At 68.4% G+C, this 57,671-nt stretch carries 45 protein-coding genes and 9 pseudogenes (2 of these 54 cut by a window edge); 31 read left to right on the forward strand and 23 right to left on the reverse strand.

The genetic code is table 11. The features are described 5' to 3' along the window. From ACSHXN_RS02815 to ACSHXN_RS02825, 3 genes are all read left to right on the forward strand, one after another. Positions 1-730, forward strand: the 3' portion of a protein-coding gene (locus tag ACSHXN_RS02815; protein ID WP_438302568.1) for an ABC transporter permease. Its footprint begins 308 nt before the window's first position; 730 of the gene's 1,038 nt are visible here — the last part of the coding sequence; the start codon falls outside the window, past its left edge; it ends in the stop codon at positions 728-730. Between the two features lie 201 nt (positions 731-931). Beyond that, complete coding sequence (locus ACSHXN_RS02820) at positions 932-2,332, forward strand: carboxypeptidase regulatory-like domain-containing protein (RefSeq protein WP_355140206.1); 1,401 nt, start codon at positions 932-934, stop codon at positions 2,330-2,332. Between the two features lie 205 nt (positions 2,333-2,537). Continuing rightward, positions 2,538-2,909: a hypothetical protein gene (locus ACSHXN_RS02825; protein ID WP_356293953.1), complete on the forward strand. Its 372-nt coding sequence runs from the start codon at positions 2,538-2,540 to the stop codon at positions 2,907-2,909. Between the two features lie 128 nt (positions 2,910-3,037). Here the strand turns inward: ACSHXN_RS02825 and ACSHXN_RS02830 are convergent, their stop codons facing one another. Next, positions 3,038-3,490: a DUF6884 domain-containing protein gene (locus ACSHXN_RS02830; protein ID WP_355140208.1), complete on the reverse strand. Its 453-nt coding sequence runs from the start codon at positions 3,488-3,490 to the stop codon at positions 3,038-3,040. A 568-nt stretch (positions 3,491-4,058) separates the two neighbouring features. Here ACSHXN_RS02830 and ACSHXN_RS02835 point away from each other — a divergent pair. From ACSHXN_RS02835 to ACSHXN_RS02850, 4 genes and pseudogenes are all read left to right on the forward strand, one after another. Continuing rightward, positions 4,059-4,187, forward strand: a pseudogene (locus ACSHXN_RS02835) (hypothetical protein); the annotation flags it as partial. A gap of 9 nt (positions 4,188-4,196) precedes the next feature. Beyond that, positions 4,197-6,818, forward strand: a pseudogene (locus tag ACSHXN_RS02840) (multifunctional oxoglutarate decarboxylase/oxoglutarate dehydrogenase thiamine pyrophosphate-binding subunit/dihydrolipoyllysine-residue succinyltransferase subunit); the annotation flags it as partial. 185 nt (positions 6,819-7,003) lie between these two features. Beyond that, positions 7,004-7,141: pseudogene (locus ACSHXN_RS02845) on the forward strand (IS630 family transposase); the annotation flags it as partial. Between the two features lie 107 nt (positions 7,142-7,248). Beyond that, positions 7,249-8,019 carry an aminoglycoside adenylyltransferase domain-containing protein gene (locus tag ACSHXN_RS02850; protein WP_438302569.1) on the forward strand — a complete coding sequence of 257 codons (771 nt, stop codon included), beginning with the start codon at positions 7,249-7,251 and terminating at the stop codon, positions 8,017-8,019. A gap of 298 nt (positions 8,020-8,317) precedes the next feature. Here the strand turns inward: ACSHXN_RS02850 and ACSHXN_RS02855 are convergent, their stop codons facing one another. Next, complete coding sequence (locus tag ACSHXN_RS02855) at positions 8,318-9,748, reverse strand: MFS transporter (RefSeq protein ID WP_438302570.1); 1,431 nt, start codon at positions 9,746-9,748, stop codon at positions 8,318-8,320. Positions 9,749-10,125: 377 nt separating this feature from the next. Continuing rightward, positions 10,126-11,145, reverse strand: a complete 1,020-nt coding sequence (locus tag ACSHXN_RS02860; protein ID WP_438302571.1) for a GlxA family transcriptional regulator — start codon at positions 11,143-11,145, stop codon at positions 10,126-10,128. A gap of 543 nt (positions 11,146-11,688) precedes the next feature. On the opposite strand from ACSHXN_RS02860, the gene ACSHXN_RS02865 reads away from it, so the two are divergent. Further along, a complete protein-coding gene (locus ACSHXN_RS02865) occupies positions 11,689-13,059 on the forward strand; it encodes a hypothetical protein (protein WP_438306417.1) in 1,371 nt (456 codons plus the stop codon). 245 nt (positions 13,060-13,304) lie between these two features. Here the strand turns inward: ACSHXN_RS02865 and ACSHXN_RS02870 are convergent, their stop codons facing one another. Continuing rightward, positions 13,305-13,931 (reverse strand): class I SAM-dependent methyltransferase, encoded by a 627-nt coding sequence (locus ACSHXN_RS02870; protein WP_438302572.1) that lies wholly within the window; start codon positions 13,929-13,931, stop codon positions 13,305-13,307. Between the two features lie 301 nt (positions 13,932-14,232). Between ACSHXN_RS02870 and ACSHXN_RS02875 the strand changes: the two genes are divergently transcribed. Further along, positions 14,233-14,397, forward strand: a complete 165-nt coding sequence (locus ACSHXN_RS02875; protein WP_438302573.1) for a hypothetical protein — start codon at positions 14,233-14,235, stop codon at positions 14,395-14,397. Positions 14,398-14,848: 451 nt separating this feature from the next. Here the strand turns inward: ACSHXN_RS02875 and ACSHXN_RS02880 are convergent, their stop codons facing one another. The 3 genes from ACSHXN_RS02880 to ACSHXN_RS02890 form a co-directional block, all read right to left on the reverse strand. After that, a complete protein-coding gene (locus ACSHXN_RS02880) occupies positions 14,849-15,439 on the reverse strand; it encodes a malonic semialdehyde reductase (RefSeq protein WP_355140214.1) in 591 nt (196 codons plus the stop codon). 119 nt (positions 15,440-15,558) lie between these two features. Further along, positions 15,559-15,756, reverse strand: a complete 198-nt coding sequence (locus ACSHXN_RS02885) for a hypothetical protein (RefSeq protein WP_355140215.1) — start codon at positions 15,754-15,756, stop codon at positions 15,559-15,561. A 715-nt stretch (positions 15,757-16,471) separates the two neighbouring features. After that, the gene (locus tag ACSHXN_RS02890) at positions 16,472-19,303 is read right to left on the reverse strand and encodes a helix-turn-helix transcriptional regulator (RefSeq protein WP_383357655.1); all 2,832 of its coding nucleotides are present in this window, start codon (positions 19,301-19,303) and stop codon (positions 16,472-16,474) included. 159 nt (positions 19,304-19,462) lie between these two features. Between ACSHXN_RS02890 and ACSHXN_RS02895 the strand changes: the two genes are divergently transcribed. Next, the gene (locus tag ACSHXN_RS02895) at positions 19,463-20,989 is read left to right on the forward strand and encodes a 4-hydroxyphenylacetate 3-hydroxylase family protein (protein WP_355140217.1); all 1,527 of its coding nucleotides are present in this window, start codon (positions 19,463-19,465) and stop codon (positions 20,987-20,989) included. 554 nt (positions 20,990-21,543) lie between these two features. Here the strand turns inward: ACSHXN_RS02895 and ACSHXN_RS02900 are convergent. From ACSHXN_RS02900 to ACSHXN_RS02915, 4 genes are all read right to left on the reverse strand, one after another. Then, on the reverse strand, positions 21,544-23,763 hold the full coding sequence (locus ACSHXN_RS02900; protein ID WP_383357657.1) for a LuxR C-terminal-related transcriptional regulator: 2,220 nt from the start codon (positions 23,761-23,763) through the stop codon (positions 21,544-21,546). 137 nt (positions 23,764-23,900) lie between these two features. Continuing rightward, positions 23,901-24,389, reverse strand: a complete 489-nt coding sequence (locus ACSHXN_RS02905; RefSeq protein ID WP_356293965.1) for a flavin reductase family protein — start codon at positions 24,387-24,389, stop codon at positions 23,901-23,903. A gap of 439 nt (positions 24,390-24,828) precedes the next feature. Next, positions 24,829-25,698 carry a dioxygenase gene (locus ACSHXN_RS02910; protein ID WP_355140220.1) on the reverse strand — a complete coding sequence of 290 codons (870 nt, stop codon included), beginning with the start codon at positions 25,696-25,698 and terminating at the stop codon, positions 24,829-24,831. Further along, positions 25,691-26,944, reverse strand: a complete 1,254-nt coding sequence (locus ACSHXN_RS02915) for a maleylacetate reductase (RefSeq protein WP_356293967.1) — start codon at positions 26,942-26,944, stop codon at positions 25,691-25,693. Before ACSHXN_RS02915 ends, ACSHXN_RS02910 begins: the two co-directional genes overlap by 8 nt. Positions 26,945-27,206: 262 nt before the next feature. On the opposite strand from ACSHXN_RS02915, the gene ACSHXN_RS02920 reads away from it, so the two are divergent. From ACSHXN_RS02920 to ACSHXN_RS02945, 6 genes and pseudogenes are all read left to right on the forward strand, one after another. Next, positions 27,207-27,989 carry a CoA transferase subunit A gene (locus tag ACSHXN_RS02920; RefSeq protein WP_438302574.1) on the forward strand — a complete coding sequence of 261 codons (783 nt, stop codon included), beginning with the start codon at positions 27,207-27,209 and terminating at the stop codon, positions 27,987-27,989. Then, positions 27,989-28,633 carry a CoA transferase subunit B gene (locus ACSHXN_RS02925; protein WP_438302575.1) on the forward strand — a complete coding sequence of 215 codons (645 nt, stop codon included), beginning with the start codon at positions 27,989-27,991 and terminating at the stop codon, positions 28,631-28,633. Before ACSHXN_RS02920 ends, ACSHXN_RS02925 begins: the two co-directional genes overlap by 1 nt. Continuing rightward, positions 28,630-29,831, forward strand: a pseudogene (locus ACSHXN_RS02930) (thiolase family protein). The gene ACSHXN_RS02925 and the pseudogene ACSHXN_RS02930 overlap by 4 nt, the downstream one beginning before the upstream one ends. Before the next feature lie 284 nt (positions 29,832-30,115). After that, positions 30,116-30,796, forward strand: a complete 681-nt coding sequence (locus tag ACSHXN_RS02935) for a TetR/AcrR family transcriptional regulator (RefSeq protein ID WP_355140699.1) — start codon at positions 30,116-30,118, stop codon at positions 30,794-30,796. Next, the gene (locus tag ACSHXN_RS02940; RefSeq protein WP_355140700.1) at positions 30,793-31,548 is read left to right on the forward strand and encodes an SDR family NAD(P)-dependent oxidoreductase; all 756 of its coding nucleotides are present in this window, start codon (positions 30,793-30,795) and stop codon (positions 31,546-31,548) included. Before ACSHXN_RS02935 ends, ACSHXN_RS02940 begins: the two co-directional genes overlap by 4 nt. A gap of 138 nt (positions 31,549-31,686) precedes the next feature. Further along, positions 31,687-32,565, forward strand: a complete 879-nt coding sequence (locus ACSHXN_RS02945; protein ID WP_355140701.1) for an ABC transporter substrate-binding protein — start codon at positions 31,687-31,689, stop codon at positions 32,563-32,565. Between the two features lie 163 nt (positions 32,566-32,728). On the opposite strand, the pseudogene ACSHXN_RS02950 reads toward ACSHXN_RS02945, so the two are convergent. The 5 genes and pseudogenes from ACSHXN_RS02950 to ACSHXN_RS02970 all read right to left on the reverse strand — a co-directional run. After that, positions 32,729-32,935: pseudogene (locus tag ACSHXN_RS02950) on the reverse strand (IS701 family transposase); the annotation flags it as partial. A gap of 81 nt (positions 32,936-33,016) precedes the next feature. Then, complete coding sequence (locus ACSHXN_RS02955) at positions 33,017-34,279, reverse strand: MFS transporter (protein ID WP_438302576.1); 1,263 nt, start codon at positions 34,277-34,279, stop codon at positions 33,017-33,019. Between the two features lie 228 nt (positions 34,280-34,507). Beyond that, positions 34,508-34,890, reverse strand: a pseudogene (locus ACSHXN_RS02960) (transposase); the annotation flags it as partial. Positions 34,891-34,914: 24 nt separating this feature from the next. Further along, positions 34,915-35,334: pseudogene (locus ACSHXN_RS02965) on the reverse strand (transposase); the annotation flags it as partial. A gap of 669 nt (positions 35,335-36,003) precedes the next feature. Beyond that, entirely contained in the window at positions 36,004-36,270 is a 267-nt protein-coding gene (locus ACSHXN_RS02970; RefSeq protein ID WP_438302577.1) for a hypothetical protein, read from the reverse strand. A gap of 535 nt (positions 36,271-36,805) precedes the next feature. Here ACSHXN_RS02970 and ACSHXN_RS02975 point away from each other — a divergent pair. The 4 genes from ACSHXN_RS02975 to ACSHXN_RS02990 all read left to right on the forward strand — a co-directional run bounded on the left by ACSHXN_RS02975 (position 36,806) and on the right by ACSHXN_RS02990 (position 39,954). Continuing rightward, positions 36,806-37,297: a DinB family protein gene (locus ACSHXN_RS02975; protein ID WP_355140705.1), complete on the forward strand. Its 492-nt coding sequence runs from the start codon at positions 36,806-36,808 to the stop codon at positions 37,295-37,297. 100 nt (positions 37,298-37,397) lie between these two features. Beyond that, complete coding sequence (locus ACSHXN_RS02980) at positions 37,398-37,745, forward strand: YciI family protein (protein WP_355140706.1); 348 nt, start codon at positions 37,398-37,400, stop codon at positions 37,743-37,745. After that, positions 37,742-38,983 carry an RNA polymerase sigma factor gene (locus ACSHXN_RS02985; protein WP_438302578.1) on the forward strand — a complete coding sequence of 414 codons (1,242 nt, stop codon included), beginning with the start codon at positions 37,742-37,744 and terminating at the stop codon, positions 38,981-38,983. The genes ACSHXN_RS02980 and ACSHXN_RS02985 overlap by 4 nt, the downstream gene beginning before the upstream one ends. Before the next feature lie 437 nt (positions 38,984-39,420). Next, positions 39,421-39,954: an NUDIX hydrolase gene (locus ACSHXN_RS02990; RefSeq protein WP_438302579.1), complete on the forward strand. Its 534-nt coding sequence runs from the start codon at positions 39,421-39,423 to the stop codon at positions 39,952-39,954. Between the two features lie 13 nt (positions 39,955-39,967). On the opposite strand, the gene ACSHXN_RS02995 is transcribed toward ACSHXN_RS02990, so the two are convergent. Continuing rightward, the gene (locus tag ACSHXN_RS02995) at positions 39,968-41,293 is read right to left on the reverse strand and encodes a helix-turn-helix domain-containing protein (RefSeq protein ID WP_438302580.1); all 1,326 of its coding nucleotides are present in this window, start codon (positions 41,291-41,293) and stop codon (positions 39,968-39,970) included. 123 nt (positions 41,294-41,416) lie between these two features. Here ACSHXN_RS02995 and ACSHXN_RS03000 point away from each other — a divergent pair, with 123 nt between their 5' ends. From ACSHXN_RS03000 to ACSHXN_RS03015, 4 genes are all read left to right on the forward strand, one after another. Beyond that, positions 41,417-42,154, forward strand: a complete 738-nt coding sequence (locus tag ACSHXN_RS03000) for a hypothetical protein (RefSeq protein WP_438302581.1) — start codon at positions 41,417-41,419, stop codon at positions 42,152-42,154. Positions 42,155-42,253: 99 nt separating this feature from the next. Further along, entirely contained in the window at positions 42,254-42,436 is a 183-nt protein-coding gene (locus ACSHXN_RS03005) for a hypothetical protein (RefSeq protein ID WP_438302582.1), read from the forward strand. 224 nt (positions 42,437-42,660) lie between these two features. Beyond that, entirely contained in the window at positions 42,661-43,371 is a 711-nt protein-coding gene (locus ACSHXN_RS03010) for a hypothetical protein (RefSeq protein ID WP_438302583.1), read from the forward strand. After that, complete coding sequence (locus ACSHXN_RS03015) at positions 43,368-44,318, forward strand: hypothetical protein (RefSeq protein ID WP_356296243.1); 951 nt, start codon at positions 43,368-43,370, stop codon at positions 44,316-44,318. The genes ACSHXN_RS03010 and ACSHXN_RS03015 overlap by 4 nt, the downstream gene beginning before the upstream one ends. A 365-nt stretch (positions 44,319-44,683) precedes the next feature. Here the strand turns inward: ACSHXN_RS03015 and ACSHXN_RS03020 are convergent. The 5 genes and pseudogenes from ACSHXN_RS03020 to ACSHXN_RS03040 all read right to left on the reverse strand — a co-directional run. Further along, positions 44,684-45,134 (reverse strand): annotated as a pseudogene (locus tag ACSHXN_RS03020) (integrase); the annotation flags it as partial. Between the two features lie 78 nt (positions 45,135-45,212). Then, positions 45,213-46,226, reverse strand: coding sequence for an adenosine deaminase (gene add / locus ACSHXN_RS03025; protein ID WP_355140711.1), 1,014 nt, complete (start codon positions 46,224-46,226; stop codon positions 45,213-45,215). 137 nt (positions 46,227-46,363) lie between these two features. Continuing rightward, positions 46,364-47,137, reverse strand: coding sequence for an SDR family oxidoreductase (locus ACSHXN_RS03030; RefSeq protein ID WP_438302584.1), 774 nt, complete (start codon positions 47,135-47,137; stop codon positions 46,364-46,366). Further along, positions 47,137-48,039, reverse strand: coding sequence for a dihydrodipicolinate synthase family protein (locus ACSHXN_RS03035; protein ID WP_438302585.1), 903 nt, complete (start codon positions 48,037-48,039; stop codon positions 47,137-47,139). The genes ACSHXN_RS03030 and ACSHXN_RS03035 overlap by 1 nt, the downstream gene beginning before the upstream one ends. A gap of 219 nt (positions 48,040-48,258) precedes the next feature. Then, positions 48,259-49,692, reverse strand: a complete 1,434-nt coding sequence (locus tag ACSHXN_RS03040; RefSeq protein ID WP_355140714.1) for an aldehyde dehydrogenase family protein — start codon at positions 49,690-49,692, stop codon at positions 48,259-48,261. Positions 49,693-49,942: 250 nt separating this feature from the next. On the opposite strand from ACSHXN_RS03040, the gene ACSHXN_RS03045 reads away from it, so the two are divergent. The 6 genes from ACSHXN_RS03045 to ACSHXN_RS03070 all read left to right on the forward strand — a co-directional run bounded on the left by ACSHXN_RS03045 (position 49,943) and on the right by ACSHXN_RS03070 (position 56,809). After that, on the forward strand, positions 49,943-50,551 hold the full coding sequence (locus ACSHXN_RS03045) for a helix-turn-helix domain-containing protein (RefSeq protein WP_355140715.1): 609 nt from the start codon (positions 49,943-49,945) through the stop codon (positions 50,549-50,551). Between the two features lie 156 nt (positions 50,552-50,707). Next, on the forward strand, positions 50,708-51,952 hold the full coding sequence (locus ACSHXN_RS03050) for an MFS transporter (protein ID WP_355140716.1): 1,245 nt from the start codon (positions 50,708-50,710) through the stop codon (positions 51,950-51,952). Beyond that, the gene (locus ACSHXN_RS03055) at positions 51,945-53,309 is read left to right on the forward strand and encodes an FAD-dependent oxidoreductase (RefSeq protein ID WP_355140717.1); all 1,365 of its coding nucleotides are present in this window, start codon (positions 51,945-51,947) and stop codon (positions 53,307-53,309) included. The genes ACSHXN_RS03050 and ACSHXN_RS03055 overlap by 8 nt, the downstream gene beginning before the upstream one ends. Further along, positions 53,306-54,484 carry a CaiB/BaiF CoA transferase family protein gene (locus ACSHXN_RS03060; protein WP_355140718.1) on the forward strand — a complete coding sequence of 393 codons (1,179 nt, stop codon included), beginning with the start codon at positions 53,306-53,308 and terminating at the stop codon, positions 54,482-54,484. The genes ACSHXN_RS03055 and ACSHXN_RS03060 overlap by 4 nt, the downstream gene beginning before the upstream one ends. Then, a complete protein-coding gene (locus tag ACSHXN_RS03065; protein ID WP_355140719.1) occupies positions 54,481-55,266 on the forward strand; it encodes an enoyl-CoA hydratase-related protein in 786 nt (261 codons plus the stop codon). The genes ACSHXN_RS03060 and ACSHXN_RS03065 overlap by 4 nt, the downstream gene beginning before the upstream one ends. A gap of 901 nt (positions 55,267-56,167) precedes the next feature. Beyond that, complete coding sequence (locus ACSHXN_RS03070) at positions 56,168-56,809, forward strand: hypothetical protein (RefSeq protein WP_438302586.1); 642 nt, start codon at positions 56,168-56,170, stop codon at positions 56,807-56,809. Positions 56,810-56,828: 19 nt separating this feature from the next. Here ACSHXN_RS03070 and ACSHXN_RS03075 read toward each other — a convergent pair. Beyond that, positions 56,829-57,128: pseudogene (locus tag ACSHXN_RS03075) on the reverse strand (transposase); the annotation flags it as partial. A 420-nt stretch (positions 57,129-57,548) separates the two neighbouring features. Here ACSHXN_RS03075 and ACSHXN_RS03080 point away from each other — a divergent pair. Further along, positions 57,549-57,671, forward strand: partial view of an IS110 family transposase gene (locus tag ACSHXN_RS03080; protein WP_438302587.1) — the beginning only. Its footprint extends 1,140 nt past the window's final position; 123 of the gene's 1,263 nt are visible here — the first part of the coding sequence; the start codon lies at positions 57,549-57,551; its stop codon lies off the right edge, out of view.

Genomic DNA, 57,671 nt, shown 5'->3' on the forward strand with positions numbered 1-57,671 from the left:
CGGCGTCCTCGCCGCTTGGGGTTCGCAGTACGGGACCGCGGTCGCACTGCTGCTGCCGCTCGCCGTGTGCGGGCTCGTCGGACTGGTGAACGGACTGCTGATCGCGCGCTCCGGACTTGCCCCGTTCATCGTCACCCTCGCCGCCATGCTCGCGGCGCGCGGTGTCCTCCTCGCGCTCACCGACGAGGGGTCACGGACCTACCTCGTGGACAAGGGCTCGTTCTTCGTCGAACTCGGCCAGGGCTCGCTGCTCGGGATCGGGGTGCCGGTCTGGATCACCGTTGCACTGTTCGCGCTGGGTGCCCTTGTTCTCAGGCGGACCCGGTTCGGCCAGTACGTGTACGCGGTCGGCGGCAACGAGGACGCTGCCGCCTTGATGGGCGCGCCCGTGACCCGCACGAAAGTCGCGGTCTACACCGTGTCGGGGCTGTGTGCGGGCCTCGCCGGTTCCCTCAACGCCGCATGGCTCGCCTCCGGCGTGACGATCCTCGGGACGGGCATGGAACTCGAGGCGATCTCGGCCGTCGTCATCGGCGGCACCCTGCTCACCGGCGGCTTCGGCTTCATCAGCGGCTCACTGGTGGGGGTGGCCCTGCTGAAGGTGATCCAGAACGTCATCAACCAGATCGGATCCCTGGACTCCGCCTACCAACAGGTGGTCAGCGGCGCCTTCCTGGCGGTGGTGATCGTTGCCCAGACCTGGCTCGGGCGCCGACAGCGTGTGCTGTGAACCGGACGATCACCTCCAGGGCGCCGGGGCATGACTGCCGTGTACCCATGCCCGAACTCCCGCACCGAGCCGGCGATCCACAGCCAGGTCAGGGCTACTTCACGATTCCGCAGTGGCGCGGTCGCTCGATGTGTGCCATGCCGCGCTCACATCAAGACATGATCGACAGTAACGCCCCATCCCGAACATAGGGTTTGGGGAATGAATCGTTCCCCGAGTGCCCCTCCGCCGGCGCCTGCGACCAGCACGATCAGGCGTCCGCTTCTCGGCCCCAGTTGGTTCGCGGCCGTGATGGGCACGGGCATCGTCGCCGACGCGGCGGTCACCCTGCCGCGGAGTTTCCCCGGGCTGCACACTGCTGCGCTGGTGGTCTGGCTGGCAGCCGCACTCCTGCTGGCCCTGCTGGCTGTCGGCTACCTACGCCAGCGGGCGCTGCGCTTGCACGCCGGTGACCCGGTGATGGCCCAGTTCTTCGGCGCCCCTCCCATGGCACTGCTCACGGTGGGAGCCGGGACGCTGCTGCTCGGCCGCAGGCTGATGGGGCCTGAGGCCGCACTGGACGTGGACTGGGTGTTGTGGTCGCTCGGTACCGTGCTCGGCCTTGTCACGGCGTGCACGGTGCCCTATCTGATGGTCACCCGGCACCGCTTCGCGCCGGACGCGGCGTTCGGAGGCTGGCTGATGCCGGTGGTGCCGCCGATGGTGTCGGCCGCGACAGGCGCATTGCTCGTCCCTCATGCACCGGCAGGGCAGCTGCGGCTGGCGCTGCTGCTGGGGTGCTACGCCATGCTCGGACTCGGCCTTGTCGCGGCACTGCTGGTGCTGGCCATGATCTACGGCCGCCTGGTGCACCATGAAGCACCGACCGGGACGATCGTGCCCACGATATGGATCGGCGCGGGGGCGCTGGGCCAGTCGGTGACCGCGCTCGGCGCACTGGCCGCGGCGGCGCCGAGCGCGCTGCCCGCGCCCTACGCGCGGGGCACCGCGGTGTTCGCGCTGCTGGGCGGGATCGTCGTGTGGGGCTTCACCATGCTGTGGCTTGTGCTGGCCACGGGGCTGACCGTGCGCACGATCCGGGCGGGGTTGCCCTTCGCCCCCACATGGTGGTCGTTCATCTTCCCGGTCGGCGCCTGTGTGACGGCCACCGGCGCCCTGGCGGTGCGGACCGGTTCGGACGTGTTCGCATGGGTGGCCGTGGTCCTCTATGGAGCGCTCGTCATTGCCTGGGTGGTGGTGTCCGGGCAGTCCGTCCGGCACGCGCACAGGCACATGCGGCGTCGGCCCCTCGGCGGGCACGCGCGTCGACGGTCCGTCGAGCCGGAGGAGGCGGCCGGCGGGTCAACCGTGCTCACGGGAACCGTCCGTACCACCACCGGTGGTCGCCCTGTCTCCGATGCCCGTGTCACGCTCCTTGACCCGGCAGGCGATGTCGTCGCCATGACGCTGACCGGCGAGGACGGCTCCTACTCCTTCAGCGATCTCGAAAGCGACCGCTACACCGTCGTCACTGCCGGATACCCGGCGCAGGCCTCTCTCCTCATGCTCGACGGCAGCGGCCGGAACGCGTTCGATCCGACACTGACGCACGAGATGGACTGAGCAACCCTGATTCCTCGGGCGCGTTCAGTGCCCCACGCCCAGTCCGCGGTGATGCCGACGGCAACAACGTCCGAGCAGACGGCCGACGGTGAGCGAGCCGACCCGGTCGAGGGGGGGTCGGGAACTGGCGTCGTGACCGTATGGGTTCACCGCGCCGAGGTCGAACCGCGCCCCGCCGTATGCGGGCCGTGGCAGGATCTCCGGCATGTGGGAAAAGAAGCTCGACGCGCTGTCACAGATGATGGCCGAGCACATGGCCCGGCCGTTCCCACCGAGCTTCCGGGGCCTGGACATCGCGGACCAGGACATGGTGCTGCTCGACGCCGACTCCTACGGATACGCCTCCAGCGTCCTCCACGGCCCGCTCGATCGGCAGCGCCGCACAGGCTTGACGAGGCTCACGGCCGTATTCGAGAGGGTCCTCCCGGCGATCGAGGACGAGTACGCGGCGGAGTACTACGCGCACGTCCGCGACATGGCCGTCCTGGCCGCCGAGATCGAGACCTTGCGGGACGGGTCGACCTCTGACGAGGAGGGTTCGGCGGGACAGCGGTCGGGGCGGTTCGACGTGCGGTGACGTCCGTGTCGACGCACGCGACCCGACCGGACGGCGCCCCGATCGGGCTTGCGCCCCGCCCCATGGTGGCGAGGGTCTCGCGGCTGCCGAGTCACGAACGGGCTCCAGGCGCCCCGCATGGCGTCATGTCAGGTCCGCGTCCCGCGCCCCCGGCTCATCACCGCGAGCCGGGCCATCTGGTGTCCCATGCCCCCTGCTCCGGCCAACGGCGCACGGGCATGCGGCCAGATGGAGCGGACGAGGCCGACATGCCGTGCGCCGCCGAGGGCCACCACGGGGTCGAGGAACACGATGTCGCGTGCGGTGGCCTGCTCGAGAAGGGCGTGGCCCGTTATGGCGTCGGTCGTGCCATGGGGTGTGTCATAGGGCTCGATGACGTCGTCGAGGTCGAGCAGGCCGTAGCGTGCCGACAGAATCAGCAGCCGGTCAGGTCGCAGTGCGTCAGCCGCCTTGCGGCACGCCCGGTGGTAGGAGCCGATGTACATGTCCGCCGCCCGTGCAGCTTGGCTCAGTTTGCTGCTGCCGCACGGGATGACAACGAGTTCGGGTCGGAAGTGGTCGAGGTCGCCGTCCGCGGTCATTCCGGTTGTCCTGTCTGTCGGTGTCGCACGTGCGCTGCACCGGTGGTGTGTGCCAGGTGCGGTTCTGCTTGCCGGGTGACCGAGGCGAACCGCGACAGCGGATCGACGGCCCACCATCAGCCGCGGCTCACAGCCGCGCAGGAAGGACGCCACGGTTCGAATGAGGGCGCCTGTCACCGAACGTCGTAGATCGACCACGTTCAGCCACATTCGCCCCTTCAGTCGACGCCACGGCCCGAGGTCGTGGCCGATACCCGCAGCCGGCGTCCGATCGGCAATGCCCCTCGATGTCGGCGCCATGCCATCGGATCAGGCCATCCGGTGCCGTGCAGACAGACCTCAGCGCTACGGGTCGAAGCATTCCACCCACGACGCGCAGACTCGACGCCATGTCCTCATGTGCCGCCGTTATGGCACTTTCGCTCGGCCTGCTCACATCCCCCCTTGTCATAGCCTCGGTACTACGACGCGGTCCGAGAGGTTTGCTTCCCCCACCGCATGCGGGAAGCGGTGGCCCGGGGCAGGATGGAAACGATCAGCCGAACCGGCCGCGTCCGCCATTGGTCGTATGCAGCGAGGAAAGAAGGCGATCCACACCGTGGCGTCGCAACCCCGCGCCGGACAGCCGGTGCTCCATGGGCAGGATTTCGGCCTCAACGAGTGGCTCGTGGAAGAACAGTACGAGCGGTTCCTCCATGACCCGACCTCGGTCGACGAGGCGTGGAGAGCGTTCTTCAAGTCCCCATCAGTCATGACGCCGACGCGTCACGAGGCGAACACCGTGAGTGACCTTGCCGACGGCTCGGCGGTCAAGGCGGTCCGCGTCGCGGCACTCATCCACGGGTATCGCGTGCGAGGGCACCTGATGGCCGACACCGACCCGCTCACGACGGAGCAGCGGGACGCACACCCGGAGCTCGACATCACGGCGTTCGGACTGGGCGCCGAGGACCTTGACAGGACCTTCGTCGTCGACGACTTCGCCGGACAGGACGCCATGACGCTTAGCAACGTCCTTCACGTCCTGCGGGAGTCCTACTGCGGCTCCCTCGGCACCCAGTACATGCACATCCAGAGCTTCGAGGAACGCCACTGGGTCCAGCAGCGGCTCGAGACGCCTCACCCCCGGCCGGACCGCGCCGAACAGCTTCAGATCCTCTACCGGCTGGGCGCAGCCGAGGCGTTCGAGACGTTCCTGCACACCAAATACGTGGGCCAGAAGCGGTATTCACTCGAGGGCGGCGAGTCCGCGATCGTGCTGCTGGACGCCTTGCTGCGCCGCTCCATCAGGAACGGGGCCCGGGAGGCGGTCATCGGCATGGCGCACCGTGGCCGACTCAATGTCCTGGCCAATATCGTCGGCAAGTCCTACGCGGAGATCTTCCACGAGTTCGAGGACGAGGTGGACGTCAGATCGGTCCAGGGGTCCGGGGATGTGAAGTACCACCTCGGTGCCGACGGGACCTACCGTGCTCCGGACGGTGGCGCCATGGCCGTCTCCGTGGTGGCGAATCCCTCGCATCTGGAGATCGTGGGGCCGGTGGCGGAGGGTGTGGTCCGAGCGAAGCAGGAGGTGGCGGACGCCGGCGACATGTCGTCCGTCCTGCCCGTCCTGGTCCACGGGGATGCCGCCTTCGCGGGGCAGGGCGTGGTGGGTGAGACGCTGAACATGTCACAGCTGCCGGGCTACCGCACCGGCGGGACGGTTCACATCATCATCAACAACCAACTCGGCTTCACGACCTCACCCGCCCACGGCCGTTCGAGCACCTACGCCACCGATGCGGCGAAGACCGTCGAGGCCCCGATCTTCCATGTCAACGGAGACGACCCCGAGGCAGTCGTGCGCGTCGCACAGCTGGCCTTCGACTACCGTCAGGCCTTTCACAAGGACGTCGTCATCGACCTGATCTGCTACCGGCGTCACGGTCACAGCGAGGTCGATGATCCGTCCATCACACAGCCGGCGATGTACGACCGCATCGATGCCAGGCCCTCGGTGCGCAGGCTGTACGCCGAGGCACTGGTCCGTCGAGGGGACATCAGCGAGCAGCAGGTGGAAGGCGCCCTGCGGGACTACCGGGGGCGACTGGAACGGGCCTTCGTCGAAACCCAGGCGGCGTCGGCATCCGGCTCCCCCGAACTCCTCGCCGTCGTCGGCGACGGAGTGCCCCCCGCGGTGAGCACCGCGATCACGGAGGCGACCGCCCGGCACGTCATCGCGTCGCAATCCGATCTGCCGCCGGGTTTCACCGTGCACCCGCGTGTTCTGCCGCAGTTGCAGCGGCGCACCACGATGCTTGATGCGGGAACCGTCGACTGGGCCACCGCAGAAACCCTGGCCATCGGCTCGCTGCTCCTCGACGGGGTTCCCGTACGGCTGACAGGGCAGGATTCCCAGCGCGGCACGTTCGGGCAACGGCACGCCGTACTCACCGACCGCCGCACCGGCACCGAACACACACCGCTGAACTCCCTCGGCGCAGCGGTCGACTTCGCGCCCTGCAACTCGATGCTGTCCGAACTGGCGGCACTGGCCTTCGAATACGGCTACTCCCTGGCACGGCCCGAAGCTCTGGTGCTGTGGGAGGCCCAGTTCGGCGACTTCGCCAACGGCGCCCAGACCGTGGTCGACGAGTACATCGCCTCGTCCGAGCAGAAGTGGGGACAGCGCTCCGGGGTGACACTGCTGCTCCCGCACGGCTTGGAAGGACAGGGACCGGACCACTCCTCCGCGCGAGTCGAACGATTCCTGCAACTGTGCGCGCAGGAGAACATGACCGTCGCCATGCCGTCCCTGCCGGGCAACTACTTCCACCTGCTCAGACAGCACGCTCTCGGCAAGCACAGAAGGCCACTGGTCGTATTCACTCCGAAGTCGATGCTGCGGCTGAAGGCGGCCACCTCCGCACTGACGGAGTTCACCACGGGCGCCTTCCGTGCAGTCCTGCCGGATGAGACGGCGGACCCGGCCCGGATCGAACGCGTGCTGGTGTGCTCCGGCAAGGTCTTCTACGACCTGGACGCCCATCGGCGAAGCTCGAACCTGTCGGACGCCGCGATCGTGCGTGTGGAGCGACTGTATCCGTTCCCGGAACACGAACTCAGCACGGAACTCGGCCGCTATCCGGCAGACGCCGAGGTGCTGTGGGTGCAGGAAGAGCCCGAGAACCAGGGTGCCTGGCCCTTCCTGGGTCCACGCATGCAGCGACTGACGAAGCGTCCCATCGGATGCATCAGCCGAGCCCAGGCACCGGCCCCCGCCGTTGGTTCCGCCCGACGGCACGCCGGCGAGCAGAAGGAACTGGTCGCGGCCGCCTTCCGCTGACCACTCCACCCGTCGGCCACCGATCAGAAGGCGGGCGTGCACGCCACAGCGCGCACCTCGCCGCTACCGACCCCCCTCGAACACAGCCGAGGGGGGTCAGTTCGTTGGGCCCTGGGAACCAGCGGCGTACCACCACGGCGCGGACACGCGAGATACGGGAGTACCCGAAGCCGCGTGACTGCGGCGGGATCAGGTGGGGCCGGCGCGGGACCACTCCCACCGGGCGGGTCTCCGGCAGCCGTCGTGGCCGTCGGTCCGGGACCGGACCGCTGCGCTACCGGCCGGGTCTGCCGGCCCGCCTGCGCCACCGGCTGCGCCGGCACGGCCTCCTCGCCGGAACCGGCCTCACCTCGGCCGCCACGACCGACCCTCAAGCGCTGGAGTCACGTAATCCGGTGCCATCTGCTGGACAGCAGGAGACGCTGACGGGGTGAATCAGGTTCAGGAGATCGTGGAGCTGGTCGGCGGGGTGCCGGGCCGAGAGGTCATCGGCATGTACCTCCACGGCTCCTCCGTGCTCGGCGGCCTCAGGCCGGCCAGTGACGTGGATGTGCTGGTCGTCACCCGGCGGCGAATGAACGAGCGGGATCGACGGGCACTCCTCGGCGGACTGATCCGGATCTCCGGCTCCCCGGACAAGGACCGCTCGATTGAGGTCACCGTGGTCGTCCGATCCGAGGTCCGGCCGTGGCGGCATCCGCCGACCTGTGACTTCCTCTACCGCGAGTGGCTGCGCGCACAGTACGAAGCCGGGGAAGTCCCCCAGCCGGAGCCGATGCCCGATCTGGCCCTGATGATCAGTATGGCGCTGACCGGCGACCACCCTCTCGCCGGTCAGCGCCCGGCGCACGTCCTCGACCCGGTCCCGCAGACCGACCCGGCTCGGGCGAGCGTTGCGGGTGTCCCCAGCCTGCTCAACGACCTTGACAGCGACACCCGCAACGTCCTGCTCACCCTCGCCCGCATCTGGACCACGCTCGCCACCGGGCAGATCAAGTCGAAGGACGCTGCCGCCGAATGGGCCCTCGCCCAGCTCCCGTGTGAGCACCGAGCGGCCCTCGATCACGCCAGGCAGCTCTATCTCAACTGCACGTACAAGAACGAGACGTGGAGTGATGCCTTGTGTGCGCAGGTGCGTCCCCATGTCGACCGAGTGCTCGTTGAGATCGACCGGCTACGCGTCCGAACCCCCGGGGTGTGAGGGCCGCCGTCCGAAGCCCTGAGTTGCAACCGACACGGTGGTCCATCTACGCCCCACCGCGCCTCCAGCAGGGGAGCGAGCAGTTCGGTGACGGCGAGGTTTCGCACCGCACCTGCCCAGGCTCGTCCGGTACCGATCGCAAGGCACGACCGGGCGACGCCGAGGACCGAAGGCCACGCCAAGGGCGTGTCCCTCGGCCGACCATCGTCACCCTGAAGTGCCGGGCTCAGTACCGCTGAGGATCGCCGAGATCAGGTGCCGACAGACCCGTCACGCTCGAGGCCCGGATGGAGCCGTGTCATGGGGTCACCTCCTGTCGCGGCGACCGGATCCCGACGAATCCCAGCAGCGCGCCGAAGGCCGTCACGCCCGCGGCAATGCTGAAGCTGAAGGCGTATCCGTGCGTGGTGGCGGTCATCGGATCGGTGCCCAAGTGCCGTAGCGCGGCGGCGTGGCCGGCGCCCAGGGAGACCAGGGCTGCGAGACCGATCGCACTGCCGATCTGCATGGACGCATTGTTCATGCTGGTGGCGATGCCTGCGTCCTCACCCGTGGCGCCGTCCACTCCGGCGACGGTGGATCCCACCAGGACCAGGCCGCCTCCCAGCGGCACAAGGATCAGTCCCGGCAGCACATCGGCCGCATAGGTGCCGTGGGTGCTCAGCCCGGCAAGGAGAACGTAGCCGATCGTGCTGATCGCGAGGCCTCCTCCGTTCAGGGCCCGAAGCCCGAAGCGTGGAAGGAGCCTCGGCGCCAGCACGGTGGCGCTGAAGAGAATGACCAACCCGAACGGCACAAAGGAGAATCCGGTCGCCAGCGCGGAGAAATGCAGTATGTGCTGCACATACAGACTCAGTGAGAAGAAGAGTGCCGCGAAGCCGACGTAGTAGCAGATGCGCACGGCGTTGGCGATGCTCCGGTTCCGGGAGCGGAGGAAGGCAAGGGGGACCAGGGGCTGAGCCACTCGGGCTTCGACGAACACGAACGCGATCAGGCAGACGACACCGATCCCCACACAGCCCAGGACGAGGAACGAGAGCCAGGCATGGCTGTCCTTCTCCAGGAGGCCGAACACGACCAGGAGCAGCCCGAGGGTCACCAGGACGGCGCCGAGGACGTCAGGTCGGCCACGCTTGGTCGCCCTGCTTTCGGAGACAAGTCGGAGCGTGGCGAGGAACGCGAAGGCGGCGATGGGGAGGTTGATGAAGAAGATCCAGCGCCAGGAGGTGAGGGAGGTCAGAACCCCCGACAGCACGACGCCCAGTGCCACGCCGACTCCGGCCAGGCCGCTCCAGATGGCCATGGCCCGTGCCCTTTCCTGCCGCTGTGTGAACAGCAGCGTCACCAGGGCCAGGGCCGCCGGGCTCACGAGCGCCGCCCCTATGCCCTGTACGAAGCGACTGGCGACCAGCACACCGGCTTGCTGGGCCACCCCCGCGCTCGCCGACGACAGCGCGAAAATCACCAGACCGACGAGAAAAAGGCGTCTGCGGCCGAGCAGGTCACCCAGACGCCCGCCCAGCATCAGCAGGCCGCCGTAGGTGACGGTGTAGCCGTTGACGACCCACGCGAGGCCGGTGGTCGTCAAGCCGAGATCCCGCTGGATGGGGGGAAGGGCCACATTCACCACGGTCACATCAAGTAGCAGCATCACCTGCACCAGGCAGATGATCCCGAGCGCGCGCCATCTGCGCGGATCGCCTTCGGGCGTGGGACTGGTCGAAGTCATCGCTGATCGCCTTCTGTTCGGTCGGGCCGACGCCGTGCCCTTGGACATCGCCTGGAGGGCAGGGCACCGAATCGGCCTCGTCCACGGACATTTCCTGAGGCGTTCAACACGCGGGCGGCGCCTGTGCCTGGCCGCAGCAAAGGACAGCGATGGCTCAGATCCGGCCCCGTCTTGCGGGCTTGGCAAGGCGCTCGCCGGGGCGGCCGTACAACAGGGCGGTCTGTCTCCGAGGCGGCCGACAGCCGACGGCTGCCGAACGCGCCGACAACGCCGCCGTCCACCCTCGGCCCGAGCAGGATCGGCCTACCGGCGGCACCCGATCTCCGACCGTGATGGCAAGGGTGACCGCCGAGCAACCGTCTCCGGTCGCGACGCGACTACCGCGGGGCTCCTTGGGACTCCGACTCCCCCGCGCCCACGCCGGTCGTGCGGAAGCTGTTGCGGTACGCACCGGGCGTCACACCCAAGTGCCGCACAAAGGCTCTCCGCATCGACTCGGGCGAGCCGAACCCCGTGTGCCGTGCTACCACCGGCATGGCATCGTCTCCCGCTTCCAGCAGCACCCGAGCAGCCTCCAACCGGACCTGCTCCACGTACCGGGCCGGAGTGGTTCCCACCTCTTCGAAGAAGAGCCGGGTCACATGGCGGATGCTGACGCCGGCCCTCCGTGCCATGGCCGACAGGGTGTGGTTGGCCCCGGGGTTCGTGGCGACCTCGTCGAGCACCCGCCGGAGCATCTCGTGACGGGAGTGCGGCACCTGGGAGCGGACGCTGAACTGGGACTGGCCCCCCGGCCGTTGCATGAAGACCACCATGTCCTTGGCCACCGCTCGGGCGACCTCTGCGCCATAGTGCTCCTCGACCAGCGCCAACGACAGGTCGATGCCCGCACTGACGCCTGCGGAGGTCATCATCCTCCCGTCCCGTACGAAGATCGCGTCCTGTTCGACCAGCACGGACGGGAAACGCAGGGCCAGTTGCTCCGAGTGCCGCCAGTGCGTCGCGGCGCGACGCCGATCCAGCAGTCCGGCCGCCGCCAGGAGAAAGGCACCCGTGCACACCGATGCCGTACACCGGGCCTTCTCATGGAGTCTGCGGACGACATCCAGGAGCGCGTCGTCCTTGATCAGCGTCTCCCATGACGGACCGCCCGGGATCACCACAACGTCGGACGGCTCGCGTACATCATCGACGGCCAGGTCCGCGCTGATGCAGGTCCCGGCGGCCGTCGTCACTGCCGCCCCGTCCTCGGACGCGATCTGCACCCGATAGCGCCCACCGAACTCGTTCGCCGAAGAGAACACCTCGATGGGACCTGTCACATCGAGCAGCCGCACTCCGGGGAAGACGAACACCGTCACGGTGACCGCGTCCGTTCCGGAACGGTGCTGATTCATCGAATGCCTCCGAGCCATACGCGAGGGGGACACGGCAGGCATGACAGCGCTCCGCCGTTGATCGGGCTTCGCGACGCCCATCGTGCGCCCACTACCCGCGTCGACGCCACGACCGGCGGACTCCCTGCTGGGAGGCACAGCCTCCCAGCCCGCTCATCAGCCCGATGAACCCCATTCCGACCGCAGTGGCGGCGCGGCCCGGGCGCCGTCCGGTGTGCGTCGACCATCGCCCGCCTGTGGTGGCGGGCCGCTTCTCGAGGCCGTCCATGCGACGACCGAGCCCGCCCGGGACATCGCAGGGCGGGCCAGGTGCGCCCGTGGCGTGGTGACGCAGCGTCGTTGCGAACACTATGACCGCAACGATCACAGGCGTGGCTGCCCGCCCCCGCCCGCGCCTAGCATCCACCCCGCGGCGCAACGCTGCGCCCGGTGAGGACAAGGAGCCGCGCTTTGGCAAGCCTGAGAACGCTCGCACGTATTGTCCGTCGATCGCAGTCCGGCACACGACGGCGGGCGGGAGTCGCCGTCTGCCTCGCCGGGGCGGTGGCCTGCGCTCTCCCCGGTGCGCCGTCCGCTTTCGCCGACCCGGGTCGTCCCGCGTCCACCGACTGCCCGGCAAGCCTGGGGGGGACGGCCACGTGCTACACCGGCCAGGACGCCAACGGCGCGTACTACGCCATGGCCATCCCCAAGACGTGGAACGGCTCGCTCGTCGTGCACGCCCACGGCGGTCCCGACCTCGGCGACAGCTCGGACCCCGAACGAAGCGTCGGCGACCTGGACCGCTGGGCGGTGATGGTCAAGGAGGGCTATGCCTGGGCGGGTTCGTCGTACCGGCGCGGCGGCTACGGTACGCGGATGGCAGTCGAGGACACCGAGAGCGTACGGCGCCTGTTCGTAGGCGAGTTCGGAAGGCCCAAGCGCACTTACGTGCACGGCCAGTCCTGGGGTGGGGACGTCGCGGCCAAGGTGGTCGAGACATACGGCTCCAAGCACGGCACGTACGACGGTGCGCTGTTCACCAGCGGTGTGCTGGCGGGCGGTTCCCGCGGCTACGACTACCGCGTCGACCTCCGTGTGGTCTATCAGTACTACTGCCAGAACCATCCACGGCCCACCGAACCCCAGTACCCGCTGTGGAAGGGCCTGCGCGCCGACTCGACGATGACAACCACCGGACTGCGCGCCCGGCTTCAGGAATGCACAGGTTATGACTCGCCCCCGGCGGAGCGGACCGCGCTGCAGCAGCGCAATCTCGATGACATCCCGGCCGTGACCGGCATCCCCGAGCGCACTCTGGAGTCGCATCTGCGGTTCGCGACCTTCACGTTCCGCGACATCGTGACCAACCGTCTCGGCGGCCGCAATCCCTTCACTAACAAGGGCGTCCGGTACTCCGGGTCGCACGACGACAAGGCCCTCAACGCCGGCGTGGAACGGTTCACCGCCGATCCGAGCGCCGTACGGGACTTGTCCTACGACAGCGACCTCACCGGAAAGGTGTCGATCCCCATCCTGACGATGCACGCGATCGACGACCCGACGGCATTCGTGCAGCACGAGGCGGCCTACCGTGCCTCCCTCGACGGCGCACACCGGGGACGGTACCTCGTGCAGACGTTCACCAAGGAGAGCGAGCACAGCGAGCTGAGCAACTCCGAATACGCCAACTCGATCGCAGCGCTCGACACGTGGGTGCGTACGGGCAGGAAGCCCACCCCTCAGGCGATCGCGGCATCCTGCCCGGCATTCGATCGCACCTACGGCACCGGCTGCTTCTACGACGCGGGCTTCCGACCCGGCCCGTACGCTTCACGCGTCACCCCCCGGCCGGGCGGCCTGGACTGGCCCGCCATGACCGCCGCGCAGGAGAAGTCCTGGAGCCGGATCGACGGCGTCGGTATCGCTCCCTGACAACGGGCCCCACCGTCAGCGCACCCTCCGAGACGATTGGCCGACCGACCGTCAGCAAGCCCGGTAGGGGTTCAACGGACGGGCGTCGGGGGCCACTCATGGTCGTGGTGGTTGCTGTGCTCCGCCGTAGTACAGCAACCACCGCCCACCGGTGGCTGTCTCGCGCTTGCGAAGCCGTGCCGTCGTTGCGCCGGGAGCCGGCGACGCCGTCGAAGTGGCGTCGCGCGACGCAAGCGCGCTCACGTTCACGGCGCCGCACTTCCAGCGGCCCGGAACCCCTCACGCTTCGTGGCGACGCCGGTGATCAACGGCCAGACAATGGGGGGCATTCCGCGCCACGACGCCCCCGCCATCGATTCAAGCTCGAGCCCACACTCCCGGATCAGCTCGCCGGTGGCCCGATTGCAGTGGCAGCCTTCCGCGAACCGACGCCAGGGGCCGCTGAGGCGGTCTTGCCAAGCGGCAAAGCGCGGCGACCGGGAACGGACATGCTCAAGGAACAGCAGTCGGCCACCCGGCCGCAGTACGCGCCCGACCTCCCGCAAGGCCAGATCGGGTGCCTCGACGGTGCACAGCACGAGCGTCGAGACGACCGTGTCCACCGTGTCGTCCGCGAGCGGCAGGTGCTCCGCCGACGCGTCGAGCACTCGCGCCCGACGCCGGGTGCGGCGCAACCGCTGTCCCAACCGGGCGCGCATGGCGGCTCCGGGTTCAGTGAGAATCAGCTCGTCGAGATCGCCGGGGTAGTAGCGCAGATTCAGGCCGGTGCCGCTGCCGAGTTCCACCGTCCGCCCTTCCGCCCGGCCTACCAAGTCCTGCCGAAGGGCACCCAAGGTCACCTTCTCCCCGAGCCAGAGCAGCGGGTCGTACATGGCCGCGAACACCCGAGCCCATGCATCAGAGCCCTGCGCTGCCGCCCGCCCTACGGTGCCACTCTCCACAATCCCGACCGTACGCCGACGGGGTTGACGCTGCATGTCCAGACCGCCGAGTGGACGTGGACAGGTCGCTGTGACCGCTGCCGTGCAGCATGCACATCGCCATGTCCTGCTCCAAAGCCGATGGTGATCAAAGAGGTTCCGATGTGCTGCGATGCCGGCATCGGGGGAGGCTGATGTCATGAGCGAACCTCGCGTAATCGTTGACGCGCCCGCTGAAGGGGGAGGCCGGCGCGTGAGGGTCGACGACGAGGTCCTGGGTGTCGCGTACAGCCTCCGAGACCTGAGCGTCTTCCTGCCGCGTGCCGGCGCGGAATCTCTGGACGAGGTCGATGTGGCGGACTCGCCACTGATCGAGTGGTATGGAGGCGGCCCCGAAGTATGGCCACGGTTCGGTTGATGGGTCCTGGGTCCTCTCGGCCGTTCTCGGCGATGGGACGGCGTAGACGCCACCTCGTGGTGTCCAAGGTCAAGACATGTCGTCGAGGGCGACGCCGGCGGGGAACTCGCACTCCGTACCCACGGCGTCGCCCTCCGTCGGTACCCAGCCAGGACAGGCGGTGGTACTGGCGAGCCGGGCGGCCCCGCAATGCTTCACGGAGCTCCCTCTACTTCGTGTCGGCGTGGCTACAGGTCCAGCTGGTCCGCTCACGGTGACCCTGCAGCCGCTCACACCCTTGCTCCTCAGGTTCCGGTGCTGGGGAAGGGCCCCGGATCGCCTGCATGGGTCCTTCCCGCGCGAAGCGCGGACGCCTGACGAAATGCCCGATCGGTCCCTGCACCGCAGTCAGCGGCCGCGCATCCGCACGAGCTGCGAGACAACTGCTCCACCCGACTCGCCGTTGTCTTCATCAGACGGTGGTGACGACTTGGTTGTAGGTCAGGCGCGGGGAGCGCGGGAACCACGCGTTCTCCCCCGGTTTGCCGATGTTGACGACGACAAGAACCGAGTGCTTCCCATCGCTGAAGAACTCCTTGTTGATTCCCTCGGCGTCGAAGCCGGTCATCGGTCCTGCCGCCAGGCCGGCGGCGCGCACACCGATGATGAAGTACCCCACCTGAATGAGCCCGTTGAGCCTCGCGGACTGCTCACGCGTCTCACGTTCGGCGAAGAGTTCCTTGGCTTGCGGGGAGTGCGGGAACTGGCGGGGCAACTCCTCGTGGAACTCGTTGTCCGCGGCGAGGATCGCGACGAGGGGGGCATCCGCGGTCTTCTTGCGGTTGCCCTCGGACAGGTACCCGGTCAGGTGCTCACGTGCTTCGGCGGATCGGACCAGCACGATACGCAGCGGCTGCTGGTTCATCGAGGTGGGACCGTATTGGACCAGGTCGTAGATGGCTTGGACCTGATCCTCCGCCACTGGCTCCTCGGTGAAGGTGTTGGCGGTCCGTGCCTCCCGGAACAGAAGGTCCTGGGCAGTGGGGTCGAGCACAAGGGACATGGTGAACCTCTCAGGGGTGAACTTCTATGGCGTCTTGGTGATTCGGCGAAGTGCAAACAGGAGAAATGAGCGCTGGCACCCAGCAGGTGCACGGCGGTCGTGGTCGTCCCCACGAGCCCTCACAGCAGAGGCCCTGAACAACACCGTGTCAGCAGCAGACTGACGAGCCCGGTGCACGCCGCCACGGGTAGATGGAAGGCGGCCCATATCCGGGTGCCCGCCGCCACGCCACGGTCCGGCTTCAGGGAGGTACCGCCGGCCGCCAATGCGACGAAGGCGAGCGTCGCGCCGACGAGAAGAGCCAGAACCCCAGCCACGCCTGGGTCACCTTGATGGGACGACGTCACCGCGGTGGCGGTCCACAGCGCGAGCGTGTACCCGTGCGGAGCCGCACTCGCGGTCACGGCAGTACGGCGTTGGCCGCGGTACCCACGCTTCGGACTTGTGGGCGGTTCGGGTCCGACCACCCTGAGAGAGGCAGACCGCGCACACTGCGGAGTCCCGAAACCCGGGGACATGACGTGGTGCGGTCTCGAAGGCCGGCTCTCCGGAATCTCCACGTCTGTGAGCACGTACTGTGCGCATCGTTTTCATGAGGCGGTCACTTCCTGATGAATGACGGTGCCATGCGAGGGCCACGTCGGTGTGTCCACCATCACGGCCGACCCCGGGGCCAGGCATCACCCATTCAGGGGATACTCGGCACTTGTTCTGCGATCGGGTGCAGGGTGGGCCAGGTTGATCTCCACCAGGCGTCGCGAGCTGCGTCCCCATCGCACCGAACTGGCGCAACCAAGCGCCGGATCTGGCTCCGGCCCCGCCGCCCGACGACCGGGAGAGGCGCCCACTCGTTCGCGCGGCGAAGCGGCGTGGGCTGCCCGATCAGGCAGTCCAGCGCCCGTTCTCGCGACGGCACCGGCCGTACCGTTGAGCGAGCCGGGAGTGGAACCCCGCTGTGCCTTCCAATGACTCAACCCGCTCGACTTGCCCGCGCATCGGTGCGCGGTCGTACCGATGCCCACTCCACGAGCGTCACACGAAGCCGTCTGTGGTACCGACTCCGCGCTCGATCGCCAGCCGGGTCAGTTCGACCCGCGAGTTGATTCCGAGCTTGGTGAAGATGTGTTTCATATGGGTGTTGACGGTGTGGACCGACACATAGAGCCGGTCGGCGATGGCGCGGTTGGTGAGGCCGCCCGCAACGAGCGGGATCAGTTTCTGTTCGGATTCGGTCAGGTTCTCCCACTCCTGGTGACCGGCCGTATGGCTCCGCACCGAGGCACTGCGCACGCCGAGTTGACGGAGGCGCCGCCTGATCCGTTCCTGATCCCGTTCGGCTCCGGCAGCCGCCGCCAACCGGCCCGCTTCTTCCAGGTATGGGATCGCCGACGCCGTGTCGGCCGAGACCGCCAACAGCTCGCCGAGGTCTTCACAGGCCGCCGCCAGGGCCAACGGCCTGCCGGTGCTCCGGTAGCCGCTGACGGCGGACGCCAGGGCACGGGTGTCGCGGTGGAGCAGGCCGTCCACGTGGGCACCGACCGTCCCCATGATCTGCTGACTGTCGTCCTGTGCCGTCAGACTGCGTAGTGCGTCCGACACGGCCCGCGCGATCGACGGGTTGTCGCCTCGTAGAGCGATCCGCACGATTCCAGGCCACTGGGACGGAGGCAACGCAAGAAGCCGCGTCGGTTCGCGGCTTGCGAAGTGTCCCGTGAGTGCAGCCGCACCTTCGCCGGCTTCGTCCTCCGCGTCCGCCAGGCCGGCGCGCGCGAGAGACACCCAAGGGCCGTACCGCTGGGTGCTGCCAGAACCGGATCCGGCGACGCGGAGGTGGTCCCTGACCTTGCTGAGGTCACCGCGTCTGATCTCCACCAATGCCAGCACCGAGCGGGCCTGTGGAATCGGCAGAGTGATCTCGAGTTCGTCTGCCACCATCAGACTGGCCTCGGCCTCCACGGCCGCGTCGTCCAGCGCCCCTTGTTCGAGCAGTGCGCAGGCACGGGCGGCATGCCAGTGCGGAAGTGACCAGCCGAGACCCAGCCCCTCCGCCTCGCGCTGTCCCTCCCGCAGAATTCGCTCGGTGTCGGCGAGGCGGTCTGTGGCGGTCAGCACGGTGGCCAGCCACAGCGCCGGAATCCGCGGGGGCCTCAGATAGAGCGCTGCGGGCTGGGTGCCGGCGCGTCGGGTGGCCTCCTCGGCCAACTCCAGGGCGTGGGCCAGGTGCCCGCGGTAGAAGGACGTCTGCGACTGGAACACCAGGGCGCTGACGATGACGGCAGGATCGTTGCTGCGGTAGGAGGTCTCGAGCAGCCCGGGTCCTGTCTGCTCGGCGGCGGTGATGTCCCCGAGGTACACGTGGCCGGTCGCCTTGGTCTTGAGCAGCCGAGCGCGCAGTTCGGCCGGCAGCGCGGGAAGATCCAGGGCCTGCTGAAGGTGCGTCATCGCGGCTGCGTCGTCGCCCGCGGCCTGATGGATTTCGGCCGCCACCAGACGGAGGTACGCCTCCTGAAGTGGCTCGAGGCCTTCCGGCAGAGTGACGTCGACCAGGTCGAGCGCCTCGTGAACGCGGCGAGTCCGACCGAGGTACTCGGCGGCGTCGGTCAGCAGGCTGATGCGACGCCGGTCGTGCGGGGGCAGAAGTCCGGCGACCCGCTGGGCCAGGTCCGCGGCCGCGTCGGGCGCCGACGACGACAGTTCGCGTACAGCCGTGGTCAGCGTGGTCACGGCATCGTCGTCGACCGGGCCGCCCGACATGACGACGTGCCAGGCCACCTCGGCCGATCGCGCCCCGAAGCCGCGCAGGCTGTCGGCCGCCTCCCGGTGCAGAGCGGTCCGTACGGCCGACGGGAGGTTCTCGTGGACCGCTTGCCGGATGAGATCGTGCCGGAAGGCCAGTCGCGGTCCGTCGGCCGAAAGCAGACCGGCGTTCAAGGCTGCCTCGACGCCGGACAGAAGGCTGCCGACCTGCCTGCCGAGCATGCGAGCGGCTGTTCCGAGGTCGAATTCGCGGCCGAGAACGGATCCGATCTGGAGCAGGCGCACGGCGTCTTCCGGGAGCTGGTTCACCCGCATGGCGACGCTCCGCCGGAAACTGACGGGTATACCGTCGTGCAGGAGGCTTGCCTCGCCCACGTCGGTCCTGGCCGCATCGGTGTCGGCGAAAGCGCGTACCAGTTCAATCGCCAGGAAGGGATTGCCCGCAACGCCTCGCAGGAGCCGGGCCAGACCTGGTGAAGGCATCGCACCGAGCACATCGGCCGCGATGTGCTGCAGCTCCTGCTGCGGCAGCGGGCCGAGGGTCAGCCATCGGGCTCCAAGGCGTTCGAGGTCCTCCCGTACTCTGGCCACGATCGGTCGCTCGGTGTCCGGCCGTACCGCCAGCACCCACAGGATCTGCGAGGCGGCCAGTCGTCCGGGCAGGGTCCGGAGCGCGAAAAGTGTCGCCGGGTCCGCCCACTGCGCGTCGTCCACGATCACGGTCACCGGGGCTTGCTGAGCCCGCACCTCAAGAGCGTCAGTGATGCTGTCGAGCAACCAGAGCCGCTGGTCGTCCGTGGCCGCGGTCGCATGGTGGGAACCGTCAGAGGACTGCAGGGCGGACTGAAGTGCGGCTCCCGCCGCGTACTGATCGAGTTCATCGGCCTGCACGGACACCACATCGAAGCCGGACCGTCGGGCCATTTCGTCCAGCTCCGCAAGCAACCGGCTCTTGCCCACACCGGCCGCGCCCTCCACGACGACGCAGGCACCTCGTCCGCCACGCACCGTTTCCAGGGCGTCACGGACAGCCAAGACCTCGCGGTCCCGTCCTCGCAGGCGCAACCCGGACTCGGCCTGGGCGTCGGCGGGGTCTGTGCTGTGCATGTGGCCAGCATGACCCACCTCCACATAGGCCCTCAACATCGGTGCCCTGGCGATCGCCTCTTTCACCCGGGTGATTGCCGGCTCCGCGGCGACCCGTCACCCCGCCCCGGCGCATGCTCCGTCCCATCCAGATCTCTTGCCACCGGAGAGGAGCACGACGTGCGTACAGGTAAGGAATACCTGGCGGCGCTGAACGACGGCCGCAAGGTGTGGGTGGGTGACGAACTCGTCGACAACGTGGCCACGCACCCCAAGACCCGGGCGTACGCCCACAGCATTGCGTCCTTCTACGACCTTCACCACCGCCCTGACCTGCAGGACACCATGACGTTCGTGGACGAGGACGGCGTCCGACGGTCCATGACGTGGTTCCAGCACCGCTCCAAGGAGGACCTGCGGCGCAAGCGGCACTACCTGGAGACGGTGCAGCGGGAACTCGGCGGCGGAGCCATCCCGCGCACTCCGGATGTCAACAACTACGTCCTACTGACCTACATCGACGACCCGGAGCCCTGGAGCAGCCAGTCCGTCGGGAGCGACGGGCGCGATCTCACCGAGGGGATCCTCGATTTCTGGAACCTGATGCGGGACGGTGACTTCAACGCGACACCGGCCTTCGTCGACCCGCAGGCGGACCGCTCGCGCGATTCCGCGCAGGCCGAGTCTCCCGCACTGCGAGTGGTCGCCACCTCGGACGAGGGAATCACCGTGCGGGGCGTGAAGGCGATCAGCACCGGCGTGGCCTTCGGGGACTGGATCCACATCGGTGTCTTCTACCGCCCAGGCATCGTTTCGGAACAGATCATCTACGGGGCGGTGAGGACGAACACGCCCGGGGTCACCATCATCTGCCGAGAGAGCAACGCGCGAGAAGGCGGGGAAGTCGAGCACCCCCTCGCCTCACGGGGCGACGAGCTGGACAGCATCATCGTGTTCGAGGACGTACTCATCCCCTGGGACCGGGTCTTCCACATCGGCAACCCGCAGCACGCGTCGCTGTACCCGCAGCGGGTCTTCGACTGGCTGCACTACCACTCGCTGGTGCGTGCCATGGTCAAGGCCGAGTTGATGCTCGGCCTGACGCTGCTGATCACCGAGCACATCGGCACCTACCAGTTGCCGCCGGTCCAGGCGCGGATCGCCCGGTTCGCCGGCTTCCACCTGACACTCAAGGCGCATGTGGTCGGTTCGGAGGACCAGGGATTCTTCACTCCTGGGGGCATCTTCAAGCCGAACGTCCTGATGTTCGACTTCGGGCGGGCGTACTACATCGAGCACATCAGTGACATGGTCCACGAGCTCATCGACCTGTCCGGTCGTGCCGCCCTCATCTACCCCACCGAGGGCCAGTGGGAGCGTCCTGAACTGCGGCCGTGGCTGGAGGCACTGCAGACCGGGCCGGTTGGAAGGCCCCATGACAGGCTGAAGATCAGCCGAGTGATCCGCGACATGTTCCTGTCCGACTGGGGCGACCGCATCAGCACCTTCGAGAACTTCAACGGCACACCGCTGCTGGCCATTCGTAGCCTCACCATGAAGCGCGCCGAGATGTCCCCGGCGGGGGCCATGGCAGATCTCGCGCGCAAGGTGTGCGGCATCGAGAATGTGCGCAACGACGAGGAGACCGCGTACGAGGCACAGGCGAACTACGCCCGACATCAGGACGCCTCACGCCACGGCGCCTAGAAACCGTCTCCTCCAGTTGTCGTTGAGGTGTCCTGGGCGGACGATCTGCCGCGGTGACTACACACGGCGAGCCGGCCGTCGGCCTGCGAGGCCGAAGAGCGAGACGCTCGGCGATGTGTGGGACGCGGGCTGCTGAACCGTGCGGCCTGCCGGGAGGGTTCGCCCGCGGCTTGGACGCACGGTCGGGCCTCATCCACCCCGGCCGGGCCCACCCCGAAGATGATCGACGTGCACGGCGTCTTGGTCGTGCACGTCGATCAGCGGGCCCTCTTCGAGGGCCTCCGCCAGGAAGTCGAAGCCGGCCAGGCGTCGTCGGCGAACAGCAGAGCCGGCTCGTTGTGCACCTCATGGCATGACGAGTCGCCGCGTATCGCTCAGCGTCGCGTCTCGATGAGGAGCACCGCTCGGCGGTGTTGCGGCCTGGTGGGGGGTGGCACGCCGGTATCCGTGGCCCGGTCCTCTCCCCCATCCACTGAGCGAACCGGCACATACGGGCAACGAGGCCGTCGCCGTGGAACCTTGGCCCAGAGGCGGGGTAACACACGTCGTCCGAATCAGAGCACACCGCATTCCCGGGCTCTGGCGACCGCTTCGTTTCTGTCGTGCGCGTCGAGTTTGCGGAAGATCGCGCGCACTTGCGTCTTGACGGTGTTGTGGGACACATACAGCTCGGAGGCGATCTCACGCAGTGTCAGCGGCCCGCACAGGGCACGGAGCACTCGGCGCTCCCGCAGCGACAGGTCCTGGGGACGGGGGGCCGCATCTGGCACCACTGTGTGCCCGTCGGCTCGGGCGAGCAGATCCGTCAGTACCCTGGGTGAGCCGCATCGAGCCGCCGCTCGCTCGCCGGCTTCTCGAGCCGCTCTCGCCGCGTCCGTGTTGTGCCGCGCGCGCTCGAGTTGCGACCGCGTGAAGTGGCACAGGGCGCGTATGTGGGGTTCGCTTCGTGCCCGGGGCGACGCCGCGAGTGTTGCCTCCGCACCTGTCAGAATGCGGTCGGCCTCGTCGATCTGTCCCTCGTCGAGAAGCAGGACGACCCGGCCGACATAAGCAGATACGGAGACGAAGTGCCGGCCGAGGCCGAGCGAGGAAACCGCTTCGAGGGCCTCGTCGCTCAGCATGCGCGCCAGTTCGTGCCGTCCCTCCAGGAGCGCGCACACCGCCCGCAAGCCCAGCGCGCGGACGAGCGCCAAGCCGTGCCCGGCGGCATGCGCATCACGGGTGGCCTCACCGAGCAGAGCCTCTGCCTCCTCGTACCGGCAGGTCCACAACAGAGCGGTACCGCGGGCCGTACAGGCCAGGGCACGCCAGGAAGTCAACGGCACGGTGCCGGCGACGGCGGATCCGCCGAGGCGATCGGCGGCCCGGACCTCCCCGTTCAGACAGCAGGCCACGGCTTGGGCGACGGCTGCCGCGTCGGACACCGTGCTGCCCTCGCCGACCGTCTCGCCTCCCGCCTGCCTGAGGCGGGCCACATCCAGCCAGCGTCGGGCCGTTTCCGGGGCACCTTCGCAGAGAGCCGCCATCGCCGCCACGACGCACAGTCTGGCGTCGACGGCGACCGTGCGAGGTGACAGGAGGTCCAGCCAGTGCGAGACCTCCGCCCCGCCGCCGGTTGCGATCGTCTTCTCCCATGCATCGAGAATGGATGCGGCCGCGGCGGTCTCGTCGCCACCCCGCGTCCAGTGCCGCACCGCAGCAGCCGTCTCCCCCTGCCGGGTGTACCACTTGGCCACTGACTGGTGCAGAACCGCGGCGCTGTCCGACCCTTCGGAAATAAGGATTTCGGACAACAGCGAAGACAGTGCCGGGTGATGCCGGTACGCCGGGGGATCGGCGGCGACGGGCTCGAGCAGCTGCACGGTCCGCGCCAGCTCGCGCAACAGTACGCCCGCGTGGTCCCCGGCGAGGGCCTGGCACGGCCCGGAACTGAGCTCGTCGAGCACACTGGTGCGCAGCAGGAATCGACGCTGCTCCGTGGTCAGCCGATAGAGGACCTCGGTGGCCAGATACTCGGAGACCGCTTGCCTGCCATGGGCCAGTCTCCCTTCCGCGTCTCCTTCGTTCGCCGATCGCGCGAGGCTGCGTCCCATGATGCACAGCCCCGCCGCCCATCCCTCGGTGGCTTCGTACAACGCGTTGGACGTGTCCACGGTCGGAGAGGATCCGAGCAGATCGGTGAGCACTGCCTGTGCTTCCTCCCAGGTGAAGGCCAGATCGTGCTGGTCGATCTCGGCGACCAGCCCCCGGGCACGCAGGGTCGGCAGGGGCCGTCCTGGGATGTGCCGGGTCGACAGAACGATGCGGAAGCCGTCGGGAACCCTGGTCAGGAAATCCGCCAGACCACCTACCGCGTCGGCGTCCGTGATGGCTTCCAGTCCGTCGAGGATGAGCGTGAGCGGTCCCTCTCGGTCCGGCCCGGTCACCAGGCTCGGCAGGATCTCCTCCAGCCATGCGTCGACCGTCCACCCGTCACCCTCAAGATTGGCAGACAGTTTCGGACATGCGTGGTGCACTGCTCGCAAGATGCCGTTCCAAAGTCGGCCCGGGGCGTTGTCGTACGCATCCAGGCTGAGCCAGGCACATTCCCCGCGAGCCACAAGACCGCGCGACCACTCGGTCAGGAGTACCGTTTTCCCGGCACCGGCCGGGGCAGAGACCACCACCACGGGCTCCTTCACCGCGTCGAGCCGACGCAGCAGACGCGGGCGCGTCAGCAGGTGCGGAGGCTGCGCCGGAGGTTGCAGCTTGAATGTCGGAACGAAGCTGGTCATGGCACTCTCCGAGGAGTCGTCGAGACAGTCGGCGCCCCCGGCGTCCGTGGCTCGTCTCTCATGAGCCTGGCATCGGAGGCGGTGGCGGGCCGGTCACGGTTCCCGCAGCGGCCTTGTTCGGGCCGCTGCCACGAGGACTACTGCGGAGCCTGCAACACGCTGAAGCCACCCGCGAAGTGGAGCAACGGCCGGCATTCCACCTTGTGCACGCAATAGCGGACCTCACCCACGAAGATGGTGTGGTCACCCCCCGGGATCGCCTCCGCGACGTCGCACACGACAGCCGCGATGGCGTCCTTCAACACGGGCACGCCATGGTCGTCGACGGTCTCGACTCCTGCGAACTTGTCCGGCTTGGAGGCGGCGAAGTTTCGCGCCAGGTGCTCGCTGTCCTCACCGAGCACATTCACGGCAAAGCGACCGTGCTCCGCGATCGCGGTCCGCGTGTACAGGTGATTGCCGATGCACACCAGCAACTGGAGAGGGGCCAGGGACAGTGCGGACACGGCGCTCGCCGTCATGCCGATGGGTGCGCTCCCGGAGCGCGTGGTGATCACGCTGACGCCCGTGGCCAGCCGGCTCATCGTGGCTCGGAAGTCGACTGCCTTGTCAAAGGTTTCGGTCATCGGAGGACCTCCTTGAAAGTCGGGAATGCCGTGGCCTGTTGCGCGGAAACCCGGGTGAACGGGTGCACTCACCGCCCCGCTGGATACGTCGGCGGGCATGTCGTTCGAGCAGGCAAGTAGGCGGGGCCCATGATGTCCGCGAGGTCGTCGCGCGCGTGGCGCACGTATCGCGCTGCGCCAAGTAGGAGGCGGAGTTTCGGGTCGTCCCGGAACGGGACCTGAATGACACCGGTGCCGCGCGGGGCGCTGGTGCCTGGGGCGAAGAATGCAACGCCGTTCGCCGATGCCCGAGCCATCGCGTCCACGCCGGGCATTCACACCGGCTGACGACTCACGGCTGCGGTCGGTCGGCCAAGCGTCTCGAGTCCACGGACGGCGGCACTGCAGGCTTGTCGATGACGCCCGGACGCAGCCGACTGCAGCGCGCCGGCAGGCGCTCTCAGCCCATGTGACGAGGTTCGAGGACGAAGGTGTGACGCAGCAGGGTGTATGACTCGTCGGTGAGCCCTCGGCAGGGGCCGGTGTCAGCCGGGTAGCTGTCATAGGACTCGATCAGCGACTCCTTGACCCCGAAAACCGGGTCGTTGTCCAGGTACGGGTCGTCGGACGGGAACAGCATGCTCGTCACGCGCTCGAATCCCGGGGCGTCGATCATCAGATGCACGTGGGCGGGACGCATGAGCGACCTGCTGGTCGCGCGCATGAGTTGACCGACCGGGCCGTCACCGGGAATCGGGTAGCTGTTCGGGCGGATGGAACGGAAACTGAAGTGTCCTGTCTCGTCGGTCCGGAACAGCGCACGCATGGCCGGGCCGACTTGACCGGGTACATCGACGTCGTAGTGGCCGTCCGCGTCGCTGTGCCAGACGTCCACCGCGGCGGCGGTCACCGGCGCCCCCTCACGGTCCACGACGCGTCCCTCGAAGAACAGCGGAGTGCCGGGAAGACCCCCGGAGATGTCGGCGGCCTCGGCGTACTGCGGCCTGTCCTCCCTGAAGAAGGGACCCAGGACACTGTTCTGCGTGGATTCGGCCGGGCGTCGATTACTCAGGGCGTCCACCAGCATGGTGACGCCCAGCACGTCGGACAGCAGGATGAACTCCTGGCGCGTGGACGTGCACTTCTGCCCTGTGCGTGTCAGGAAGTCCACCCCCTGCGCCCACTCCTCCTCTGTCAGTCCGACTTCACGGACGAAGGAGTGCAGGTGCCGCACCAGGGATTCCAGGATCTCTGCGACGCGGGGGTCTTTGGTGTCCCCCATGGTCGAGATCACGGCCTCGGTGATGGTGTCACTGGTCAGATCACGCATGGCACGCTCCTGTGGTGATTGAGTGTTCGATGGCGGAGTCGGTATGAGCGTGTTGGGCGCCGGATGACGTCGACGGCCTCTCTCCGGCCCAGGCTCGGGCCAAGAAGGCCTGGACAGCCGTCCGATCCACTGGACGCGGATTCCAGTAGCCGTCCCGCACGATGAGGTCGGCCGCCTGCTCGATCCCCGATTCGGGCATGCCGAGGTCCCTCAGTGCCCTGGGCGCGCCGAGCCTTCCGGTGAAGTCGAAGAGACCGTTCGCAGCGTCCTTCCCCGGCAGCGCCTGCGCAAGGCGTCTCATGGCCTGCGGGGCCGCCGGGCTGTTGTAGGCGACCACGTGAGGCAGGACGACCGCGTGGGTTTCTGCGTGCGGAAGCCCGAATGTGCCGCCCAGCACATGGCACACCTTGTGATGCAGCGCCATGCCCACAGTGCCGAGACAGGTGCCGGCCAACCACGCCCCGTACAAGGCATCCGACCGCGCCGCGCCGTCGTTCGGACGTCGCGCGATGACCGGAAGGGACCGGGTGAGGGCGTCGAGCGCTTCACCGGCCATCAGGAAGGCGACCGGATCCTGATCCTGTGCATAGAGGGCCTCCACCGCGTGCGCCATTGCGTTGAGGCCACTGACCACCGATATCGCCGCCGGAAGCGTGCGTGTCAGGTCGACGTCGTACACCACCGTCTTGACCAGCACTTCCGCCAGTCGTCGGGTTGTCTTCCTGCGGCCTTCGGTCTCTCCGAGGATCGGTGTCATCTCCGAGCCGGCATAGGTGGTGGGCAGCGCCAGTTGGGGCAGACCGGTCCGCACAGCAATCGCCTTGCCGAGACCGATGGTCGATCCGCCACCGATGGCGAGCACGGAGTCCGCTCCGACGGATCCGGCGTGTGCGAGCGCTCTCTCCGTGACCTCGACAGGGGTGTGCGGAGCCGCTCCGGCGAACGTCCCCACGGCTGCCGCGCCGAGCAGCTCGCGGATCTCCGCTGCCCGATCCACTTGACCGGGCGTGCTCAGGACGAGGACCCGACGGCATCCGAGAGCGTCGGCCTCGTCGGCCACGCGGCTGCGTGTACCGCTGCCGAAGACCACCTTGGTGATCTGTCCCCGATGCACGAATTTCTTCATGAGAATTTCCCCGGTCCTGCCGTTCCGCTGTTTATGGCTGAAAGCGTCGACACTCGGATGATGCACGTCAACGGTATCCGTGAGTGATAGCGGCGATCGCCGCCCGAATACCGTGTTCACGCGACGGACGCCGGCGGATCGGCCCAGGTCTCGCAGGCGATATCACTCATCTGCGGGATGGCCCCGGTTGCCAGGGGGCTGGAGCGTGGAACCAGGTGTGGGCCGGTTCAGACGGGCAACGGACGGACAGTTCTGCCGCGAAGTCGCCCCAGTAACACCTGCAACACGCGCAAGAACATTACAGAACCACATGAATTCCTGACATTGCCGTACGGGAGCAGTGTCCGATGGGTCCGCATTGGCGAGAGGCAGAGTAAAAGAGATGGATAAAGTGGTGGCCACGGCCTTGGAGGCGGTGGCCGATGTGCCGGACGGTGCGTCGCTGGCGGTCGGCGGGTTCGGGTTGAGCGGTGTTCCGAACGTGCTGATCCGGGCGCTGTTCGAGCGGGGTGTCGGCGGCCTGTCGGTCGTCTCCAACAACTGCGGGGCCATGGACTCGGGTCTCGCGGTACTGCTGGCGGCCGGACGGATCGCACGGGTCACCGGTTCCTACATCGGGGCGAACAAGGAGTTCGCACGCCAGTACCTCGCCGGGGAACTGGAGGTCGAGCTGATCCCGCAGGGCACCCTCGCCGAACGCATGCGGGCCGGCGGAGCGGGCATCCCCGCCTTCTACACCCCCGCAGGCGTGGGCACACAGGTCGCGGACGGCGGACTGCCCTGGCGCTACGACGGCAACGGCGGCGTCGCCCTGGCCTCACCCCCCAAGGAAGTGCGCGCCTTCGACGGAGTGGAGTACGTACTGGAACGCGGGATCCGCACGGACTACGCACTGGTACGGGCAGCGCGCGGCGACCGCCACGGGAACCTGGTGTTCAACAGGTCCGCCCGCAACTTCAACCCCCCGGCCGCCATAGCCGGCAGGGTCACCGTCGCCGAGGTCGAAGAACTCGTCGAACCGGGCACGATCGATCCGGACGCGGTGCACCTGCCGGGCATCTTCGTCCAGCGGGTGGTGGCCCTCACCCCCGAACAGGCCCTGGACAAGAAGGTGGAACGGCGCACGGTCTCCGCGCCCTCGACACCGGGGACGGTGAACGGCTGATGGCCTGGACACGCGAGGAGATGGCCGCCCGGGCCGCGCAGGAACTCAGGGACGGTCAGTACGTCAACCTCGGCATCGGACTGCCCACCCTGATCCCCAACCACCTCCCCCGAGGAGTGGAGGTGGTCCTGGAATCGGAGAACGGCATCCTGGGCACCGGCCCCTACCCCACCGAGGACCAGGTCGACCCGGACCTGATCAACGCCGGAAAGGAGACCGTCACAGTCCTGCCCGGCGCCTCCTACTTCGACTCGGCACTGTCCTTCGGCATGATCCGCGGCGGCCACATCGACGTCGCGGTGCTGGGCGCCATGCAGGTCTCCGCCCACGGAGACCTGGCCAACTGGGCCATACCCGGAAAGCTGGTCACCGGGATCGGCGGCGCGATGGACCTCGTCCACGGAGCCCGCACCGTCATCGTCGTCATGACCCACACCGCCAAGGACGGCGCACCGAAGATCCTCAACCAGTGCTCCCTGCCGCTGACCGGCAAACGCTGCGTGAACCGCGTCATCACCGACCTCGCCGTCCTCGACATCACCCAGGACGGACTCCTCCTCGCCGAAACCGCCCCGGGCGTGAGCATCGACGAGATCAACGCCAAGACCGGCGCCGAAGTGGCTGTGGCGAAGGGCCTGAAGTGAAGCTCGTGTACATCGTCGACGCCGTACGCACACCGATCGGCCGTCATAACGGCGCTCTGGCTCCGTACGGCCCGACGACCTCGCCGCGCACACCATCCGCGAACTGATCGCCCGAAGCTCCCGTTTGGACCCCATACGCCCCGGGGACGTGTACTTCGGAAACGCCAATGGCGCCGGTGAGGAGAACCGCAACGTCGGCCGCATGACGACGCTGCTGGCGGGTCTGCCCACCTCCGTGCCGGGCGTGACGGCCAATCGGCTGTGCGCCTCCGGTCTGGATGCTGTCATCCAGGCGACCCGCGCCATCAGGGTCGGTGACGCCTCCGTCGCCATCGCCGGTGGTGTGGAATCGATGACCCGTGCTCCCTATGCGCCGCCCAAGAACGACCGGCCCTTCCCGGCCACCCACGCCGAGCTGTACTCCACCACGCCGGGCTGGCGCATGGTCAATCCGAAAATGGAGCCGCAGTGGACGATCCCCTTGGGCGAGTCCGCCGAACTCAACGCTGACAAGCGCAAGATCGGCCGGAAGCAGCAGGACCCGTTCGCCCTCGCCTCCCACCGGAAGGCGGCGCAGGCGCAGTCGGAGGGCCTGTTCGACACTGAACTCGCACCCGTACCGGTCCCACAGCGCAAGGGCGACCCACTTCTCTTCACCGCCGACGAGTGTGTACGACCGGATGCATCGGTGGAGGCGATGGCGAGTCTCAAGCCCGCTTTCCGCACCGAGAGCGGCACCGTGACCGCGGGCAACACCTCTCCGCTCAACGACGGTGCCGCCGCCCTGCTCCTCGCCGACGAGGGGGGTCTGAAGGCCATCGGCCGCGAGCCGCCGGCCCGCGTCTCCGCGACTGGAGTGTCCGCGATCGACCCGCACTACTTCGGTCTCGCCCCGGTCGAAGCCGTCAATCGGGTCCTGGCCAAGGCCGGCCGGACCTACGCCGATCTCGACGTGCTCGAGTTGGACGAGGCCTTCGCCGCGCAGGTCCTCGGGTGTGTGGCCGAATGGCCCGAATTCGACCCGGCGATCCTCAATCCACGCGGCGGCGCCATCGCGCTCGGGCACCCCCTCGGCGCCTCCGGAGCCCGACTCGCCGACGCCGTCGCCCACCAGTCGGCCCGCAAAGGTTCCGGAACCGGTGTCACGACCCTTTGCATCGGAGTGGGCCAAGGACCCGCGCTGGTCCTCGAACGCTGACACCGCTCCCGGGACAGGACACCGCGATGCCGCTCCTCGGAGCATGGTCCTGAGCTAGGCGTCGGATCGCCGCCAGGACGAGTGATCGTCGAGGTGTGCGCTGTCCCGCGAGCGGGCCTCACCATCGCCGGCACGCGTGCGTGATCAACTCTCGTCTGCACAGGGCGAAAACACGCCTCCATGCCCCGTCGTCTCCCGTCGCCCCACCCCAACCACTCAGCAACACGGCCCCGGGCCTGCAAGGTGCCTTGACAGTACGGGGGCAGCAGCACACCATGGAAACTATGGAAACTAGATCAGTTGCCTCAGTTTCCGAGCGTGACGGGAAGCGAGCCGATGAGATCGTGGAGGCGGCCTGTCGGCTGTTCCTCGCACCCGGTCTCGCGCGAGTGAGCATGGATGAACTCGCCCGTGAACTCGGTATGAGCAAGAAGACGATCTACCGTCACTTCCCCGACAAGCGCAGCCTGCTGACCGCGGTGCTGGATCGGCAGTTCACGGCAGTGGAGCGGACGCTCGTGGAGGCGACCGACAGCGCGGCAGGGCAGCCGTTCCATGTACGAGTCCAGCGGTTCCTGATCGCGGCCGGCACGGAGCTCGGGCGGATCGGAGCGGCTCAGCTCGCGGCCGGGCGAGGCGGAGACGCGATACTGCGCCGGTACGTGGAGCAGCGCACGGACACCGTGGTCTTTCAACGCCTCGACGAACTGTTCAGGGACGGGCACCGGCAGGGACTGCTGTCGACGCCGCCGGAACTGCTCAGTGAAATCACCCGTGGCGCCTTGGAACGGCTGCTCACCTCGCAGTTGCCCCACGAGCTGGACTGGACCGCCGCGGATCTTCTCCGGGCGACCGTCGACACCGTGCTCCACGGGGCGATCCGTACAGATCGTGCCGGCACCGACGACGACCAACGCGGGGCGGTCATTCCGACGGCCCGCAAGGAGGAGAAGGAGGGCTCATGACCGGGTCGACCGGCCGGGTGGCACTGGTGACAGGGGCCAGCAGCGGAATCGGCGCGGCCACCGCGCGCCTCCTGGCCGCGCGCGGGATGCGCGTGGTGGTCAACTACCTCCGCAACAGCAAGTCGGCCGAGGAGGTTGTGACCGATATCGAGGCCGCAGGCGGCCGGGCCATGGCCGTGCAGGCCGATGTGCGCGAGGTGGCGGCCATCGCCAACATGGTCGAGCAGGTCCGGGCAGAATGGAGCGACATCGACGTGCTCGTACACAATGCGCTCATCCCATATGCGGTCAAGTCATTTCAAGACATGACGTGGGAGGAGCTGAGCGGCAAGCTCGATGCCGAAATGCATTCGGCGTTCGCGGTCACGAAAGCGGTCCTGCCCGCAATGACGGCACAAGGCTGGGGCCGCATCATCTATCTCGGTACCGGTCTCAGCCGCCGGCCACGGGAGGGCATGATCGCACTGGGCACCGCCAAGGCCGCGCTGGAGCAGTTCGCCCGCTACCTCGCACAGGAACTCGGCCCACAGGGCATCACCGTCAACATCGTCGCGCCCGGTCCGGTGGAGTCCCGCATTGCGAACGACGTGTTCGACGATGCACAGAAGCAACGGCAGGTGGCCGCCACCCCCCTCGGCCGCCTCGCGCACCCGGACGATGTCGCCCAGGCGGTCGCCTTCTACGCCGGCGAGGACAACGTCTTCATGACCGGGACCACGGCCGCGGTCAACGGTGGAATGTCCATGTACTGATGTGTCGCTGACCACCGCGCCCGGCACCACAGTCTTTCGATCCGCCACACATCGGCACACCCTCCTCAGCACCATGGACCGCGGCGTCCGCACCGACCACGGACGCACGGCAGTGGTACGACCAAGGAAGCCAATCACATGCTCACCATCGATCTCGCCTACGTCGGACGCGGCCTGCACGAAGAACTGGCCGCCTACATAGCCGACCAGGAGGACTACTACGCCGACGAGGGCGTCCACGTCGCACTGCGCGACGGCTGCACCTGGGACGAGGAACGGCTGCGCCGCGGTGCCACCATCGGGCTCGGCCGGGCACTGCTCTCCCGGCTGACCGATGACACCCCCTGGGTCGCACTCAACGTCAACACGCACCACCCACTGTTCTGGTTCATCGCCCGCCCCGGCCTGACCTCCCTGGCCGACTTGGCCGGACGACGGCTGGCCGTACACGCCCCCCATACCGCACCCGGGTGCTTCACCCGCATCGTGCTGCGCAAGGCAGGCCTCGACCCGGACCGTGATATCCACACCATCGTCCGCACCCCCGGCGATTACGGCATGGATCTGCGGCGGCTGCTCAACGGCGAGATCGACGCGGCATTGGTCGGCAGCACCATGGCGCCGGAGGCGGTAGCCGCCGAGCACGGCTGGCAGGTGCTGGCCTGGGTCGGCGACCATTTTCAGATCCCCACCGTGGGCTTGGCCGTCGACCCCACTTACATCCACCCCGATGACCCCGCGGTCCAGGCCGTGCTCCGAGCACACCGGCGTGCCCTCCAGGTGATCTGCGACGACCCCGACACCTCGGTGCGGCACATACAGACATTTCTCGGCGGACACACCGAAGACGAAGCCCGGGCCCACTACGAGACTTTCATCGCACCGTATTTCACCACCGACGGCCAAGCCGACCTTGCGGTCGGCGCCGCCGCGATAACCGCAGTCGCCGCAGAACTCGGCGTCCCTGCCACCATCACCGCAGACGAGTTCTACCGCACTGCAAGCGCCACGACTTAGTACTGCAACGGTCTTTGCCGTGACGGGTGGGCAGTTTCGGGTGGTGTGTGGCCGCGTCGTCTGTAGTGGCTGACACGGGCTTGGTGTTGTCGTCGGCGTCGCCAGTGTGACCAGTGCAGGACATGGTCGATGGGGACTGGTCTGCGGTGGGTGAGGCGGGCGATCAGGCGTCTGAGCTCGGGGAGGCTGAGCGGAACGAGGCCGGAGGATCCGTTTCTGCTTTCCCAACATCCAGCTCGCGGGCCCGCAGAACGGTCAGGCAGGCGTGGGCGGCCATGGCGAGAGTCATGTGGCGGTGCCAGCCGTCATAGCGGCGGACCTGGTAGTCATCGAGGCCGCACTCACCCTTCGCGGTCTGGAAGCACTCCTCGGTTGTGGTTGGGATAGTGCGAGTTCAGGAAGTCCCAGGTCAGGCGTCCGGCGTGAGGTGGCGGGGGAGCTCTTGCAGCGGTCAGTGCTGTGGTCGGGCAGGCAGTGGGCTCAGGAGTGCGACAGCGCATAGCACGGGGATCAGCGCGGCGAGCGTCCAGGTCAGGCCGGCGAACTCAGCGGCCCAGCCGATCACGGCGGGGCCGAACAGGGTCCCCGCGTAGGTGAAGGTAGTGAATCGGGAGATCAGCGTCGCGGCTTCCGGGCTGTCCGCCTTCGCCTGCCCGACCGCGCTGTAGGCCAGCGGGATCAGGACCGATGCACCCGCGCCCGCGACGGCGAACCCACCGATGGCCGTGACCGGGTTCGGCGAAAGCAGCGCCATCGCCAGGCCGCAGGCCGCGACGAGGCCGCCGGTGCGGAACAGGGCCGGGGCGGCGTAACGGAGGGCCAAGCGGTCGCCGATCCCCCGGCCGACCGCCTGAGCGCCGGTGTAGGCGGTCACCGCCGTCGTCGCGAGACCGAGCGACGCGCCCCGGGAGTCGTGCAGGAAGATCGCGCTCCAGCCGAGGGCGGCGCCTTCACAGACCATCAGGGCGGTGCCGGTCAGTCCGAGTGCCACGTCCTGGCGGCTCCAGCCTCCCCGTCGGCGTCGGCCCCGCCGGCGCTGTGCGGGCGAGGACGTGGGGGCGCGGCCCCGCGTGCCGGTCTCCGTCAGGAGCCGTCCCAGCAGCAGGCCCCCCGCCAGGAGCGCGGTGGCGGCTGCGGCGAGATGCGTGGCGCACGAGACACCCGCACGCTCCAGGACGGCCGTGGCGAGTGAGGCCACGACCGCGCTGATACTCCAGGCAGCGTGGCAGCCGTTGAGCATGGGACGTCCGAGGCGCCGTTCGACGGTGACGGCGTGGGTGTTCATGGCTGTGTCGGTGGTGCCGTGCACGGCACCGAGCGCCGTGATGACCACCACGAGTTCGACGACTCCGCCCACGAGGCCGACCAGCGCCAGCAGCACGGGCATGACGACGAGCGAGATGCGCAGCACCGGCCGCGTCCCGACCCGCGCCGTCAGAGGGCCCACGCCCTGCATGCAGGCGAGGGCCGCCACGGCAAAGACCATGCCGATGAGGCCGAGTTGCCCGTCGCTCAGATGGTGCTTGCCCTTGAGCGATCCCAGCCGGACGACATACGTCGACAGCGTGAGCCCGTTGAGAAAGAAGACGGCTGTGGCTGGCCACCGTCCGGCGTTTCCCGGTCTGTCTGGATCCTCTGATGTGGTCGAGCTGGCCCGGACCGGGTCGGCAGCCGTTGGTGTCGCGTGCGCCGTGGTCTGTTCCTCGGCAGTCATCGTGCGCGCTCCGTCGCGTTCCCCCCGTGATCCGAGGATGCCCGGACGGCGGGTGAGAATCAGATCGACACTAGCACCGCCGCACACTGCCGGGCCGCTCCCTCAGCGAAGCCTCCACCTGGACCCGCTCGGTCAGGCCGATTTGACCTGTGCCGCCGTGCCGCAGCGGTATCGATGGTTCGGGCGAGTTTGCGACTGGTTTCTGACCGCATAGGTACGCCGGGCTGTTCAGGCCGCGGCGGCGAGGAGGCGTCCGCCCCAGCGGATGCCCTTCTCGCTGCGGATGCGGGCGCGTTCCTTGTGTTCGGCGGCCAGGATGTCGCGGTGGCGGGCGTTCGCATTGCGCCAGCGCAGGTAGGCGTGCAGGCCCGCGTCTGCATGGTGTGGTTGGGGTAGTGGGAGTTGGCGATGGTGAACTGCCGCAGCGGTCCGAAGTGCGCCTCGATCGGGTTGGCCCAGGAGGCATAGGTCGGGGTGAAGCACAACTCGACCTTGTTCTTCTTCGCCCAGCGGCGGATGTCGGCGCCCTTGTGCGCGGACAGGTTGTCCATGACCACGTAGATCGGGGCGCCGTCGGGCCGGGCAGCGCGGATCGATCTGAGCGCGGCTACTGCGATTTTCGGTTCGGGGTGACGTCATGGCGGGGCCGGGATGATTCCGGTCTCGGCGATGAATCCGTCGAGTAGACCGGGCTGGTACTGCATCCGTTTCAGGCGGGTGCGGGCCAGTGCGGCAAGCTCGTCGAGGCTGCATGGGGCCAGGTTGCCCAGGCTGTTCTTCAGGTGGGCCCACACGCCTTCGGCGGGGTTGAGGTCGGGCGTGTACGAGGGGAAACGGAAGACCGTGAGCCAACTCCGGGCCTCGATCAGCTCACGCATCGCGGCGTCGACGTGATGGGTGTAGTTGTCCCACACCAGTACGACGGGCCCGCCAAGCTGCTGGTGAGCCGCGTCCATCAACGCGGCGAAGTCCTTCTCCCGGAACCCTTTCCGTTCGCCCTTGCGGCCGTGGTGCACCAGCATCCGGAAGATGAGCCGGGTTGGCCGGCCCGGCCTTGATCATCAGTCTCCGGCCGTGCCCGCTGATCGCGTCAGAGCCTTGGCCAGTGCCGGGCATCGACAGCTGGCCCGGTATGGGGAGGCCAGCCACCTCTCCCCCACGAAGCCGACCAACTCGCGGAACTGGCCATCGCCCGTGTGCAGACACCTCCACCGCAGGGGCGGCGCAGCCGACGCACAGGATGCACGTCGCCGCAGCCCCACGCCGCAACGCGAAAACCTCACCCCCTCGGCAGGGGACGGGGGGTTCGCATAAGGTGCCGGGCGGGCCTTGCACTGGCATCTGACCGCAGGAAGCGGAACATCTATTCCCGGACCACCAACGCACAGCCGGCCACCAGAAGTTGCGGCGGCCTGCTCAAGATCAGTCCTAGCGCATGCCCACCCGTGAGCCCGCCACTCGGGGCCGAGCCGAGCCGGCATGCGCAGCGTCACCGTGTCCATGCACACACCCCGCTTCAGGGAAACCGACGTCCATTGCGCAGCCCGCCGGGCCGGACCACGCAGCTCCCGGGCGCCTGCGCATCGCGTGCCAGCCGGGCCGCACCATGCCGAGACTGCACACACGCGGTCAGCGATTGCGCATCGCGGCCACGTGCGCCATCCGTGCTTCAGGGCGCTGACCAGGCATGGCCGCACCTGCGGTCGGGTCGGCCACGGCGACGGTCAGGGGATGTCCTCGCGCCAGTCGAACCGGCGCCGGTCCACCGCTCTCAGGGAGTACAGGGCGCGGCCGCCCGACCCGTACCGGCCTATCTCCGTATGAAGGGCGACGTCTTGGGCTCGAGCGTGGTCGGGCCAGTCCGTGACGTCCAGGAACAGACCATCCAGCGGGCCTGCCACCAACTCCACGTAGGTGCGCCCCTGCCGCGGTCCGGCATCGTCATGGTCGGCCCCGTAGACACGGCCGCGCAGGAACTCCAACTCGTCCATGACGGACAGCGTCGCAGCCGCCACCGACAGCCTGCATGACCCACTCGAAAGACGGCCGCTGAACCGGGCTGGCGGCGACCACATCGTCGCTGCACACCTCGGCCACCGTCGCCTGCTGCGGGCCCAAGCCCTCAGTCTCACCGGAGCGCTCACACACAAGATCACCGCGCCCCGCAACGCCACTCGCGGCCGTACAACCCGGCCCCGGCCACAGAGAATCGTTACAGCCCGAAGGGTGGGAGGTTGGGGCAGCGTCGACTGGCACCTCGCGGGGAACTGCACACTCCAGCCGCGAGGTGGGCAACGCCGTCGACGTCGTGCGCTGACCGCTCGCAGGCCGGCGCACGGACGATTACGCCAAGTGACAACCCGAACGGGACGCACCATGAGCATCCGACGCGCGGGTACCTGACCGGCCGACCGCCCGCGACTGCCACCCTTCCGAGGGCAGGGAGCCGTCGGCTGTCGGATTCCGCGCTGTCCCGTTCGTCGCAGGGGCAAGAAGATCGAAGATTGCGACAGAAGGAGATCCGGGATGGGGCGGGAAGCCGAGGTGCTGCTCGGGCAGTTGGCGGGACAGCGCGGGCATGTGCTGGGGATCTTGGAGGGGCTGACGAAGGAGCAGCTGCGCCGCCCGGTGCTGCCTTCGGGCTGGAACTGCTTGGCGCTGGTCAGGCATCTGACGCTGTCCGACGAGCGGTACTGGTTCCGCTGCGTGGTGGGCGGCGAGCCGCGGGACATCCTGCCGGCCGAGAAGGGCGGCGACTGGCGCGTCGGCGCGGACGAGAGCACCGAGGACGTCTTCACGCTCTACCGCGAGGAGATCCGCCGTGCCGACGCTGTCCTCGCGGCGACGGACCTGGACGCGCCGCCCAAGCAGCCGGACCCCGTCTGGGCCCGCTGGGGGATGGACTTCCCTGACGTGCGGTCCGTCGTGGCGCACGTCCTCGTCGAGACGTCCGTCCACGCCGGGCACCTTGACGCGGTGCGCGAGCTGCTGGACGGCCGGCAGTGGGTGGTGCAGTGAAGCGGCGATCTTGGAATTGCGCCCGGCGCAGTGTCGGATCCGGGGCCGCCCCGTTCGTCGTATGGTCGTGCACACCGTTGAGCAGGGAGGAACCCCACGCATGAGGTACATGATGTTCGTCGTCGCCGATCCGGACGCCGCCGCTGAGGCCGAGCCCGCGCCCGGCGACCTGACCATCGAGGAGTGGCTGGCCGATGTCGACGGCCGCGGCAAGCGGATCATCGGGGAGCGGCTGCGGCCGCTCAGCGATGCCACGACGGTACGAGTCAGCCGCGGCCAGGTGCTGGTCACTGACGGCCCGTTCACCGAGTCCAAGGAGTGGATCTGCGGCTTCGACATCCTGGAGTGCGAGGATCTGGACGAGGCCATCGCGATCGCGGCGCGGCACCCGATGGCCAGCGGCGGCAAGCTCGAACTGCGCCCGTTCTGGCCGGGCGAGCACGCGTGACGGCGGCGGCGGCCGGGGCGTCTTCGGCGGCGGCCTCGGCCGTCGCCGCGGAGCGAGCCAGCATGGTCGCAACGCTCATCCGCCTGACGGGCGACTGGGAGCTGGCCGAGGACTGTGTGCAGGACGCGGTGGAGAAGGCGCTGAGGCACTGGCCCGAGGCCGGCCTGCCGCGCTCTCCCGCGGCCTGGCTGACCACCGCGGCCCGCAACCGGGCGCTCGACGTGCTGCGCCGTCGCCGCACGGAGCAGGCCAAACTGGCCGAGCGGGCGTTGCTGGACGAGGCGGCGCAGACCGCTACGGACCGCGACGACCGGCTGAGCCTGATCTTCACCTGCTGCCATCCGGCGCTGCCGCTGGACGGCCGGGTGGCGCTGACCTTGAAGACCGTGGCCGGGCTCAGCACCGCGCAGATCGCCGACGCCTTCCTGGTCTCCAAGAGCACCATGTCCCAGCGGCTGCTGCGCACCAGGCGCAAGATCAGCCATGCCGCGATCCCGTACCGGGTGCCGACGGACGAGCTGCTGGCCGAGCGCACCGACGGGGTGCTCGCCGTCCTCTACCTCGTCTTCAATGCCGGCTACGGACAGCTCGAAGGCCGCCTTGCGGACGAAGCGCTGCGCCTGACGCGGCTGCTGGTCGACCTGATGCCGTCCGCCGACGAGGCACGCGGCCTGCTGGCCCTGATCATGTTCCAGCAGGCCCGCCGCGCCACCCGGTTCGACGCCGCAGGTGATTTGGTGTCTATGGAGGAGCAGGACCGGTCCCGCTGGGATCCGGTGCTGACCGCCGAGGCGCACCGCGAACTGCGCCGCGCGACACGCTCCGGCCGTCCGCCGGGCCCGTACCGGCTGCAGGCGCGGATCGCGGCCTGCCACGCGTCCGCGCCGTCCGCGCAGGCGACGCCCTGGCATGCGATCGTGCCGCTGTACGACGCGCTGCTCGCCGCCCAGCCCTCCCCGGTGGCCGCGCTCAACCGGGCGGTGGCGGTGGGCTTCCGCGACGGCTTCGCGGTCGGGCTCAACGCGCTCGATGCGCTGGACACCGACGTGTTGGCCGGCTACTACCTGCTTCCGGCCGCCCGCGCGGACTTTCTGCGCCGCGTCGGCCGCACCGAGGCGGCCAGGGCCGCGTACGAGGATGCGCTGCAACTGGTGGCCGAGGACGGACCCGAAGCCCGCTTCCTACGCCGACGGCTCGCGTCACTGCCGACCAGCAGCGGAGTAGTTCGTCACCTCTAGATAATCAACTCCAAGGGGTCGGCGGTCAGTGAGCGAGGACGAGCTGGCCGATGCTGAAGACCGTGGACGCCACGTCCGAGAAGGGCGGCCGCCGCCGGTGGACCCGCCGGCGCATCCTCGAGCAAGCCGCGCAACGCAAAACCAGGTAATACAACCGGCGGGTGGCCGTCTCAGCCCACCGCCCCTATAGACGCGGCATCCGGTTATGGGTTGTTGGTCCCTTGCGGAACGGATGTCGCACGATGGCCGGCATGGCGTGGCTCGCCACCACACCCCGCAGCAGCCCCGGCCGCTGCGGACCGGCCATCGCCGAGCTCCCCCTGCCACCGCCACCCGTCGAACGAGGTGCTCTGCGCTGGCAACAGCGTTCGGCGCATCGGCCCGATGCTCCAGTTGCTCTGCGATCCTGGAGCCAGGAGACGAAAGGGGCCGCGTTCATGCAGTGGAAGACCCATGGCGAACGGCAGATCTATACGAATCACTGGGTGAACCTGTGTCTGGTCGACGTCCAGCAGCCGGACGGACGCCGTTGGGAGCACCATGTGGTGCGCCTGCGGCATCTGGCTGTGGCCGCCGTGGTGAATGATCGCCGTGAGGTGCTGATGATGTGGCGGCATCGCTTCATCACGGATGCGTGGGCGTGGGAGCTGCCGATGGGGCTGATCGAGGACGGGGAGAGCCCTGAACAGGCCGCGTCTCGGGAGGTTCTTGAGGAGACGGGCTGGCGTCCGGGGCCGCTCAAGCCGTTGATCTACGCCGAGCCGGCCAACGGGATCACGGACTCGCAGCATCACCTCTTTCTCGCCGACGGGGCGACGTACGTCGGTGAGCCGACGGAGAAGAACGAGTCGGATCGGGTCGAGTGGATCCCGCTGGCTGACGTGCGGGGCATGATCGACCGCCGAGAGATCGTGAGCAGTGGGTCGCTCGTCGGGCTGTTGTATGTGCTCATGGACGAGGCGATCCGCTGAGGTGCCGTTCGCCTCACACGGTGAGCAGTTCTCGCAGGCGCGCTTCGAACACGGCAGCTGCGGGTTCTCTTCTGTGCGGCTCCAACTGGTCGTAGAACTCTCGGAGGTGGCCCGTCACTCGCTGGGATGCGACGGTTGAAGCCTTGTCCAGGGCTTGTGTGGCGGTACGGCAGGCCTGGTCCAGCTTTCCTTGCTGAAGTTGGGTGCGGGCCAGCCAGAACGCGTGGAATGCGTGGCCTCGTTGGTTGGTGCTGTTCTCCCTGCGGAGGGCGTCGGCGATCAGCGGCTCGGCTGTGGCTGCCTCGCCGAGGCGTCCGTGTGCGATGCCTGTGTCCACGATCAGTTTGGGCTCGTCGAAGTAGGCCACCCAGGGCGGATCGGCGTCGCCCGGCTGGATGCGCTCGAACTGGTGGTGCGCCTCGGTGATCGCGGCATGCGTGGCGGTCCGGTTGCCGAGCGCGGCTTGGGCGAACGCTTCCCGCATGGCCAGCATCGACCGTACGCGTGGGGTGGTCCCTGGCGTTGTCTGGGCCTCGTCCTGGGCGGCGCTGACGTAGGCGAGGGCGTCTGCCGGTTTGTCCTGGTAGGTGGCCTGCAGGCTCATGCACCCCAGCACGTTGGCCATGAACTGCCGGTCGTTGATCTGTTTGGCCAACTGCAGGGCCTCACCGAAGTACGAACGGGCCTGGCTGTACTGTCGGGCGTCGAAATGCGTCCAGCCCGTGAGGCGTGCCAACTCGGCTGCCACCGCGTACAGCTCCTTCTGGACAGGCTCCGAGCGGGTCTCTTTCAAAAGGCCGATGACGTAGCGGAGTTGGCCGACCACCGTCGGCCGTAACGCTTCGCCGCCATGCTGGTCGTCTCGACGCCAGTAATCCTCGATCGAAGCGCGCAGCGCGCGGAGAGTGGAGGGGCTTGGGCTGGTGCGGGTGGCCTGCGCGAGAAAGCTCTCCACCTCCGCCCCCGGGAGGACGGCTGAAGCTTCGGACTCGAGTACCGGCTCTTGCGCAGCAGACGGTTCACGCTCAGCCGTGGCCAGAGCCACGGGTGTCTCCCAGGAACGTCGTGCCAGCCCGAGCATGTGGCCGGGGATCCGCAGTCCGTCAGCCACTCGCTCGATGACATCGATGTGCACCAACTGACGCCTGCCTGCCATCACTTCGCCGACCCGGCTGGGCGTCAGGTCACACCGCCGGGCGATCATCGAGGGGTAGATCCCCGCGTAGACCTTGATCAGGCGGAATACGCGCGCGAAATCACGGACACGGCATGCGTCGAGCATCTCCGGGTCGGTGAGCAACCTGGCCGGGAGCTCCGGCGGTCGGGACGGCTCGGTCATGGCAATGCTCCCATGGCTGAAGGCTACCCAACGTCGCTTACTGTCACTTAGGGGTGAGGTTACCCACGTTGGGTACCCAGTCGGACCTTTCTGCCAGGATCCCGCGATCGCAAAGCTCTGAGCATGGCGAACGAACAGATGACTGCTGCTGCCGACGAGGTGTCGCCCGGCGGTACGGGACCGGTGCGCGCTCACCGTGAAGGGATGCAGGCCCCGGCCTACACGGTCGAGCGGCCCGGCGTCCTCCCGGCCGTGCACACCGACGCTCTGGAGCCCAACGCCGAGAGCAGCGCGCAACACGATCGCCTCCATCCCCACCGGGGACGAGAGGCGACGGCGGTCACCACCGAACGCTCTCACGCCCAGCACACCGGGGACACCTGCGAGCCGGTGGACATCGCCAAGGTGATCGGCGCAGCACATCGGGCGGAGCAACTCGCCACCACAGACCCCACATCCAGTCCGGCCCGGGCCGTTGCCGCCGAGCTAAACAGCTATCTGCCAGCCTTGCTCGCAGCGGCGGAACACCGGCTGAGCCGCATGAGGAGCGGCACCCCGGCCGCCTCGCGGGCGCGTGAGGTCCTGGCCGACACCCTCAGGCACGCCAGATCGGTGCACCTGGCCGAAGAGGGCGGCGAACTGACCAACCCCACCGCCGAAAACGCGGAATCTCGCTCCAGCTCGCCGCCGCGCGCGGCCAGCGGGGTCACTCCCTGCCGGGAGGCCCGGTCGCGGGCCGCGGCTACCAGGGCCGTCTTTCCGATGCCGGCCGTTCCCTCGACGAGAGGGTTGCGCCTTCCCCCACTCGGGCCCGGGCCAACAGCTCGTCGATGCGGCGCAGTTCGCGCCCCCGCTCCATGAGAGTCATCCGGCTCCCGCCCCGCCGACCCGACGGCTGCCGGAAAAGACTTCGGTAGCCACCACGTTGTGTCCTCTCGGCAGGTGCCACATCCTGTCGCTATGGATTCCCATGCCGTCGGCGGCTCACGCCGCGCGATCGTCGACTTCGCGTCCGACGCGGACCCAGTGTCGGGCCGCGTCGTCACCGTGGACGGCGAGGAGGAGTCCAGCGGCTGGATGGAACTCATCCAGATCCTCGACCAGATACGGACGGGATCGGGGCACGACGGGACACGGGGGTAAAGGGGGGCCGTCGCATGACGGGATCAGGTTCGATTCGCATACACGTGGCGCTGGCAGCTCTAGCGGGGGTTCTTTTGCTGTTGGGGGTGTTCGTCATCGTGCGTACGGCAGCCAGTGGTGGCGACGCTTCCTCCGGTGGCGAGGGCCGGCCGGATGCGGCTGGGTCGGGACTGGTGTCGGGGGGGCAGAGTGACGCCGGGGCCTCGAGTGGGCAGGGACAGGGCTTGTCCGGAACGTCCAGCGGGGCCGGCACAGAAGCATCAGCGACATCCAGCGGGACCAGCACAAACGGATCACCGACATCCAGCGGGACCGGCGGGACCGGCGGGACCGGCGGGACCGGCGGGCAACGATCGGGCGCGATCCGTATCGGTGGCGCAACGTTCACCAACGACTACCCCATTGAAAACTTCCCGGATTTCAACGCGCCGACGGGCTGCTTCGCACCGGGCAATCCGTCGCACAGCGTGCCGTTGAAGATTGTGGAGGTCGGACTGCTCGACACCGACAACGTGCAGCCGCTGATCAGCGGCTGCGACGGTGCGGACGATGCCAGCAGTCTCGTCGGTATCCCGTTGTCCCAGGGCTGTGAGGGCAAAGTACTTGCCCCCGGGACCGGCTGCCTCATGGCCGCCCAGGTGAAGGCGCCCGGGCCTGGCCGGGCCACGGTCTACGTCAAGGCTGAAGCCACCTGCACCTCTCACTCGGGGTGGCCCTGCAACAGCCTTGAACTCGCGCCCCACGCGCCCTCACCGCAGCACCCCATCGTGGCGCAGGTGACCACGACTCAGGTCATAACCTTCTTCGCGGCCACCCCGGATGACTCCACCCCCTCGCCTTCGACGATCGATCCGTCGTCTTCCGGTGGCCAGTCTTCTCCCGTCGACAAATCACCTGCCGTCGAGACCACCGGCCCCACGGACAGCGGAACATGACCGCCACCATGTCGCCGGGCGGCCAGTTCTTGGAGCGGACGCGTGCTGTCATCAACGTACTGGGACCGGCGACGGTCGTGACCTCGCTGTTGTTCTACTTCGGCTACGTGGCGACGACAGCGCGGTTCCGGTACTTCGGGGTCTACCTGTCGCTGATGAACCAGTCACTGCAGGACATGATGTTGTATGGGGTGGAGGCTCTGTACCCGCCCCTGATCGCGGTCTCCATCGTTGGGCTCCTGGCCCTCGCCGTTCACACCGGTGTCCGCCTGCTGCTCGTGTCGGAGGCCAAGGACGACATCACCGGCTGGATCGGGGTCTTCGTCACGCTGCTCGGCTGCCTGGCGCTGGCCCGAGGCGTCGTGGGAATGCTGGTACCGCACATCTCCCGTACCGAGACGATCGCACTCACGCCCCTGTGCCTCGGTGTCGGTGCTGTGGGTCTCACCTACGGAAGCTGGCTGTTGCGCCGGATCACCATCCGCCGAGACCGGCGACGGTTCCGTAACGCGCCCGAAGACGCGGATCCTCCCACGCGCTCAGCCGTCGCGGACTGGCTCGCCTCAACGGCCTGCATACGCCTGTGCAGATACGCGATCGCCTGGACGACCCTCCTCGTCATCGCCAGCGCTTTCTGGACCGCCAACAGTTTCGCCGCCGCCTACGGGCTGGGCCGAGCACTAGACGACGCCGACTCCCTGCCAAGACGCCCGGAGATCGTCCTGTACACCAAGGAACCGCTGCGTGACCTCCCGGCCGGCGCCAGCGGCACGCGGCTCACGCCGAGCGCGGGAAGTCAACTCCAGTACCGCTACCGAGGCCTGCGGCTGCTCGTCCAGGCGAACGACCACCTCTTCCTAGTACCCGCACACTGGACAACACCTGGAGGGCGCACGCTGGTCGTGCCATACGACAACACCGTCCACCTCGAACTCGTGCCGTCCTGAGCCTCAGAACCCGGGCAATCCGCCGCCACCGGCGGCCACGCCCTTTTTACTGGCTGGGCACCCCGTCACCGCCGACATGAGCGGTACGGACACAGACGCGGACCGAACGGGCCGTGCATTGACGCACTGATCCCTCCAGACGTGGAGATCGTCAAGGATCCACGCACCGTGGCACGCAACCGGGACGAGGTCCTGCAGGCGGCACAAAGTTGGCTTCTCAAGCAGGCTGCATGTCGGCGACCGTAAAACGCTGCGCAGCTCGGCTTTCTCTCCTGGCCTGGGCCAGGAGAGAAAACGCTCATTCGGCCGCAGCAGTGAGCGCCCGCTGCTTGGCCCGTCGATACTGCGCGATGGTCCCCCTGTTCTCCGCTGTGAGCAGCCGCCGACCCTGCATCGGTCAGCACAGCGTCGAAGGCTGCCGTGAACTTGGAGTCCCGGTCGCGTATCAGGAACCTGGTCTTGCTGACGGCGTCCTCCAAGTCCACGACGAGGTTGCGTCCGAGCTGCACGATCCAGTCCGCGGTGGGGTGTGCGGTGGCGCCCAGGATCCGGACACGCCGGGAGGCATGCTCGATGGCCGCGAAGACGTACAGGCGCGCCCCGGTCAGGGTGCGGGTCTCGAACAGGTCACACGCCAGCAGCGCCTGGGCCTGGCTGCGCAGGAAGTCGGCCGGTCGTGCTCTGGCGTTCCGGCGCGGGCGGGATGCCGTGCTCTCGGAGGATCTCCCAGACGGTGGAGGCGGCGACCTTGATGCCCAGCGCCGCGAGTTCACCGTGGATGCGGCGATACCCCCACGAGCGGTTGCTCGTCGTCAGCAGGCGCAGGAGCGTGAAGGTGTTGGTCGCGGCGAGGTAGGCCAGACGCAGCAGCACGACCGATCACGCAACGCGCCGTCACGTACCTGAGCGCGCTCCTGACCGCGCACGCCAGTCGGCCAGCCGGGCCAGTGCGGACGTGCGTCGGGCAGCGGGACACGCGCTGAAACGGAGGGAGGTCTCCGCGAGGTCGGCGAGAGCGGGCGCGTCCAGACCGAGCCATTCGCTCACCCGTTGGTACTCCTGGAGGACGGTGGTACCGCAGAACAGCGGGCAGTCACTGTTGACCGTCACGGGCACTCCCGCGGCCATGATGGCCGGCAGCGGGTGGTCGGTCAGGGAACGGCTGACCTGCAAGGCGGTGTTGGAGGTCGGGCACACGTCCAGGCACACGCCCCGCTCGGCCAGCTCGCGCAACAACCGGGGATCCTCCGCGGCCCGCACGCCGTGGCTGATCCGGTGGGCGCCCAGCGCCTCCACGCAGGCCCGCACGCTGGCCGGGCCCGCGCCCTCGCCACCGTGCGGCACCGCGGGCAGCCCGGCCACCCGGGCCTGGCGGAACAGGTCCGTGAAACGCTCGGGCGGATGGTTGGCCTCGTCACCCGCCAGACCGAGTCCGACCACGCCTGCTTCCCGGTAGGCGATGGCCAGGTCGAGCGACTCCCGTGCCGCGGCCATCGGCAGCCCGCGGTTGATCCCGACGATCACTCCCGCCGCGCTGTCCTCGGTCGCGCCGGCCCGCATGCCGTCCAGGACCGCTTCCACGATCCCCTCCGCCGGGCCGAGCCGGCCGGCGTAGGTCGGTGGGATCAGATACACCTCGCTCCACACCACCCCCTGGGCTGCGGCGTCCTCGACCAGTTCACGGCCAATCCGGTGCAGGTCGTCCAGGCTGCCGACGAGGTCGCGGGCGCGCTCGTAGGCCCCCACGAACTCGCCGAGCCCGGCGAACGGCCCGACCGGCGGCGCCGGCCGGCCGTAGGCATCGGCCAACTCCGCCGCCGTGGAGGGGCGCAGCGCGCCCTCCAGATGCAGATGCAGTTCGGCCTTCGGAAGTGAGAGCAGATCCGGCGGGACTTGTTCTCCGTTCACTTGGTGAGTCCTCCGTTTCCGGCCGCGTCCGCGGGCGTTGCTCGTTCCAGGGTTCCGGTACGGGCGGCCGGCGAGGTCGCACGCGGTGGTGGTGGTAGGCGGGTCGCCGGCCCGGGGGCGGACCGCCGGCGGGTCGGTCACAGGCTGCGGATCAGGCCGCCGTCGCAACGCAGGGCGACACCGGTGACGTACGAGGCGGGCGCGCCGCACAGGAACGCCGCGGCGGCGGCGAACTCCTCCGGCCGTCCGTAGCGGCCGGCAGGGATGGTGCGGCGGGACTCGGCCGCGGCCTCGGCCGGTGAGCGGCCGGTCCGCTCGGCGGCCGCCTCGTCCAGGCGGGCCACCCGCTCGGTGCCGATCCTGCCGGGCAGCAGCAGATTGACGGTGACTCCGTCCGCGGCCACCTCTGCCGCGAGTGTCTTGAGGTACGCCGCGAGCGCGGCCCGTCCGAGGTTGGACGAGGCCAGTTGCGGCAACGGGGCGGCTACGCCGCTGGAGCCGATGGCGAGCACGCGGCCCCAGCCGCGTTCGCGCATCCCGGGCAGGGTGAGGGCGACCAGCCGCTGCTGCGGTCGGACCAGTGCGTCGACCGCCTCAGTGACGTCCTGCGCGGTGACGTCGGCCGCGGCTTTGGGCCGCGGGCCCGGCCCGTTGAGGACCAGGACGTCGATCGCGCCGAGTGCCTCGGTGGCGGCGGCCACCAGCCGTTCGGGGCCGTCGGCGGCGAGCAGGTCGGCGGCGATCCCGATCGCGCCCGGCAGTTCGTCGGCGATCTCCCGCGCGCGGTCGGCGGAGCGCCCGCAGACGACGACGCTCGCGCCCTCCGCGGCGAGCGCCCGTGCGGTGGCCTCGCCCAGTCCCTGGGTGGAGGCGCAGACCAGAGCGGTGCGTCCCTTGAGTCCGATGTCCATCAGCGCGTCCCCGTCGTCGGCGCCACGGCGTCCAGGTGGCGTTGGAGTTGCTCGGCCAGGGCGTCCGGCATGGCCGAGGCGGGCGGCCGTACGGCGGAGTCCTGGAACAGCCCGCGCCGGCGCAGGCATTCCTTGCGGATGGCGAGCGCGATCCCGGCCTGCTGTTCGAAGTTGACCAGTGGCAGGTACGGCAGCCACGCCTGCCTGGCCTGCTCGTAGCCGCCGGTCTGCCACGCCTGCACGCAGGCGATCAGACCTTCGGGGTAGGAGAAGCCGGTCATCGCGCCGGCGGCGCCGCAGGCCAGTTCGTCCAGCAGTCCGATGCCGCCGAGCCCACCGAAGACCGGGACGTCCAACTCTTCGGTGAGGACCGCGACGGCGCCCGGGGTCGGCGGGGCCTCGGCCTTGACGGCGGCGACGAACGGCAGGTCTCGCAGTGCCCTGGCGAGTGCGGGGACCGCGATGCGTACCCCGCTGACCACGGGGTAGTCCTGGACGACGATGCTGGCACCGGTCCGCCGGTGGACCGCGCGCAGGTGTTCGGCGAGCACCGCCGGGTCCGGCGAGTTGACCTGGACCATCACGGCGGCCATCCGGTCGCCGAGCACCTGCTGCGCCAGCCGGGTCTCCTCGGCCACGGTCGCGGTGCCGAGCGAGGTCGCCCCCACCACGAGCGGGAGCGAGCTGCTGCCGACGACGGTCTCAAGGACCGCGCGCCGTTCACCGGTGTCGAGCTGTGCGGCCTCGCCGAAGACGCCGAGCACGGTGAGGCCGGTGGCTCCCGCACGCTCGTACGCCTCGACGACACCGGCCAGGCTGGTCGCGTCGATGTCGAGGGCGGGCCCGGTGAAGGGGGTCGCGAGAACGCCCCAGACTCCGGGTTTCAGGGTGGTCGATGACATTCCTGTTCCTCAGTTCCTCACTACTCGTGCGCTGTCAACGGCTGCCGCCGGAGCCCCCGGTGGATCGGCGGACGGGCCGCAGCCGCGCGCGGCCCCCCGGGCGGCGTGGAATGCGTCCCGTCGGTGTGGTTCGGGCCGGTGATCCGCCTGCGCGGTCGTCGGCCGCCGGCTGCGTGACGGCGGTGGCGGTCCTGGCCACGAGACGGATCGCGGCCTTCCTCACTCCGCGGCCGGAAGGACCCGTGCCCGAACCTCCCGGGGCAGCAGCTCCACCGGCCAGTTCTGGTACGTGACCGGGCGCAGCCAGCGCTGGGCCGAACCCACGCCGATCGAGCCGTAGGTCGGCGAGGTCGTGGCGGGGTAGGGGCCGCCGTGGTGCAGGGCGCGGGTCACGCTGACGCCGGTCGGCCACCCGTTCCAGATGACCCGGCCGGCCAAGGAGCTGAGCTGGTCGACGAGGGACGCGGCGACGGCGTCGGCCGGCTCACCGTGAATCGTCGCGGTGAGGCTCGGGCCGAGCGAGCGGGCGATCGCGCCGATCTCGGCCGTGTCCCGGTACTCGATCACGACGGCCGCCGGCCCGAAGCACTCCTCGATGCCGCCGCCCACGGTGGCCAGCACACTCGCGGGGGGTATCGAGACGAGTGTGGGCGAGGTGCCCCCCGAGCCTGCCACCACACGTGCGCCTGGCAGGCCGGACAGGGACTTGGTGCCTTCGGTGTAGGCGCCGGTGATGCGGTCAGTCAGAAGTGTCGCCGGTTCGAGACCGGCGAGGGCGGTGGCGGCGGCGTCGAGGATGCCGGAGTTCTCCGGTGCGATCAGCACGCCCGGCTTGGTGCACAGTTGTCCACCGCGGAAGGAGACGCTGGCGGCGAATCCGGCGGCGATCTCCTCGGCCCGTGCGGCGGCGGCCGCGGGGGTGACGAACACCGGGTTGAGGGAACCGAGTTCACCGTAGAACGGGATCGGGTCCGGACGGCCCACCGCGATGTCGAACAGCGCGCGGCCGCCGGCGAGCGAGCCGGTGAACCCGCACGCCTTGATCCGGGTGTCGCGCAGCGCGGCCACTCCCGGCTCCACTCCCTGGATGTGGGCGAAGGTGCCCTTCGGGGCGCCGGCCTTCGCCAGGACGGCGGCGACGATCTCCGCCGTCAGGGCGCTGAGTGCGGGGTGCCCCGGGTTGGCTTTCACCACCACCGGGCAGCCCGCGGCCAGGGCGGAGGCGAAGTCGTTGCCGGCCACGCTGAACGCGAAGGGGAAGTTGCTGGCGGTGAAGACCAGGACGGGGCCGAGCGGCATCATCGCCTGGACGAGATCGGGACGGGCCGCGACGGGGTAGTCCGCGTCGGCGGGTTCGGCCAGGATCCGGAGCAGCTCACCGGACTCGGCCGCCTGCGCCAAGTGCTCCAACTGGAACACCGTGCGCTTCACCTCGCCGTCCAGCGCGGCCCGATCGAGGTGGGACTCCGCCACCGCCAGGTCGAGCAGTTCCGCCCTTTCCTCATCGATCACCGCACCGACCGCACGCAACCACGACGCCCGCTCACCGCCGGTGGAGTCACGCAGTGCGGAGGCGGCCTCCTGCGCCGCCGAAAGCATGACTTCAAGCTCGCCCGCGGTGGTATCCGCGCTGACCAAAAACGGGTTGTTCACCGGACAGGCTCCCTAGCGACGTCGCAACAAACCGTTGACAGAATGAAAATCTTCACTACGTTGTGCCCATGCGTCAAGGCAGCGGAGTCACGCAGTGCGGAGGCGGCCTCCTGCGCCGCCGAAAGCATGGCTTCAAGCTCGCCCGCGGCGGCGTCCGCGCTGACCAAGGACGGATTGCTCACGGGACAGGCTCCCCAGCGACGTCGCAACAAACCGTTGACAGAATGAAAATCCTCACTAGGTTGTGTCCATGAGTGAAGCAGCGAAGCCTCGGTCGAGCGACGGTCCAACGATCGCCCCCCTGGTTGCCGCCATCGGTGAGACGGTGCGGTCCATACGCCGGGAACGCACGCTGACACTGGAGCAGCTTGCTGAAGCCAGCGGTCTTTCGGTGGGTGTGATCAGCCAGCTCGAGCGCGGAATCGGCAACCCTGCTTTCGCCACCCTGGTTCAGCTGGCGCACGCCCTGGACGTTCCCGTGGGCCGGCTCCTGCTGCGCATCGAGGACAACAAGTCGCCCATCGTCCGCAAGACGGAACGCCGTCGGGTGGGCGGGCACGGCCTGGCGACCGCCGCGGCCACCTACGAACTGCTCACGCCCGACCTGTCCGGCGCCCTCGAAGCCACCTGGGTGACTTCGCAACCCGGCCACGACACCAGTAAGACGCCGTTCACCCACAACGGAGAAGAGTTCGGGATCGTCCTCTCGGGCAGTCTCGACGTGTTCGTCGACGGCGTGCGTCACCATCTCGAAGCGGGCGATTCCATCCGCTATTCCTCAACGATTCCGCACTGGTACGTCAACGCCGGCGACGAGCCGGCGCACTGCATCTGGGTTTCCACGCCGCCGACTTGGTAGTCAGAGCGGCGCTCCCCCTTCCCCTATGTCCGACGGCCCCACAGTCGTGGCCGTCCGGAAGGCGTAGCCATGTCCACACTTCCCGAAAGGGCGCCCGGCGCCGCTGATTTCACCAACGAAAGACCGGCCAGAGAATCCAGGGATCGTCCTGCGGCGATGCGCCGCGCGATGCTTGGCCTGGGTCTCGGCAACACCCTCGAGTGGTACGACTGGCAGATCTTCGGCCTGCTGGCGGTCACCATCGGCCCGCATTTCTTCCGCAACGAGAGCTCTGTCGACGCGACACTGAGCACCTTGTCGATCTTCGCCGTCGGTTTCGCAATGCGGCCCATCGGCGGCATCGTGCTCGGTGGTGTCGCCGACCGCATAGGCCGCCGCAGGGTGATGCTTCTGTCAGTGGGGATGATGGCACTGACGACTTTGGTCATAGGGGTGATACCCGACGCCGGCACCATAGGTGTGGCGGCACCGCTGATCCTGCTCGTCTGCCGCCTGCTGCAAGGAATTTCCACCGGCGTAGAAGCACCGCTGTCCACGGCGTACGGTGCGGAGGTCATGCCGAAAGGCCGGTCGGGCACGGCCGCCGGTGTCATCAGCTTCTTTGTCAACTTCGGCATTCTGCTCGCCTCGCTGATCAACTACGTGTTGGGGCTCACGCTGGGCGATGCGCTGATGGGTGACTGGGGTTGGCGCATCCCGTTCTGGGTCGGCGCCGTGATGGGCCTCGTCGTACTGTGGCTGCGCCGCTCCCTCCCGGAAACCCTGCACGAGAGCGACCCCGACTACATCGGCTCCACCTCGAGGGTCTGGAGGTCGGTGTTCACCCGGTGGCGGAGCCTGCTGGCGATCATCTTCGTGGTCGGCGCCGCGCAGGCGTTCAACTACGGGTGGAACGTGGGCCTGCCGACCCTCGCACGGACCAAATTCGGCGAGAACCCGACGACCGTCTTCGGCATCACCACCGTGCTGGCGCTGATCATGATGGGCGGCTCGCTCGTCGTCGGCCCGCTCGCGGACCGATGGGCCCTGTCCCGGGTGTTCCTCTACGGTCGGTTCCTGATGGTCCCCGCGGTCTTCCTGCTCCTGCTTTACGCCCACAAGAGCATCGCCACCTTCACGGTCGTACTGCTGGTGGGCGCGCCGGTACTGGTGATCAACATGACCCTCTACGTTCTGGTGAGCACGTCGTTGATGCCCAAGGGAGTCCGCGCCGCGGGCTGCGGACTCGGCTACGGGGTCGGGGTCGCCGCGTTCGGCGGTACCGCGTCCTATCTGGTGGTCTGGCTGTCCGACAACGGACTGAGCGACCTGTTCCCCGTCTACATGGCCGTTCTGGCCGGTCTGAGCATCGCCTTCTATCAGTGGGCGAAGAAAGCTGAAGGAGTGTCCCTCGGTGCGTGATCTGCGTGTTTCGCCCGGCTCGCTCGACTGCGAGGTCGTGGCCCAGTCCGACGTCGTCGTGGTCGGCGGCGGCCCGGCCGGTGTGTCCGCCGCCGTGACCGCCGCCCGCAGCGGGGCTTCCGTCACGTTGCTGGAGCGCTATCCGGCCCTCGGCGGCCTGGCCTCGGGCGGCATGGTGCTCGTCCTGGACGACATGATCAACGCCCAGGAGATCACTGTCACCGGCATCGTGTCGGAGTACGTCGAGCGCATGACCAAGATGGAGCTGGCTGTCGTACCGCCCGAGGAGGATCGTTTCGCCTCAACGGAGACGTGGAACAGGTGGGGCCGCTACGGTGTCTTCGACTTCCACCAGTCGCAAAACCCGAAGCCCATCTGCTACTCGGTCGCGTTCGACCCCGACGCGTGGAAGAGGGTCTCCAACGACCTGGTGCGTGAGTCCGGCGTGAACCTCCGCCTGCACAGTTGGTTCTCGCGGCCGATCGTCGACAACGGGGTGATGCGCGGCGTGATCGCGGAAACCAAGGACGGTCCGCAGGCCGTGCTCGGCGACGTGGTCATCGACACCACCGGGGACATCGACGTGGCATCCCGCGCCGGTGCCTCCTACGTCAAGGACTCCTACCTGACCACGCTTGTCTTCCGGCTCGGCGGCGTCGACACCGCGGCAGCCGAGCGGTTCGAACAGGCCGATCCGAAGGCGGCCCGCCAGATCAACAGGAAGATCAAGCGGGTTCTCGGCGGCGCCTGGGAGCTGTGGTGGCTCAAGACCCCGATCCCTGGCGTGGTGTGGTGTAACGCACCCCACATGACCGGCTACGACGGCACCGACCCGGAGTCGATGACCTCGGCCGAGTTCGCGGCACGGGACCGTATCTCGGAGGCCGTCGCCCTGTGCCGGGAGACACTGCCGGGCTTCGAGAACGCCTACGTCGTGGACGTGGCGGAACAGATGGGTGTGCGGCAGACCAGGCTGCTCGAAGGCGAGTACGTGGTCACCGCCGAGGACATCCACTCGCGCAGGCACTTCGCCGACACGGTGGCCCGAGGGCGGGACTACTACACGCCCTATCGGGCGCTGCTGCCGAAGGAGGTCGACCAACTGCTGGTGGCCGGCCGGCACTACTCGGCGACTCCGCAGGCCCAGAAGATGTCCCGGGAGATCCCGCCGTGCATGGCGATGGGCCAGGCCGCAGGCGTGGCTGCAGCCCTGGCGGCCGATCGTGGCTGCACGGTACGGGAGGTTCCCGCACCCGACATTCAGGGAGTGATGCGCAAGTTCGGGGCGGACCCGGGCGACCAACCGAGCGCGAACGCGACGGTCACCACGGCATCGACTGAAGGAACAGACATATGAAGGCACTCGAAGGCATCACGGTTGTCGACTTCACCCAGGTGTTCATGGGTCCATCGGCCACGCAACTGCTCGGTGACTACGGCGCGGACGTCATCAAGATCGAGCGTCCGAAGGTTGGCGACCTGTCGCGGTCGTCCGTGGTGGACCCGCACGGCTTGGACAACCCGATCTTCTACTCCATCAACCGGAACAAGCGCAGCATCAGCATCGACACTCGCGGTGAGGAGGGCAAACAGGTCGTCCTCGATCTGATCCGTGACGCCGATGTGGTGGTCAGCAACTTCCGGGCCGGGGTGATGGATCGTATCGGGTTCGGGTACGAGGCGATGAAGGCGATCAACCCGCGCCTGATCTGGGCGTCCGGAACCGGCTTCGGCGAAAGCGGCCCCTACGCGCACAAGGGCGGGCAGGACGTGCTGCTGCAGGCTCTCTCGGGGGTGATGTGGCGCCGCCAGAGCGAGGACATCCCGCTGAGCATCTACCCGACGACGTTGTGCGACTACACCACCGGAATGCATCTCCTTCAAGGAATCCTGCTGGCACTACTCGCGCGCGAACGGACCGGCGAAGGCCAGCGCGTCGACGTCCGCATGTTCGACTCCATGCTCCACATGCAAATGCAGGAGGCAGCAACCCACCTCAACCGCGGAACGGAGATCAACTGGGCGGCCATGCCACTGTCCGGGGTCTTCGCCACCACCGACGGCGCGGTGTGCCTGGTCGGCGCCTTCAAGCAGGAGCCCCTGCGCGACATCTGTGCTGCGCTGGACCTGCCCGACACCCTGTGGCAGCGAGCGGACCTGCAGGACCCGCCGGGGCACATGGCAGCCAAGGCGGAGCTGCAGGGACTCTTCCGCGAGAGGTTTACCACCAACACCACCGCCCACTGGGTACGACGGCTCGAAGAGCAGGACCTCCTGTGCGCCCCAGTGCGGACCATGGCCGATGCCCTGGCTGACGAGCAGACGGCGATCAACAACATGATCGTCAAGATGGAACACCCCGGCGAAGGCGTCGTGCAGGTGCTCAACTCCCCCATCAGCCTGTCCGCGACCCCAGCCACGGTGGACCGTCGTGCGCCGCAGCTCGGTGAGAACACCGCCGAACTGCTGGCCGAGCACGGTTACGACGAGGAGCGGATCGCGCGGCTGCGCGAGAACGGAGCCATATCATGACCGATGAAGTCCGACTCGAGATCAAAGACTTCGTCGCCTACGTGACGATCGACCGGCCCGCCGTGCTCAACGCCGTCGACGGACCGACCACCGACCGGCTCAACCAGATCTGGGCCCAGATCGAGACCTCCCCCGAGGTACGGTGCGTGGTGCTCACCGGAGCCGGCGACCGCGCGTTCTGCGTCGGCGCGGACATGTCCCAAAGGGCAATCGACAAGACCGGCCTCGAATACTGGTCGCAGCTCGATCCGAACGGGTTCGGCGGACTGAGCCTGCGCACGACACTGGACGTGCCGGTCATCGCGCGGGTCAACGGCTACGCGGTCGGCGGCGGGATGGAGATGGTCCTGGGCTGCGACATCGTCATCGCATCGGACACCGCCAAGTTCGGGCTGCCCGAGCCGCGGGTCGGCAGGCTGCCGCTGGACGGCGGCATGGTCCTGCTGCAACGGAAGATCCCACACAACGCCGCCATGGGCATGCTGCTCACGGGCAAGCGGGTGCCCGCGAGCGAGTTGCACCGCCTCGGCCTGGTCAACGAGGTCGTCCCGGCCGCCGAACTCGACGACGCGGTGCAGCGCTGGGTGGACGACGTGCTGGCCTGCTCGCCCTCGTCGGTCCGGGCGATCAAGCAGCTCGTCACCCGTACCGCGCAGCTCAGCGCCCGCGAAGCGCGAGACGCACGGCTGCCCGCCGTCATGGCCGCCCTCGACAGCGAAGACAGCAAAGAGGGAGTGCTCGCCTTCCAGAACAAGCGCGCCCCCGTGTGGACAGGACGCTGACGACCGCCCCCGGCAGCATCGTCCCGGACACCGACACGACACTCGACGAACTCGCCCGCGCGAACCTCGCCCACGTCCACGGCAGACACATCGTCGTCCCTGACCTCAACACCCTACGCGCCAGCCAGTATCCACCCGCACCAGACACTCGCCCAACAGTTCAATCCTGCATGGGTACCGACCTCAACGAGAGTGGGACCGCACCACGCCCTTCGACCCGCCCTGCGACGGGACCGGCACTCCTCCTGCTTGAACTACCCCTTCAGCACGGAGAGTTGCACAGGGCCCGCATGGTTCGCTTGGGCCGAAGGCAACCCTCGACCGTTACGGCCGCGACCACTGCCTGGGCCGTAGCCCCCGACGTCCCGCTGGATGCCGCGGTGACCCTCGCCGAGTCGCTGCCGTGGCTGGAGCGGATCGTTTCCCTGGGCATCCCGGCAGCCTTTGCCGCACAGGACGGCGGCAAGCACCACCTCACCCATGGAGCTCCTTCGACGTGCTGTTGCTCGCAAGCTCCACCGAGTGGAAGATCTCGCCGACCGCCCACCGCGTGGCCGCGCAGGCGCGGCCTGGCCGCCCACAGGCCGCGTCAACTCCCGTCGGCGGCTATGCATCGCGCAAGCCTTCGGCTGCACCAGTTGCGACGGCGCCTGCCTCGCGTTCGGGCCCGACACCAACCTCCCACGCCTCCTGGCCTGGGGCTCTCTGCGGAACGCGGTTCTCGGCGCTGGATGGATCTGCAGGGGGCAAGCTCTGATTGGAGGCCCATTGACTCCGCAACCGGCATTGCGTCGCCTCACGACAATATGTAGTCGAGTGGAATGGCCCCTTGCATCAGGCCTCGCTGGGGCCCCTACTGTCGTCGGTGAACGAGTGACGATGTCTGGGAGGCGACGGGGGCATGAGCGAATTCGAGGCCGCGGCGGGGGCCGTGCCTGGCGGGGTGGTGAGCGGGAAGCGCGCGCTGAGTCCGGGTCGCAAGGCGATCAACTCGTTGATGTGGGCCGTGGCGGTTCCGGTGCTGCTGCTGTTCGGAGCGGGGGTGGCGCAGTGGGTGACGCTGCTCGGGGTGGTGGTTGTGGTGGCCGTCGTCGCGGTCGCGACAATTGTGGTCGGCGGAGTGTGGCACCGGGCCGGGGCGGCCACGCTGGTGGCGGTGGCCGGTTTCGCACTGACGCTATTCGCCGGGCCGGCGGTCTATGAGGGGTACATGCGGACCGTAGGAGAGCCGGTGGACGCAGTTGTCGTGGACGTCGTCGACCAGCACCGCAAGCATGGCGCCGACATGATGTGCTCGATCCGTGAACTGAGCGGTGAGCAGCGCACGTTCGAGGTCTCCCAAATGCAGAACTGCTTCGGTCAGGCCAAGAAGGGCGAGCGGATCGTGGTACGCGAGGACCCGCTGGGGCTGCTCGATCCGTGGCTGCCGTACCGATCCGGGGATCAGGACACGAGTGAGATCACCGTTGCTACGACCATCGGGCTGACTCTGGTGGTGGGGGCGTCTGTCTTCTATGGGGGGCATCGGCGGCGCAACGGTTAGGGCGCGTATTTGGTTGTGATCAAGGGGTGGTTCGTGTGAGGCCCTTGATCCAGATCATCGAGGCGCGTAGGTGGAGGCCCGCGAGGTAGCTGTCCGGGCTCTTGTCGTATCGGGTGGCGATGCCTCGCCAGGCCTTGAGCTTGTTGATCAGGCGCTCGACGGTGTTCCTCTCCTTGTACAGGTCGGCGTCGTGCCTGACCGGCCGGCCGCCGCCCCTGCCCTTCTTCTTCCGGTTGGTGGCCTGGTCCTTCTTCTCGGGGATGACGGCCTTGATACCGCGTTTGCGTAGGTGGACCCGGTTACCACGGGACGAGTAGGCCTAATGGGAGGCGAAGGCCGGCGCATGTTGGCCTTCGTGGGCGCGAGCCGAGCCTTCGAGTATGCCCGGGCCTGAGAGCTCTGTTGACAAGACGAGGCTGGCTCGCGCCCAGCAGTCCGGGCAGGAGTGTTCGGAATCAGTCGTGGTTAGTTCTGCAGGGGTCTCGAAGAGGTCCTGTTGCTGCGGGACGGTCCGGTTGCGGCTCTCGAACGGTTGGCTGTTCGTAGTCCGAGCCGGTTGCGCGGATCACTTCTCAGCTCTGCCTTGAGCTTTCAGCTCTGACGCGGACCGAGGGCCGTGTGACTCGCTGGGGTTGCGAACGGCTGGTGGGATGACGTGCCTTGAGCACTTCCATTAGGGAGCACGCGCACCCTGCACAGGCTCTGACCTGGGAAGAGAGTCGTCACGAAGGAGGGTCGGATGGAGATCGTCGGATTACCGACGCCAGTGTTCTGCGGGGTGGACTGGGCCGAAGATCACCACGACGTCGCACTGGTCGATGCGGGTGGACAGCAGCTCGCCAAGGTGCGGATCAGCGACGAT

This window comes from Streptomyces sp. HUAS TT11, from assembly GCF_051553595.1.
Taxonomy (GTDB): domain Bacteria; phylum Actinomycetota; class Actinomycetes; order Streptomycetales; family Streptomycetaceae; genus Streptomyces.

Excerpts from the sequence above, each read along its gene's own strand:
- ACSHXN_RS02990 (WP_438302579.1), top strand. The coding sequence starts at position 39,421 with ATGCAGTGGAAGACCCATGGCGAACGGCAGATCTATACGAATCACTGG.
- ACSHXN_RS02925 (WP_438302575.1), top strand. The coding sequence starts at position 27,989 with ATGGCCTGGACACGCGAGGAGATGGCCGCCCGGGCCGCGCAGGAACTC.
- ACSHXN_RS02935 (WP_355140699.1), top strand. The coding sequence starts at position 30,116 with ATGGAAACTAGATCAGTTGCCTCAGTTTCCGAGCGTGACGGGAAGCGA.
- ACSHXN_RS02920 (WP_438302574.1), top strand. The coding sequence starts at position 27,207 with ATGGATAAAGTGGTGGCCACGGCCTTGGAGGCGGTGGCCGATGTGCCG.
- ACSHXN_RS02870 (WP_438302572.1), bottom strand. The coding sequence starts at position 13,931 with ATGTACGACCCGCTGCTCTGGCTCGGGGAGAAGGTGACCTTGGGTGCC.
- ACSHXN_RS02825 (WP_356293953.1), top strand. The coding sequence starts at position 2,538 with ATGTGGGAAAAGAAGCTCGACGCGCTGTCACAGATGATGGCCGAGCAC.
- ACSHXN_RS03045 (WP_355140715.1), top strand. The coding sequence starts at position 49,943 with ATGAGTGAAGCAGCGAAGCCTCGGTCGAGCGACGGTCCAACGATCGCC.
- ACSHXN_RS02945 (WP_355140701.1), top strand. The coding sequence starts at position 31,687 with ATGCTCACCATCGATCTCGCCTACGTCGGACGCGGCCTGCACGAAGAA.
- ACSHXN_RS02860 (WP_438302571.1), bottom strand. The coding sequence starts at position 11,145 with ATGAATCAGCACCGTTCCGGAACGGACGCGGTCACCGTGACGGTGTTC.
- ACSHXN_RS03065 (WP_355140719.1), top strand. The coding sequence starts at position 54,481 with ATGACCGATGAAGTCCGACTCGAGATCAAAGACTTCGTCGCCTACGTG.
- ACSHXN_RS02905 (WP_356293965.1), bottom strand. The coding sequence starts at position 24,389 with ATGACCGAAACCTTTGACAAGGCAGTCGACTTCCGAGCCACGATGAGC.
- ACSHXN_RS02820 (WP_355140206.1), top strand. The coding sequence starts at position 932 with ATGAATCGTTCCCCGAGTGCCCCTCCGCCGGCGCCTGCGACCAGCACG.
- ACSHXN_RS03000 (WP_438302581.1), top strand. The coding sequence starts at position 41,417 with ATGGCGAACGAACAGATGACTGCTGCTGCCGACGAGGTGTCGCCCGGC.
- ACSHXN_RS02855 (WP_438302570.1), bottom strand. The coding sequence starts at position 9,748 with ATGACTTCGACCAGTCCCACGCCCGAAGGCGATCCGCGCAGATGGCGC.
- ACSHXN_RS02940 (WP_355140700.1), top strand. The coding sequence starts at position 30,793 with ATGACCGGGTCGACCGGCCGGGTGGCACTGGTGACAGGGGCCAGCAGC.
- ACSHXN_RS02975 (WP_355140705.1), top strand. The coding sequence starts at position 36,806 with ATGGGGCGGGAAGCCGAGGTGCTGCTCGGGCAGTTGGCGGGACAGCGC.
- ACSHXN_RS02890 (WP_383357655.1), bottom strand. The coding sequence starts at position 19,303 with ATGCACAGCACAGACCCCGCCGACGCCCAGGCCGAGTCCGGGTTGCGC.
- ACSHXN_RS03050 (WP_355140716.1), top strand. The coding sequence starts at position 50,708 with ATGCGCCGCGCGATGCTTGGCCTGGGTCTCGGCAACACCCTCGAGTGG.
- ACSHXN_RS03030 (WP_438302584.1), bottom strand. The coding sequence starts at position 47,137 with ATGGACATCGGACTCAAGGGACGCACCGCTCTGGTCTGCGCCTCCACC.
- ACSHXN_RS02995 (WP_438302580.1), bottom strand. The coding sequence starts at position 41,293 with ATGACCGAGCCGTCCCGACCGCCGGAGCTCCCGGCCAGGTTGCTCACC.
- ACSHXN_RS02900 (WP_383357657.1), bottom strand. The coding sequence starts at position 23,763 with ATGACCAGCTTCGTTCCGACATTCAAGCTGCAACCTCCGGCGCAGCCT.
- ACSHXN_RS02830 (WP_355140208.1), bottom strand. The coding sequence starts at position 3,490 with ATGACCGCGGACGGCGACCTCGACCACTTCCGACCCGAACTCGTTGTC.
- ACSHXN_RS03035 (WP_438302585.1), bottom strand. The coding sequence starts at position 48,039 with ATGTCATCGACCACCCTGAAACCCGGAGTCTGGGGCGTTCTCGCGACC.
- ACSHXN_RS02980 (WP_355140706.1), top strand. The coding sequence starts at position 37,398 with ATGAGGTACATGATGTTCGTCGTCGCCGATCCGGACGCCGCCGCTGAG.
- ACSHXN_RS03015 (WP_356296243.1), top strand. The coding sequence starts at position 43,368 with ATGACCGCCACCATGTCGCCGGGCGGCCAGTTCTTGGAGCGGACGCGT.
- ACSHXN_RS03060 (WP_355140718.1), top strand. The coding sequence starts at position 53,306 with ATGAAGGCACTCGAAGGCATCACGGTTGTCGACTTCACCCAGGTGTTC.
- ACSHXN_RS02970 (WP_438302577.1), bottom strand. The coding sequence starts at position 36,270 with ATGGACGAGTTGGAGTTCCTGCGCGGCCGTGTCTACGGGGCCGACCAT.
- ACSHXN_RS03070 (WP_438302586.1), top strand. The coding sequence starts at position 56,168 with ATGAGCGAATTCGAGGCCGCGGCGGGGGCCGTGCCTGGCGGGGTGGTG.
- ACSHXN_RS03005 (WP_438302582.1), top strand. The coding sequence starts at position 42,254 with ATGGATTCCCATGCCGTCGGCGGCTCACGCCGCGCGATCGTCGACTTC.
- ACSHXN_RS02955 (WP_438302576.1), bottom strand. The coding sequence starts at position 34,279 with ATGACTGCCGAGGAACAGACCACGGCGCACGCGACACCAACGGCTGCC.
- ACSHXN_RS02910 (WP_355140220.1), bottom strand. The coding sequence starts at position 25,698 with ATGCGTGATCTGACCAGTGACACCATCACCGAGGCCGTGATCTCGACC.
- ACSHXN_RS02880 (WP_355140214.1), bottom strand. The coding sequence starts at position 15,439 with ATGTCCCTTGTGCTCGACCCCACTGCCCAGGACCTTCTGTTCCGGGAG.